We start from the raw sequence: 47,298 nt of genomic DNA, 5'->3' as shown, positions 1-47,298 counted from the left end.
CATCCGTGTCGAGGCCCAGGCGACCGACTTTTCTGCCCAGGAATGGCAGATTGTCGACCTTGCCCGCACCGACGGCTTGCGCTCGCTGCGCGGTCCCGGCCGCTTCGCTCGCCTGCGCAAGTGGATCTGGGGCGAGGAACATAGCCCAACCCTGGCCAGCGAACGGCTGGAAGCGCTCCGCCGCCTGGCCGTCGAGGCCTGGCACAAGGGCTATGCCGTGTCGCTGTCCGCCCTCGCCGCCTTCCGTGCGGCCGGCTTTTCCACCGCGCAGCTCGAATTGCTGCTCGCCACCATCAGCGCGGGCCGCACCGCCCGCGTCCCCCGGAGCTAATCCATGAACCAGTTCACCAAGATCACAGCCGACGGCACCGCGTCGGACGTTCACGCGCCACCGGGCAACCGCTGGTCGCGCAAGCATGGCGGCATCGCCGCCGTCGCGCTCATCGCCCTGTTCGGCATCGGCTGGAAGCTGGTCGACCGCCCGTCGGCCCAAGCCGCAGCCGCGCCGCTGGCGGCGGTCGGCGTATCCGCGCCGCTCGCCCGCAGCGTGACGCAGTGGGATGATTATGTCGGCCGCTTCGCCCCCAGCCAGACGGTCGAGATCCGCCCCCGCGTATCGGGCGCGGTGACCGCCATCCACTTCCGCGATGGCGATTTTGTCCGTCAGGGACAGTTGCTCTTCACCATCGACCAGCGCCCCTTCCAGGCCGCTCTGGCCGAAGCGCGCGCCAGCGTCGCCTCCGCCCGCAGCGCGCTGCTGCTGGCCCAGAATGACTATGGTCGCGTCCAGCGGCTGACCGGCGACGAAGCCGTTTCGGCCAGCGAGGTGGACTCGCTCCGCTCGCGTCTGCAGGCGGCGCAGGCCGCATTGGCCGGCGCGCAGGCCCGCGAACGCAGCCGGGCGCTGGACGTCGAATTCACCCAGGTCCGCGCGCCGATTTCCGGCCGCGTGTCGGATCGCCGCGTCGACATCGGCAATCTGGTATCGGGCGGAGAAGGCAGCACCGCATCGCTGCTGACCACGGTCAACAAACTCGACCCCATCTACTTCAACTTCGATGCGTCGGAAGCGCTCTACCTCAAGTCGCAGCGCGACAAGGAGAATGGCGGCGCGGTCGAGGTGCGGTTGCAGGATGAGGCGGACTATAACCACAAGGGCCGACTGGACTTCACCGACAATGGGCTCGATCCCCGGTCGGGCACGATCCGCATCCGCGCAGTCTTCGACAATCCGGGCAATTTCCTGACCCCCGGCCTGTTCGGCAATATGCGCCTGGCCAATGGCGGCAAGGCCAATGCCCTGCTGGTCCCCGACGAGGCGATCCAGTCCGACCAGGCGCGCAAGACCGTGCTGGTGGTGGACAAGGATGACAGCGTCGCGGTGAAGCCGGTCGAGCTTGGCCCAATCGTTGACGGGCTGCGCATCATCCGCAGCGGCCTCGATCCCAAGGACCGGGTGGTCGTGACCAATATCCAGGCAGCGATGCCCGGTGCCAAGGTTGCGGTGAAGCCGGCCCGGATCACCCCGACCCCGGCGCCCGTCACCCCGGTCGACAGCGCCGCCCCGGTCGCTGCCCAGGCCACCTTCGCCCGGTAAGCACTGACCCCACCCTTCACACGGGTGGGGCCAATCAAACGAAATCCCAAGCCCGTGATCCGGCCCGGCCGGATCGCGCGGTATCCCTTTCGCTCGTTCGCAAAGGATGATCCGATGCGTTTCTCCCGTTTCTTCATCGACCGGCCGATCTTCGCCGCCGTCATCGCGGTGGTCATCACCGTGGTCGGTGCGCTCGCCTTTATCGGCCTGCCGGTGTCCCAATATCCCGACATCGTGCCCCCCACGGTCACGGTTTCCGCCCAATATCCCGGCGCATCGGCCGAAACGGTCGCGTCGACCGTGGCTGCGCCGATCGAACAGGAAATCAACGGCGTCGACGACATGCTCTATCAGAGCAGCCAGTCGACCGGCGACGGCAAGGTCGTCATCACCGTCACCTTCAAGATCGGCACCGACCTGGATGCCGCGCAGGTGCTGGTGCAGAACCGCGTCGCGGTCGCCATCCCCCGCCTGCCCGAAGAGGTGCAGCGACTGGGCGTCGTGACCCGCAAGACCACGCCCGAATTCCTGATGGTCGTGAATTTGCAGTCGCCCGACGGCACCTACGACCGCGACTATATTTCCAACTATGCCCTGACCCAGGTGCGCGACAGACTGGCTCGTCTGGATGGCGTGGGCGACGTGCAGCTGTTCGGTTCGCGCGACTATGCGATGCGCATCTGGATCGATCCCGATCGCGCTGCCGCGCTGGACCTGACCGCAGGCGAGATCGTCTCGGCGCTCCGCGCACAGAATGTCCAGGTGTCGGCCGGCTCGATTGGCCAGCCCCCCTATGACCGGGGCGAGGCCTTCCAGCTTGGTGTCGAGATGCAGGGCCGCCTGACCACGCCCGATCAGTTTTCCGACATCGTCATCCGGTCCGACGCCGATGGCCATCAGGTGCGCGTGCGCGATGTCGCCCGCGTCGAGCTGGGCGCGCAGGATTATGGCACCAACACCTATCTCAGCAACAAGCCGACGGTCGTCATCGCGACGATGCAGCGCCCCGGCTCCAATGCGCTCGACGCGGCGGAGAAGGTCAAGGCGGAGATGGAGCAACTGTCCAAGCGCTTCCCCAAGGGCCTGGAATATAGCATCATCTACAACCCCACCGAATTCATCAGCCAGTCGATCGACGCCGTCTATCACACGCTGTTCGAAGCGGTGATCCTGGTCGTCATCGTCATCCTCATCTTCCTGCAGAACTGGCGCGCGGCGGTGATCCCGATCATCGCGATCCCGGTCTCGCTGATCGGCACGGCAACGATGCTGGCGGCGGTCGGATACTCACTCAACAACCTGTCGCTGTTCGGCCTGGTGCTGGCGATCGGCATCGTTGTCGACGACGCGATCGTCGTGGTCGAGAATGTCGAACGCAATATCGAGAATGGCATGAGCCCGCTGCAGGCAGCCCGCGTGTCGATGGACGAAGTGTCGACCGCGCTGATCGCGATCGTGCTGGTGCTGTGCGCCGTGTTCGTGCCGACTTTGTTCATCACCGGCATTTCCGGCGCCTTCTACCAGCAGTTCGCGGTCACCATCTCGACCGCAACGGTCATCTCGCTGATCCTTTCGCTCACCCTGTCGCCGGCTGCTGCCGCCCTGCTGCTGAAGCCCAAACATGGTGCCCATGACCTCGACAATGCGCCGCGCTGGCGCCAGGTTGCGGCCAGGGCGGCGGATCGCTTCAACCAGGGCTTCGACCGGATGAGCGCGGGCTATGCGCGCCTCACCCGCTTCCTCGTCGCCCGGCCCAAGAAGATGCTGCTGACCTATGCCGGCCTGATCGCTGCCACCATCGCCCTGTTCTGGGTGACACCCGGCGGCTTCATCCCGGCGCAGGACCAGGGTTATTTCCTGGCCGTCGTCCAGCTGCCTTCGGGCGCGTCGCTGGAGCGCACCGACAAGGTGACGCGCGAGGTCGCAGCGAAGATCCTGCCGATCAAGGGCCTGCGCGGCGCGGTGATGTTCGCCGGCTTCCACGGCCCGTCGCAGACGCAGGCGCCCAACAGCGCGGCGATCTACTTCCCGTTCAAGAGCTTTGCCGAACGCAAGGCCGAAGGCGCCACCTATGCCGGGATCATGGATCAGGCGAACAAGGCGGTTGCGGGCTATGACAAGGCGCGCATCCTGCTGGTGCCGCCGCCGCTGATCCAGGGCATCGGCTCGGCCGGTGGCTATCGCCTGATGCTGGAGGACCGGGAGGATCGCGGCTATGCGGAACTCAACAAGGTCGCCGGCGAACTGATCGGCAAGGCCAATCAGAGCCCCAGCCTGGCGCAGGTCTATACATTGTTCGACGTCGGCACCCCGCGCATCTTCGCGGATGTCGATCGCCGCAAGGCCGACCTGCTGGGCGTGCCGCCCGAGCGCGTGTTCGAAGCGATGCAGGTCTATCTCGGCTCTGCCTTCGTCAACGACTTCAACCTGCTCGGCCGCACCTATCGCGTGACCGCCCAGGCCGACGCCGAACATCGCGGCACGGTGGCCGACATCGCCAACTTGAAGACCCGGTCGAACAGCGGCCAGATGGTGCCGATCGGTTCGGTCTCCACCTTCCGCGACAAGACCGGTCCCTATCGCGTGGTCCGCTACAACCTGCTGCCCGCGGTGGAAATCGATGGCGACACGGCGCCGGGCTATTCGTCGGGCCAGTCGCTGAGCACGATGGAGAAGCTCGCCGACGCTGCGCCTGCCGGCTATGCCAGCGAATGGACCGGCGTTGCCTATCAGCAGAAGATTGCCGGCAATACCGCAGGCATCGTCTTCGGTATGGCGGTCTTCTTCGTCTTCCTGGTGCTGGCGGCGCAATATGAAAGCCTGACCTTGCCGCTGTCGATCATCCTGATCGTGCCGATGTGCCTGTTCGCGGCCATGCTGGGCGTGAACCTGCGCGGGATGGACAATAATATCCTGACGCAGATCGGTCTGGTCGTGCTGATCGCGCTCGCGGCGAAGAACGCCATCCTCGTGGTCGAATTCGCCAAGCAGGCGGAAGAGGAACAGGGGCTGAGCCCGGTCGAGGCCGCGGTTCAGGCGGCGCAAACCCGTCTGCGCCCGATCCTGATGACCAGCTTCGCCTTCATCCTGGGGGCTGTGCCGCTGGTGATCGCCAGCGGGGCCGGTGCGGAACTGCGCCAGGCGCTAGGCACGGCAGTCTTCTTCGGCATGACCGGCGTGACGGCCTTCGGCCTGCTCTTCACCCCCACCTTCTATGTCGTGTGCCGCGCGCTGGGCGATCGTTTCGCCCGTCGCCGGCGCCCGGAGGCTGACGATGCTGCGGCATTGCAGCCGGCCGAATGAGGACAAAAGCCATGACAAGGAACCTGATTGCCCTGTTGCTCGGCGCCAGTGCGCTAACGGCCTGCGCCGCCGGGCCGGATTACAAGGCACCCGCCACCCCGACGACAGCCGCCGCCCCCTTCATCGGGGCGGCGAACCCGGCGGTCGCCCAGAGCGCCGCCGACGATCATTGGTGGCGGCTCTATAACGACCCGCTGCTCGACGGGCTGGTCGGCGATGCGCTGAAGGCCAATACCGACATCCGCGTCGCCGTCGCCCGGCTGGAACGCGCCCGCGCCCAGTTGCGTGGCGCCCGCTCCGACCGGTTGCCCAGCACCAATATCAGCGGCTCCCCGACCTATGGCCGGGTGTCGCAGGCCCAGACCTTGCCCGGCATGGACCGGGAAAACTGGACCGTCGATATGGGGCTGGACGTCGCCTATGAGGTCGACCTGTTCGGCCGGGTGAAGCGCAGCATAGAGGCCGCGCGCGGCGATGTCGGTGCGGCCCAGGCCGACGCCGACGCGGTCCGCGTCGCGGTGGTCGCCGACACGGTGCGCGCCTATGTCGACGCCACCGCATCGGCACAGCGCCTCGCCGTCGCGAAGGAAACGGTCGACCTGCTCGACAAGTCGATCCGCATCACCGGCGCCCGCTTCGATGCTGGCCGGTCCGACCGGCTGGACGTGATCCGGGTGACGACCCTGCGCGAACAGCAGCAGGCGCTGATCCCCAATCTGGTCGCGGATCGCAATGCCGCCCTGTTCCGGCTGGCGACGCTGACCGGGCGCACGCCGCAGGAGCTGCCCGCGTCCGTCCAGAATGCGACCGTGACACCGAATGTGACACAGCCGATCCCGGTCGGCGACGGCCAGGCACTGCTCGCCCGGCGGCCGGACGTGCGCGCGGCCGAACGGCGGCTGGCGGCCGACACCGCCCGTGTCGGTGTCGCGACGGCGGATCTCTATCCGCGCATCACCCTGGGCGGATCGATCGGCACGACGGCGGTCGGCGGCGGCAATCTGTTCGGCGCCGGGCCGCTCAACTTCCTGCTGGGGCCGTTGATCAGCTGGGCCTTCCCCAATCAGGAAGCCAATCGGGCGAAGATCGCAGCGGCCAAGGCGGATGGCGACGCATCGCTCGCCGCCTTTGACGGCACGGTGCTGCAGGCGCTCTCGGAAACCGAGACGGCACTGTCCAGCTATGCCAATGCGCTGGAGCGGCGGGCGACGCTGCAATCGGCGCGGGACGAGGCGGCTCGGGCTGCGCGGATCAGCCTGGCACGCCAGCGCGAGGGGCAGATCGACTTCCTGACCGTGCTGGATGCGCTGCGCACCCAGGCCTCGGCGGACGCGGACCTGGCGACCGCCAACCGCGCCGTCGCCTTTGCCCAGGTGGACCTGTTCCGCGCTTTGGGCGGCGGCTGGACCACGACCTGATACAGAAAGGGCGGCGTTTCAAAACGCCGCCCTTTTTTTGTCAGACGATGAAATTGCCCTGATGGGCGAATGTCTCGATCTCATGCCGGCCGCTCGGCGCCTCGCGCGCCTGCAGCGCTTCGGGCAGGACCGCCTTGTCGCCCTGACGCCCGATCGCGATCGCCGCCTCGATCCGGAAACGATCCGGCACCGCCAGTTCGGCGCGCGCCTTGTCGAAATCGACGCCGGTCATGGCATGGGTATGATAGCCAAGTCGCGTCGCCTGCAGCGCCAGCGTCGCCCAGGCGGCGCCCGCATCGAAGCTGTGGCTGTGCGAAGGCTTGTAGTCTTCCGATCCCGGCGCGGCCATCAGCGTGTCGGAAATGACGAAGACCAGCGCCCCGGCATGCTGCACCCAGCCCTGGTTGAAGGGGAAGAGCAGGTCGAGGAAGCGCGCCCAGTCGGCGCTGTCGCGATGGGCATAGAGGAAGCGCCAGGGCTGGTAGTTGAAGGCCGAAGGCGCCCAGCGGGCGGCGTCGAACAGCGTATCGATATCGGCCTGGGGGATGGCGGAACCGTCAAAGGCGCGGGGCGACCAGCGCTCCAGGATCAGCGGATCGACGGGACGGGTAACTTCGCGCGGGCTGGTGGCCATCTGGATCTCCTTAAAGGCGATGGCGCGATCGGCGCGCCATGCTGTTGGAAATCTATCTAGCGGATGTTCCGCCGCTGCGAAGAGGCGTTTGGCTTTCGCCTTGGAAACACAGGGTTTCCTTCGATCAGGCGCAGGCATCCTGTGGCTGGCGTTCGCGATCGGCACGCGACACCGGCGCGCCACGGTCATCGGCATCGCGCTCGAACAGCACGACGGCAGGCTCCCTGAAAAGGGCCTGCGCCAGCCGATCGCGCAGGCGCGTCAACGGTCCGTCCTGATCCTGATAGGCCATAATGCGTCCTCTCTGCCGACTCGGGCGGCTTATCTACCGATGGTATAGAGAATCGTCCCCCAAGCAATGCTGGCCGTCGCGGTAGAAAAGCTATCCGTCTTGGAGTCTGTTTGGAAATGCGCCTCCGGCGCATCCGCACCGGCCCGCTGAAAAATCATACGCAAATACTATGCAGCCGCCTCGCCCCGCGTCTCGCATTCAAACGGAAGAGGGGCCTAATCGGGCGCTCGCTAACGACCCTGTCCGCCTCCCGCGGCGGGCGTGATGCGGGAGTTACCCCCAATGCAGGATCTCTTGTGGATCGGCATCATCCTGGCGCTCACGGCGGCTAGCCTTGGCTATGTCCGGCTGTGCGGCGACGCCTGAAGGAGGGATGCCATGACCATCGACCTCTGGCTCGCGGCGATCACCGCCGCCGGGCTTCTCGTCTATCTCGTCGCCGTGCTCGCACGGCCTGAACGCTTTTAAGGGGGGCCGCACATGACCTTCCAGGGATGGCTGCTGATCGCGGCCTTTGTCGGCATCTTGCTGGCGCTCACCAAGCCGATGGGCCTGTGGCTGTTCGCCCTTTATGAGGGCCGCCGCACCCCGCTTCATGCCGTGTTCGGTCCGATCGAACGGGGCTTCTACACATTGTCGGGGATCGATCCCGACGCCGAGCAGAGCTGGCGCCGCTACGCGGTTCACATGCTGCTCTTCAACGTCGCGCTACTGCTCTTCACCTATGCGGTGCTGCGTCTGCAGGGGCTGCTGCCGCTCAATCCTCAGGGCTTTGCCGGCACCAGCAGCGACCTCGCCTTCAACACGGCGGTCAGCTTCACCACCAACACCAACTGGCAAAGCTATTCGGGCGAGTCGACCATGTCGAACCTGGCCCAAATGCTGGGCCTCACCATCCACAATTTCCTGTCGGCCGCCACCGGCATTGCCCTCGCCTTCGCCCTGTTCCGCGGCTTTGCCCGGCGCAGCGCGGCGACGATCGGCAATTTCTGGGCCGACGTCACCCGCGTGACCCTCTATCTGCTGCTGCCGATCTGCATCGTCTATGCCCTGTTCCTGATCGCGAGCGGCGTGCCGCAGACGCTTAGCCAGTCGGTCGACGTGACCACGCTGGAAGGCGTGAAGCAGACCCTGGCGCTCGGCCCCGTCGCCAGCCAGGAAGCGATCAAGATGCTGGGCACCAATGGCGGCGGCTTCTTCAACGCCAACAGCGCCCATCCCTTCGAGAATCCGACCGCGCTCACCAATCTGGTGCAGATGCTGTCGATCTTCGTGATCGGCTTTGGCCTGACCTGGACCTTCGGCAAGGCCGTTGGCAATCCGCGCCAGGGTTGGGCCATCCTCGCCGCCATGCTGGTGATCTTCCTCGCCGGCGTCACCGTCACCTATTGGCAGGAAGCGGCCGGCAATCCGGTGCTCCACAATCTGGGCGTCGCCGGTGGTAATATGGAGGGCAAGGAAGTCCGCTTCGGCATGGCTGCCTCCTCCCTGTTCGCAGTCGTCACCACGGCGGCAAGCTGCGGCGCGGTCAACGCCATGCATGACAGCTTCACCGCACTGGGCGGCATGATCCCGCTGTTCAACATCCAGCTGGGCGAAGTCGTGATCGGCGGCGTCGGCGCAGGCATCTATGGCTTCCTGCTGTTCGCCATCCTGGCCGTGTTCGTCGCGGGCCTGATGGTCGGCCGCACGCCGGAATATGTCGGCAAGAAGATCGAGAGCCGCGAAGTGAAGCTGGCCGTGCTCGCCATCGCCGTGCTGCCGCTGATCATTTTGGGCTTCACCGCCATCGCCAGCGTCACCGACGCGGGCCTGGCCGGGCCGCTCAACAAGGGACCGCATGGCTTCAGCGAGATCCTCTACGCCTTCACCAGCGCCGTCGGCAACAATGGCTCGGCCTTTGCCGGCCTGACCGCCAACACCCCCTTCTATAACGGGATGCTGGGCGTCGCGATGTGGATCGGCCGCTTCTTCATCATCATTCCCATGCTGGCCATCGCGGGCAGCCTGGCCGCGAAGAAATATACGCCCGAAACCGCCGGCAGCTTCCCCACCACCGGGGCGCTGTGGACCGGTCTGCTGGTCGGCATCGTGCTGATCGTGGGCGGCCTAACCTTCCTGCCCAGCCTCGCCCTTGGCCCCATCGCCGATCATCTCGCGATGATCCGTGGCCAGCTCTTCTAAGGATCCCATGCCATGGCCCGGTCCTCTGACAAATCCGAACAAAAATCGCTCTTCACGGCGGACCTGATCGTTCCTGCGATCGGCGACGCCTTCCGCAAACTCAAGCCGCAGGAACTGATCCGCAACCCGGTGATGTTCACCACCGCGATCGTCGCGGTCCTGCTGACCGTCCTGCTGCTTGTCGGGCAGGACAGCCTGGCCACCAGCTTCAAGCTGCAGCTGGTGATCTGGCTCTGGCTCACGGTCCTCTTCGGCACCTTTGCCGAGGCACTGGCCGAAGGCCGCGGCAAGGCGCAGGCCGCCTCGCTGCGCGCCACCAAGGCGGACCTGACCGCCAAGCGGCTGAAGGGCCATGGCGAAAGCTATGAGAATGTCGCCGCCAGCGCGCTGAAGCTGGGTGATGTGGTGCTGGTCCAGACCGGCGACCTGATCCCGTCCGATGGCGAGGTCGTCTCCGGCGTCGCCTCCGTCAACGAAGCCGCCATCACCGGCGAATCCGCGCCGGTGATCCGCGAGGCAGGCGGCGACCGTTCGGCCGTGACCGCAGGCACCCGCGTCATTTCCGACGAGATCCGCGTCCGAGTCACCGTCAATCCCGGCCAGGGCTTTCTCGATCGCATGATCGCGCTGGTCGAGGGTGCCGAGCGGCAGAAGACGCCGAACGAGATCGCCCTCACCCTGTTGCTGGTGGGCCTGACCATCATCTTCCTGATCGCGGTCGGCACCATCCCCAGCTTCGCCAGCTATGCCGGCGGCGCCATTCCGGTGGCGATCCTTGCGGCCTTGCTGATCACCCTGATCCCGACCACCATCGCCGCCCTGCTGTCGGCGATCGGCATTGCCGGCATGGACCGTCTGGTGCGCTTCAATGTGCTCGCCAAGTCGGGCCGCGCGGTCGAGGCGGCGGGCGACATCGACGTGCTGCTGCTGGACAAGACCGGCACCATCACCGTGGGTGATCGCCAGGCGACCGAATTCCGTCCGGTCGGCGGTGCCACCCCGGCCCAACTCGCACAAGCCGCGCTGCTCGCCAGCCTGGCCGACGAGACGCCCGAGGGCCGTTCGATCGTGCTGCTGGCCCGCGAAGGCTTCAACCAGTCGGTAGACGCCCTGCCCGCCAATGCGGAGGTCATTCCCTTTACCGCACAGACCCGTATTTCCGGTGTCATCCTCGATGGATCGACGATCCAGAAGGGGGCGGTGGATTCGGTTCTGAAGGCCAATCCGGGCCTGGGTTCCACCCCGGTCGCCAACGAACTGCGCCGCATCACCGACGAGATCGCCCGTGCCGGCGGCACCCCGCTGGCGGTGGCCAAGGACGGCAAGCTGCTGGGTGCGATCTTCCTGAAGGACATCGTCAAGGCCGGCATTCGGGAGCGGTTCGGCGAACTGCGCCAGATGGGCATCCGCACGGTGATGATCACCGGCGACAACCCGCTGACCGCCGCCAGCATCGCGGCCGAGGCCGGGGTCGACGACTTCCTGGCGCAGGCAACGCCGGAGGACAAGCTGGCCCTGATCCGCAAGGAACAGCAGGGCGGCCGCCTGGTCGCGATGTGCGGCGACGGCACCAACGACGCCCCTGCCCTGGCGCAGGCCGATGTCGGCGTCGCCATGAACACCGGCACCCAGGCTGCCCGCGAAGCCGGCAACATGGTCGACCTGGACAGCGATCCGACCAAGCTGATCGAGGTGGTGGGCCTGGGCAAGCAGTTGCTGATGACGCGCGGCGCGCTCACGACCTTCTCGGTCGCCAATGACGTGGCCAAATATTTCGCGATCATCCCGGCCATGTTCGTCGCGCTCTATCCGGGCCTTGGCATCCTCAACGTCATGGGGCTGGCCACGCCGGAAAGCGCGATCCTGTCGGCGATCATATTCAACGCGCTGATCATTCCCTGTCTGGTGCCGCTGGCATTGCGGGGCGTGACCTATCGCCCGATCGGCGCCGGTCCGCTGCTGGCCCGTAACCTTGCCATCTATGGCCTGGGTGGCCTGATCGCGCCGTTCGTGGGCATCAAGCTGATCGACCTTGCCGTCAACGGCCTTGGCCTCGCCTGAGGAAGGACAAATCCATGTTTACCGATTTCAAATCCGCTTTGCGTCCGGCCCTGACCATGACGCTGCTCTTCGCCCTGCTGCTCGGGCTTGCCTATCCGCTGGCGCTGACCGGCATCGGCCAGGCGGTGTTCCCGTCCCAGGCCAATGGCAGCCTGGTCGAGGATCAGGGCAAGGTCGTCGGTTCGACCATCATTGGTCAGGCCTTCACCTCGGACATCTATTTCCACAGCCGTCCGTCGGCGGCGGGCAAGGGCTATGACGGCCTTGCCTCCTCCGGCTCCAATTTTGGTCCGACCAGCCAGGCGCTGGCCGACCGCGTCAAGACCGACGTCGAGACTCTTCAAGCTGCTACACCTGGTCGTTTTGTTCCGTCCGATCTGGTGACCACCTCTGCCTCGGGGCTTGACCCCCATATCAGCCCCGAGGCAGCTTTTTATCAGGTCGATCGCGTCGCCGCCGCGCGCAGGATCGATGCGGCGCGCGTCCGCAGCCTGGTAGAACAGAGCGTCGAGCAGCCCCTGCTGGGCTTCATCGGCGAACCCCGCGTCAATCTGTTCGATCTCAATCGACGGCTGGATGCGATTGGCGCTAAACGGACCCAGTGAACGAACCGCATCGCCCTGATCCCGAAGCCTTCCTGCGCGCCGCCGCGCAGGAAGGCCGTGGCCGCCTGAAGGTCTTTCTCGGCGCCGCGCCGGGGGTGGGCAAGACATGGGAGATGCTGACCGAAGGACGGCAGCGGCGCGAGGCAGGCGTCGATGTCGTCGTCGGCGTGGTGGAAACCCATGGCCGGCGCGAGACCGAAGCGCTGGTCCATGGCCATGAGATCATCCCCCGCCGCACCGTCGATCATCAGGGCCACAGCCTGGGCGAGATGGATATCGACGCGATCCTGGCGCGCCACCCCCAACTGGCGCTGGTCGACGAGCTGGCGCACAGCAATGCGCCGGGCAGTCGCCACCCCAAACGCTATCAGGATGTCGAGGAATTGCTGGCGGCCGGCATTGATGTCTATTCGACGATCAACATCCAGCATGTCGAAAGCCTCAACGACGTCGTCGCCTCCTTCACCCGCGTCCGCGTGCGTGAGACGGTGCCAGATTCGATCCTGGAACATGCCGAGATCGAAGTGGTGGACATTCCGCCCGACGAGCTGATCGAGCGGCTGAAGGACGGCAAGGTCTATATCCCGCAGGAAGCCAGCCGCGCCCTCAACCATTTCTTTTCCAAGTCGAACCTAACCGCACTGCGCGAACTGGCGCTGCGCCGCGCCGCCCAGGCGGTCGATGCGCAGATGCTCGACTATGTCCGCGCCCATGCGCTGGCGGGCAGCTTCGCGGCGGGCGAGCGGGTGATCGTGGCGGTCAGCGAACAGCCCAGCGCCGCCGGTCTGGTCCGCTCCGCCAAGCGACTGGCCGATGCGCTGCGCGCGCCCTGGACCGCCATCCATATCGAAACCCCGCGTGGACCGCAGCTGTCGGACGAGGACCGGCAGCGTCTGGCCGATACGCTCGCCCTCGCCTCACGCCTCGGCGCCGAAACCGCGTCCATTCCCGCCCCCAGCGTCGCCGACGGGCTGCGCGGTTTCGCCGCCGACGCGCGCGCCACCCAGATCGTGATCGGCAAATCGGCACGCAGCTGGTGGTTCGAGCTGCGCCATGGGTCGGTGGTCGACCGGCTGGTGCGCGACATCGGCCCGGTCGCCGTCCATGTCATGCCCGGCGAGGACAGCGTGCCGCGCCCGCGCACCGCCGGCGGCGGCGATTGGGGCGACCCGATCGGCTATGTCTGGTCGATGCTGGCGGTGATCGGCATGACCCTGCTCGGCCGGCTGATGCTGGAGGTGATCGACCTCGGCAATATCGCCCTTCTCTATCTGGTGCCGGTGATGTTCGCGGCGGCCAGCCATGGCCTGCGTACCGGCCTTGCCACCGGCCTCGCCTCCAGCCTTGCCTATAATTTCTTCTTCCTGCCGCCCACGGGCACGCTGACCGTCAGCAATCCCGAAAATGTCATCTCCATCCTCGTCTTCCTCGGCGTGGCGGTGGTGACCAGCCAGTTTGCCGCGCGGATGCACGCCCAGTCGGTGCTGGCCCAATCGAGCGCGCGGCAGAATGCGACGCTGGCCGGCTTCTCGCGCCAGCTCACCGCCTCCCCCAGCCTGGAGGAAATCCGCCACGCCATCTGCGCCGAAATCGCCCGGCTGTTCGACGTGCGCACCGTGCTGATGATCCCGTCGGGTGAAGGGCCGCAATTGCGCGCCGCCTATCCGCCGGAGGACCGGCTGGACGAGATCGAGCGCGCCGCCGCGCGCTGGGCGATGGAGCATGGCGAGCCGGCCGGGCGCGGCTCCTCCACCCTCACCGCGTCGGACTGGCTGTTCCTGCCGGTGACCGCCAAGGACGCAGTGCTGGCGGTGATCGGCCTGGCCCGCGAGGATGCCGGCGAACCGGTCCGATCCGATCAGTTCCCGCTGCTGATGAGCTTGATCGACCAGGCCGCGATCGCGCTCGACCGCATGGCGCTGGAGGAGGCGATGCTCGAAGCCGGGCAGATCCGCGAGCGCGACCGGTTGCGCTCCGCCCTCCTCTCCTCGGTCAGCCATGATCTGCGCACGCCGCTCACCACCATCATTTCTGCCACGCGCGAACTGCGCACCCATCCCTCGCCCGAGCTGATCGATACATTGGATGGCGAAGCGCAGCGCCTGTCCCGCTTCGTTGCCAATCTGCTCGACATGGCGCGGGTGGAGGCCGGCGCATTGCCGATGCGGGCGGAGGCGACCGACCTGTTCGATGCCGTCGCCAGCGCCGCCCATGACAGCCGCAGCGCGCTGGCCGATCGCCAACTCGACGTGCAGATCCCGCCCGACATCCCGCTGGTCCGGGTCGATCCGGTGCTGCTGCACCACATCCTCATCAACCTGCTCGACAATGCCGGCCGCTATGGCGATCCCGGCACGCCCGTGACCGTGCGCAGCCTGCGCGAACCCGATGCCATCTCCCTGTCGGTGATCGACCAGGGGCCGGGCATTCCGGCCGGCATGGAAGCGCGGGTGTTCGACACCTTCACCCGGCTGGAAGGATCGGATCGGTCGAAGACCGGCACCGGCCTGGGCCTCGCCATCGTCAAGGCCTTTGCGGAAGCAATGGGCCTTACCGTATCGGCCCGCACAGTGTCGGAACCTGCCGGCGCCTGTTTCACCCTGCACATTCCCCAATCCCTCATCCTCACCGACATCATGGAAAAGGACATCGCATGAAGCCACGCCACAGCCTGCTGATCGTCGACGACGAACCGCAGATCCGCCGGCTGATCCAGGCCGCCCTCGCCCGCGCCGACTATGCCACGATCGAGGCGCAGACCGCGCGCGAGGCACTGGACAAGCTGCGCAGCGAGCGGCCCGACATCACCCTGCTGGACCTGGGCCTGCCCGACCGCGATGGGCTGGAGCTGGTGCCGATCATCAAGAAGGAAAGCGACACGACGCTGATCATCGTGTCGGCGCGCGACGCCACCGACGAGAAGGTCGCCGCGCTGGACTTGGGCGCCGACGATTATCTGACCAAGCCGTTCGACACCGACGAACTGCTCGCCCGCGTCCGGGTGGCGCTGCGCAACCGGATGACGCGCGACGGTGGATCGACCAGGGTGACGGCCGGCGACCTGACGATCGACCTGGTCGCCCATATCGTCACGAAGGGCGGGGTCGAAGTGCATCTGACGCCCAAGGAATATGGCGTGCTGGAGCAGCTGGCGCGCTTTCCCGGCCGGGTCATCACCCACAAGCAGATCATGGACCATGTCTGGCCCAACGAACATGCCCATCATGTCGAATATCTGCGCGTGCTGGTGCGCGGCCTGCGCCAGAAGCTGGAGGCCGACCCGCAGCGCCCCCAGATCATCAGCAATGAACTGGGGATCGGCTACCGCCTGAAACAGGGCGCAGACTAGATTTCGATCTGCGACCCCAGTTCGACCACGCGGTTGGTCGGCAGGTTGAAGAAGGCCATCGGGCTTTCGGCATTGCGGATCATCCAGGCGAACAGCTTTTCGCGCCACATCGCCATGCCCGGCCGTTCCGACGGAATCAGCGTCTGGCGGCTGAGGAAATAGCTGGTGTCCTTGACGCTGATCGGGCCACCACAGTCGTGGACCGACTTCATCGCTGCCGGAATGTCGACATCCTCCATGAAGCCGTGGCGCAGGATCAGTCGGTAGAAGCCCGATCCATGATCCTCCACCGTCGTGCGCCCCTGCAGCGGCAGATGCGGCACACCCTGGGTGCGCACGGTCAGGATGATGACCCGTTCGTGCAGCACCTTGTTATGCTTCACATTGTGCAGCAGTGCCGGCGGCACGCCATCGGTGGTGGAGGAGAGGAAGATCGCCGTCCCCGGCACGCGCTTGAGCGAAGCCAGCGTCGATCGCACGAACAGGTCCAGCTCCATCGCCCCTTCGCGCAGATAATGGCGCATGATGCGCCGCCCGGTCGCCCAGGTGGTCAGCACGGTGAAGACCACCGCCGCGACCAGCAGCGGGAACCATCCGCCATCGGGGATCTTGGTCACGTTCGACGCGAAATAGGCGCCGTCGATGATCAGGAACAGGCCGGTGACGCCCGCCGCCGCCGGCAGCGGCCAGCGCCATACGCTGAAGGTCAGCACGCCCAGCATGCAGGCGGTGATAACCATCGTGCCGGTTACTGCGATGCCATAGGCGGCGGCCAGGTTGCTGCTGTTGCCAAAGCCCAGCACCAGCAGGATGACGAAGATCAGCAGCAGCCAGTTGATGAGTGGTACATAGATCTGTCCCGCCGCCGACGCGCTGGTGTGCAGGATGCGCAGGCGCGGCAGGAATCCCAGTTGCACCGCCTGCTGCGTGACGGAGAAAGCCCCGGAGATCACCGCCTGGCTGGCGATGATCGTCGCCATGGTGGCCAGGATCACCAGCGGCAGCCGTGCCCAGTCCGGCGCCATCAGGAAGAAGGGATTTTGTGCCGCCGCCGGATTGTCCAGCAGCAGCGCCCCCTGCCCCAGATAGTTGAGCATCAGGCAGGGAAAGGCGGCATAGAGCCAGGCGATGCTGATCGCCTTGCGCCCGAAATGGCCCATATCGGCATAGAGCGCCTCCGCCCCCGTCACCGCCAGCACGACCGAGCCAAGCGCCAGAAAGGCGAGCCTGGGGTCGATCGCGAAGAAGTGGATCGCCCAGAGCGGATTGACGATGCCGATGATTTCGGGGTGCTGGACGATGTTGGCGATGCCCAGCGCGGCGAGCGTGACGAAATAGATCGCCATGATCGGGCCGAAGGCCATGCCGACCATCGCCGTGCCGAAGCGCTGGATCAGGAACAGGCCGATCAGGATGACGATCGCGATCGGCAGCACCATATCCGCCAGGCTCGCCTGCACGATGGTCAGGCCCTCGACCGCAGACAGCACCGAAATGGCCGGCGTGATGATCGCGTCGCCATAGAAGAGCGCGGTCGCCAGCACCCCCAGCATCGCGATCGCCGGGGTCCAGCGCGTCTCGCCGAGCCGCCGGCCGATCAGCGCCAGCAGCGCCATGCTGCCGCCTTCGCCATCATTGTCGGCGCGCATGACGATGAACACATATTTGACGGTGACGATCAGCGTCATCGTCCAGAAGATCAGCGAGAGGACGCCATAGATATGCAGCGGATCGACCGCCAGCGGGTGATGGCCGACGAAGCTTTCCTTGAGCGCATAGAGCGGCGAGGTGCCGATGTCGCCGAACACCACGCCCAGCGCACCGAGCGCAAGCGCAGCCGGTCGGCCATGCGGCGTGCGATCCTGGCCTGCGGCCGGATCCCCCTGTTCAGTCATCTATGCGTGCCCTTCGTCTTTCTATCGGGCCGCCATGCCATGAAAGGCCATTTGAAAACCATAGGGGTCTGCCCTCCCCGGCATAGGATTCACATATGATTCCGGCCCGGACGGCCCGTATGCGCCTCAAATGCTATGAAATCCCTACGCAATCTGCCGGTTCCCTGTCTCGCATCCCTATGCCCGTCCGCTTAATTGCGATGCCGCCGCAACGGAGGCGGCACATGATGCACAATTGGCGTCCCCGCTGGACCTTGAAGATCGGCCTGCGCCTGCTCGGCCTCGCCTTTCTGGCCACGCTCTGGCCCGAGGGCCGTGCCCTTACTGCGCTCGCCCATGGCCATCCATCGGTCACCATCGGCCAATTGTCGCTCGCCGCGCTGGCCTTTCTATGTGCCAGCTTCGGGATGGCGCTGCTGTTGATGGGCCCCGACCTATGGAAGCCGGTACGCCTGGCCGATCGCTGGACCGCGCGATGAGGTTCATGACCAAGATTTCATGATGGGATCATCCGGCGGGAAGCCGGGCCGGCCTATTGCCGCGTCATCGTCGCAGAGGAGTAGCGACGCGCGGACCACAGGCCATGACCAGACCCATTTTCTTCGATCCCACCGGCCGGCGCGGCATCTGGGCGCGGCGCGCCCTCGCCGCCCTGCTGTGCGCCATCATCGCCGCCACCATCGCCTTTGCGACGACGCTGATCGCCGTCCCGTCGGAAGGCGATCTGGCGCTGCCTTTGCCCCAGCCCCGCGCCGCGCATCTGACCGGCATGTCGCGGCTGCGCCATGACCTGTCCAAATGGCTGCCGCGCTGGCCCGGCCATGTCGCACAGGCCCGTCCGCTCAATGTCGGCTTCTATGTCCCCGATGACGAAAGCAGCATCGCCTCGCTGCGCCGTCATGTCGGCCAGCTCGACTGGGTCGTGCCCGCCCTGGTGACCGTGCCGGGCAGCGATCCCGCGCCCCGATTCCATGCCGACCCGCGCCTAGATCAGATGATCGCCAGCATGGGCCGGCCGCCCAAGCTGCTGCCGATGGTCCAGAATCTCGACGCCCATGGCTGGAACGGCGCCGGCACCGCCCGCCTGCTCGCCAATCCGGCCGCCAGCCGCCAGTTGGCCCAGCGGCTCGCCGCCTCGGTCGCGGCGCATCATGATGCCGGGCTGGTGATGGACTTTGAATCGCTGCCGTCCGGCGCGCTGCCCGCCTATCTCCATTTCCTGCGCCAGTTGCGCAGCGACCTGCCCGCCCGCGCCAAGCTGGCCGTCACCGCCCCCGCCGGCGAGGAATGGCCGCTCACCCGCCTCGGCCAAATTGCCGACCATGTCATCTTCATGGCCTATGACCAGCATTGGCAGGGCGGCACCCCCGGCCCGATCGCGGCGCAGGACTGGTTCGCCCGCGCGGTCGAGGATGCCAGCCGCCGCGTCGGCCGCGATCGCATCATCGTTGCGCTCGGCAGCTATGCCTATGACTGGCATGATGGCGGCGCCGACGCCCTGTCGCTCGACGAGGCCTGGCTCGCCGCCCATGACAGCGACGCCCCGGTCAGCTTCGATCCCGCCAGCGGCGATGCCGGCTTCGCCTATGATGATGACGGCCATCGCCATCAGGTCTGGATGCTCGATGCCGCCGCCAGCTGGAACGAGCTGCAGGCGCTGCGCCGCCTCGGCATCCAGGGCGTGGCGCTGTGGCGGCTGGGCAGCGAGGATCCGGGCATCTGGTCCGACCTCACCGCCTTCCGCAACGGCAGCCGGCCCGACCTGCGCCAGGTCGCGAGCAAGCTCGACACCGATGTCGAGGGATCGGGCGAGATATTGCGCATCACCGCCACGCCGACCGACGGCAGCCGATCGATCGCCTTCGGCCCGCAGGGGACGATCCTGCGCGAAACCTATCATGTCCTGCCCACCCCCTATCAGGTGCGGCGGACCGGCGGCGCCCAGCCCAAGATGCTGGCGCTGACCTTCGATGATGGCCCGGACGCGACCTGGACGCCGAAAATCCTGTCGGTGCTGGAACAGCATCATGTGCCCGGCACCTTCTTCGTCATCGGCGAAAATGCGCTGGAGCATCCCGGCCTGTTGCAGCGGATCGTCGCCGACGGCGACGAGATCGGCAACCATAGCTACAGCCATCCCAACCTTGCCACCTGGTCGGACGAGAGCACCCGGCTGGAACTCAACGCCACCCAACGGCTGGTCCAGGCCTATACCGGGCGCAGCATGAAGCTGTTCCGCGCACCCTATTTCGGCGACGCCGAACCGACCACGGCGGACGAACTGGGGCCGGCGCTGGCGGCGCAGAAGGCCGGCTATACCGTCGTCGGCCTGCACGTCGATCCCAATGACTGGCAGCGGCCGGGCACCGATACGATCGTCCGCCAGGTGATCGACCAGGTCCATGCCGCCGATGCCGACCGCTCCGGGAATATCATCCTGCTGCATGATGGCGGTGGCGAACGGTCTCAGACGGTCGCGGCCCTGCCGCAGATCATCACCACCCTGCAGAAGGAAGGCTATCGCTTCGTACCGGTGTCGCGCCTTGCCGGCCTGTCGCGCGAAGCGGCGATGCCGCCGGTCCGTGCCGGCGACCTGACCGCCGTGCGCGTCGATGTCGGCATGTTCATCACGCTCGCCGTCATCTCCGCCCTGCTCGGCTGGATCTTCTATGTCGCCATCTCGCTCGGCATTGCCCGCGCGCTGCTAATGACCTTCCTCGCCTGGTTCCAGACCCGGCGCGACCGCCCGGCGCCGCCCGTCTATCAGCCGACCGTCTCGGTCATCATCCCCGCCTATAATGAAGCGCGGGTGATCGAGGCATCGGTGCGCCGCGTGCTGGCCAGCGACTATCCCGCGCTGCAATTGATCGTCGCCGATGACGGATCGAAAGACGAGACCAGCGCGATCGTCGCCCGCGCCTTTGCCGACGATCCGCGCGTCACCCTGCTGACCTTGCAGAATGGCGGCAAGGCGGCGGCGCTCAACCGTGCCCTCAAGGATGCCACCGGCGAGATATTGATCGCACTCGACGCCGACACCCAGTTCGAGCCGCTGACGATCGCGCGGCTGGCGCGCTGGTTCGCCGATCCGGCGATCGGCGCGGTGGCTGGCGACGCCCGTGTCGGCAACCGGGTCAATCTCGTCACCCGCTGGCAGGCGCTGGAATATATCACCGCGCAGAATCTGGAGCGGCGCGCGCTCGCCGGCTTCGACGCCATGACGGTGGTGCCCGGCGCCGTCGGCGCCTGGCGCCGGACGGCGCTGGACGCGGTCGGCGGTTATCCCGAAGATACGCTGGCCGAGGATCAGGATCTGACCATCGCGATCCAGCGCGCCGGCTGGCGCGTCACCTTCGATCCCGAGGCGATCGCCTGGACCGAGGCGCCCGAAAGCTTCAAGGCACTGTCGAAGCAGCGCTATCGCTGGGCCTTCGGCACGCTGCAATGCCTGTGGAAGCACGCCGCCATCCTGCGCAGCCGCAAGCCGACAGGCCTTGCCCTGGTGGGCATGCCGCAGGCCTGGCTGTTCCAGATCGCCTTTGCCGCCATCTCGCCGCTGATCGATCTGGCGCTGCTGCTGTCGATCGCCGGGACGATCCTGCGCGTGCAGCAACATGGCTGGGCCCAGACCAGCGGCGACGTCGCGACCATGGCGCTCTACTGGCTGGTCTTCACCGGCATCGACATCGCCTGTGGCTGGATGGCCTATCGGCTCGACGGCAACAAGGTGAGCTACCCCGCCCATCTGCTGGTCGCCCAGCGCTTCGTCTATCGCCAGATCATGTATTGGGTGGTGGTGCGCGCGATCGCATCGGCCATTGGCGGCTGGGTCGTGGGATGGGGCAAGCTGGAGCGGTCGGGCCGTGTCTCGGTCGCGCCGGCTGCGACGGCCCCCGGCATGAACAAAGTGTAACATGACACGCACCCCCGCCTCGCCCATTCTACCCGCAAAGACAGCTCAGGACATGGCCAGGAACATGGAGGCCCCGCGCATAGACAAGACCGCAACCAGCCGCCTGCTGATCGGCCTGGCGCTGTGTGCGGCGTTGATGAGCGGTGCCTTCTTCCTGCATGTCCGCCGCGATGCGGAGGATCATGGCAGCGTGTCGGGCGCCAGCGCCCAATTGCTACCCGGATTGACGCTGGAAAATGCCGAGCCGGCCGGCACCGGCCTGGTCGTCACCAGCATGGAATCGAGCGGCCCGGCGGCCCGCGCCGGCATCGCCGTGGGTGACGACCTCATCCGTATCGACGGCACGCCGATCGCCTCGCTGGACCAGGCCAATGCCTATCTCAGCCAGCATGGCAATGCCCATCTCATATTGGGCTTGCGGCATCAGGATGCCGTCCGCATGGTGGCGCTCGACCGTTCGCCAGATTAGGGGGCCGCGCGCATGAGCCACAAGATCCTGGTGGTGGAGGATGATGCCGCCACCGCCGCCTATATCGTCAAGGGCATGACCGAGGCGGGCTTCACCGTCGATCAGGCCGATAATGGCCGCGACGGCCTGTTCCTCGCCAGCGACGGCAGCTATGGCGCGATCATCCTCGACCGGATGATGCCGGCGATGGACGGCATGGCGATGCTGAAGGCTCTAAGGGCCGCGAGCATCGAAACGCCGGTCATCTTCCTCTCCGCGCTCGGCACGCCCGAGGATCGGGTCGAGGGGCTCACCAGCGGCTCCGACGATTATCTGACCAAGCCCTTCGCCTTTGCCGAACTGCTGGCGCGGGTGCAGTTGCTGCTGCGCAAGGCCGGCGGCAATGCCGCGGTCGTCACCAGCCTGCGCTATGACGATCTCGACATGGACCTGCTCGCCCGCCGGGTGAAGCGCGCCGGCAAGGCGATCGACCTGCAACCGCGCGAGTTTCGCCTGCTCGAATTCTTCCTGCGCCACCCCGACCAGGTCGTCACCCGCACCATGTTGCTGGAGGGCGTGTGGGACTATCATTTCGACCCCGGCACCAATGTGATCGACGTGCATATCAGCCGACTGCGCCGCAAGCTGGACGATGGATCGGACCGGCCGCTGCTGCATACGGTGCGTGGCATGGGCTATCGCCTGGGCCTCGATGGCTGAGGCTGGGGCGCGGGCCGGGGCTGCCGCCGGCTGGCGCGGCTTTGCCCGGTCGACCATCGGCCGCTTCGTCGGGCTCGCCTTCCTCTGCCAGTTCCTGGTCACCGGCGGCGTGCTGCTGTTCGTGCAGCAGGCGAGCCAGCGCACCGTCGTCGCCGCCGACCGCGATGCCGTCCATGACCTGCGCGACGAATTGCTGCGGGTCGCGCGGGAGCGTGGGGCGGCCGGGCTGCGGCAGGATATCGAGCGGCGCCTGCCCACGGTGCGCAGCGAGCGCATCGTCTTGTTGCTGACCGACGCGCAGGGGCGGATCGTCGCGGGCAATCTGGGCGCCTGGCCGACGACCATAACCGACAATACCCCCTGGCGCACGATCGAGCTGTACCGCATCGGCGGCGAACAGCCCGAGCCGATCGGCGTCAGCACATCCCGCCTGCCCGATGGCGGCCGCCTGCTTGCCGGCATCGTCACCTCCCACAGCCTGCAACTGACGCGCATCTATGAGGAGGCGCTCACCATCGCCTTCCTGATGAGCCTGCTGCTCACCCTCATCATCGCCATCCTGCTCGGCCGGGTGCTGACGCGCCAGATTTCGGCGATCGCCGACACCGCCAATGCGGTCGCGGTCGGCGCCTTCCATCGCCGGGTCGCCACCGACGGCAGCGGCGACGCCTTCGATCGGCTGGGCCTGTCGATCAACGCCATGCTGGAGCGGATCGACGCGCTGGTCAGCCAGTTGCGGATGATGACCGATGGCCTGGCCCATGATCTGAAAGCCCCCGTCACCCGCCTGCTCTCGGTGGTGGAGCAGGCGAGCACCCAGACCCGCGACGACCAGGCGCTGGATGCGCTGGAAAAGGTGCATCGCGAGGCGCAGACGCTGCAGGGGATGCTCTCGACCGCCCTGCTCATCAGCCGCACCGAGGCGGGCTTTGGCAGCGATCGGATGCGCGACACGGCGATCGCCGAACTGCTGGAGGATCTGGCCGAAGTCTATGGCCCGCTGATCGAGGATAGCGGCTTCACCCTCCATGTCGCGGCCCCCGCCGGCCTCGCCTTCCCGCTCCACCGCGAACTGGTGAGCCAGGCGATCGCCAATCTGATCGAGAATGCGCTGAAATATGCCGAGGGCGGCGATCGTATCGCGCTTGAAGCCGCGATGGATGGCGACGCGCTCACCATCAGCGTCAGCGACAATGGGCCGGGTATTCCCGCCGATCAGCATGAGGCGGCGATGAAGCGCTTCGGCCGACTCGACCCGTCGCGCACCAAGCCCGGATCGGGGCTGGGCCTGTCGCTGGTCGAAGCGGTGGCGCGGCTGCACCATGGCGCGCTGCTGCTGGGCGATGCCGCCCCTGGCCTGCGCGCGACATTGCGCCTGCGCCGCCCCGCCTGAGCGGCGCCCGATTTTCCAGCGATTTCAAGGGAAAAGGCACATCCCGGCCGACAGCATAGCGCGTGCAGTCGCCGGCCATCGACCGGGATGAAGCATTGCCACCCTTTTGGAGAGGGGAGTGACAACGTTGTCCTGCGCATTAGCGCGTAGCCGCAGGGGTTGCAACAGCGATTTGCCACGGCTCGTCGCAGGACATGAAAAAAGCCGCCAAGCCCTTGCAGGCCGGCGGCTTATTTTCTGTCGGTCAGCTTGTGTCAGCCGCCGTAAAGATTGGTCGGCAGGCCCTTCACGCCGCATTCCACCTCGAAAAAGGCGCCGTCATAGTCGGATTCGGGCAGGCCGATTGCGGCCGAGCTGACGAACATGCGGTCGAGATCGGGCCCGGCGAAGGTGATGTTGGTCACCTGCTTTGCCGGCAGTTCGATCGCCCGGTCCAGCTTGCCTTCGGGCGAGAAGCGGCTGATCCGCGAACCGCCCCAATGGGCCACCCACAAATAGCCTTCGGCATCCACCGTCATGCCATCAGGATGGCCATCGGCTTCGGTGAAGGTGATGAAGGGCTGGCGATCATGAAGCGTTCCGTCCGCGCCGCGGCGGAAGCGATACATGATCCGGCGGCCGGTATCGCTATGATAGAGATAGTCGCCACAGGCCGAGAAGGCCGGGCCGTTAGGCACGCGATAGCCATCGTCCATCACCGTGACCGAACCATCGGGATCGAGGCGATAGAGCGCGCCGACATCCTGCCCTTCGGCCATGTCCATTGTGCCGCACCAGATGCGGCCATCCTTGTCCGCCTTGCCATCGTTCATGCGATTGCCGGGCAGGTGCGGTTCGGGATCATGGATCGGGGTGATCGCCAGCGGGTCCAGCGTGAAGCTGGCAAAGCCGCTCTGGAAGCCGCCGATGAAGCCGCCCTGCGCCCGCTCGGCCACCCAGCCAAGCGGTTCGGGCATGGCCCAGCGCGACACCTGGCCATCGTCGAGCGACAGCCGGTTGAGCGCCGGGGCCAGGATATCGACCCAATAGACCGCATTTTCACGGGCGGACCAGAGCGTCCCCTCCCCCAGCGTGTCGCGGATGTCGCCGCGTTCGATCTTGCGCCAGGCGGTCATGTCAGCGCTTCACCGACAGGCGATAGACCATCTGGTGATGATAGGGCTTGCCCGGATCGACCCGCGCCGAAACGAAGCTCGGCTGGTTGGGCGAGTCGGGGAATTTCTGCGGCTCCAGCGCGATGCCGTCGCCCATGCGATACACATGCTGGTTCTTGCCGATGAAGGTGCCGTCCAGGAAATTGCCGGTGTAGAATTGGACGCCCGGCTCGGTGGTCAGCACTTCGAGCACGCGACCCGATGCCGGATCTTCCAGGCGCGCAGCCAGGCCCGGCGTCTTGGTCAGCCCCTTGTCGAGCGCGAAATTATGGTCGTAGCCACGGCCCGCGATGATCTGCGCATCATGGCCATCGCGGATGCCGTCGGCGACGCGGCGGCCATTGCGGAAATCGAACACGCCGCCTTCCACCGGCTTCAGTTCGCCGGTTGGGATCAGGTTGGCATCGACCGGGGTATAGGCCTTGGCCGGAATCGTCAGCACATGGCCCAGCGCGCCGTCGGTCGAGCCTTCGCCGCCCAGGTCGAAAATCGCATGGTTGGTCATGTTGACGATGGTCGGCTTGTCGGTCTTCGCGTCGAACGCGATGCCCAGATTGCCGCTCTCGTCCAGCGTATAGGTGACGGTGACGTCCAGCTTGCCGGGATAGCCCGAATCGCCATCGGGGCTGACCAGCGACAGTATCAGCGTCGCGACCGGGCCGCTCTTGACCGACACGACCTTCCACACCTGCTTGTCGAAGCCCTTGCCGCCGCCATGCAGCGAATTGACCTTGTCGTTGAGCGGCAGCTGATAGGCCTTGCCGTCGAGGCTGAACTTGCCGCCGGCGATGCGGTTTGCATAGCGGCCCACGGTCACGCCGAAGAAGTTGGGATGGTCGACATAGCCGGCCAGATCGTCATAGCCCAGCAGCACGTCGGCGCTCTTGCCGTCCTTGTCCGGGCCGGACAGCGACTGGAGCGTCGCGCCATAGCTCAGGATCTTGGCCGACACGCCATGGCTGTTGCTCAGCGTGATCGTCTCGATCGCGGTGCCGTCGGCCAGCTTGCCGGCCGGCGCGCGGCTGGCATCCGCCGCCATCGCCGTGCCGCTTGCGAGCGACAGGGCCAGTGCGTATGACAGCGCTGTTTTCAAATCGACGACCTTTCGCATGGACTTCCTCTCGTGAAACCTACGCCCATTGACGGGCGGTTACGGGGGATATACTCCGACAAAATAAGCGGACGCAACCCTAGATCGGTCTCGTCAGCTAGTGGAACTGCACTGGAGAAGGATGAATGGCAGGACCGATTTCCTCAGGCGCTGCGCCGGTCGCAACGCATAACCCCGGCACGCGTTATGGGCCCGCGCTCGCGCTGCTGGCCAGCCTCTTCTTCATGTGGGGCTTCATCACCGTCATCAACAACACGCTGCTGCCGCATCTGCGCAGCGTGTTCGAGCTGAGCTATACCCAGACGACCTTGATCGAATCGGTCTGGTTCATCGCCTATTTCGTCGCCTCGATTCCCTCGGCCAAGCTGATCGAGCGGGTCGGCTACCAGAAGTCGCTGGTGATCGGCCTGCTGATCATGGCCGCCGGCGCGCTGGGCATGACGGTCGCCGCATCCATCCCCTCCTATGGCGTGACCCTGGTCATGCTGTTCGTGATCGCCAGCGGCATCACCCTGCTGCAGGTCGCCGCCAACCCCTATGTCGCGGTCGTCGGCAAGCCGGAAACCGCCTCCTCGCGCCTCAATCTGGTGCAGGCGATGAACTCGGCCGGCACGATGCTGGCCCCGATGTTCGGCGCCTATCTGATCCTCGGCCGGTCGAAGGCCGGCACGGCGCAAGGCGAAGTCGTCCTGACCCAGGCCGAACGCTTGGCCGACGCCCAGTCGGTGATCCTGCCCTATGTGCTGGTCGCGATCGTGCTGGTGGTGCTGGCCTTCGTCATCGCCCGCTTCCCCCTGCCCGCCATGGGCAGCGCAACCTCGCGCCTGGCCAAGGAAGAGCGCAAGAAGCATTCGCTCTGGTCGCACCGCAACCTGGTGTTCGGCATCCCGGCGATCTTCATCTATCTGATCGCCGAAATCGGCGTCGCCAACCTGTTCGTCAATTTCGTCAGCCAGCCCACCATCGCCAACCTGACCCATGAGCAGGCCGGCAATTATCTGTCGCTGCTGTGGGGCGGCATGATGGTCGGCCGCTTTGCCGGCTCGGCGATCATGCAGAAGTTCGACGCGGGCCATGTCCTCGCCGCCTTCTCGGTCGGCGCCTTCATCGTGATGATGGTCACCGTCTTCACCACCGGCCCGGTCGCCATGTGGTCGCTGATCCTGGTCGGCCTGTTCCACTCGATCATGTTCCCGACCATCTTCACCCTGGGCATCAAGGGCCTCGGCCCGCTGACCGAAGAAGGCTCGGGCCTGCTGGTGATGGCGATCGCCGGTGGCGCACTTGTCGTGGTGCAGGGCTGGATGGCCGACCATTATGGCCTGCAGACCAGCTTCCTGCTGACCGCCGCCTGCGAACTCTATGTCCTCTTCTACGCCCTGTGGGGATCGAAGACGACGCAGGCGCTGCCGGAGCCGGAACTGCACTAAATATTCGGGCATCCGCCCAACAGAAAAGGCCGGGGTGGTGATCCACCCCGGCCTTTTTCTTTAGGTTGTTTGTTAGGCGCCTACGGCGCTTCCCGCTCAGCGCCCCATCGTGCTTGCCGTATCCTCAAGCGCCAGGTCGACCAGCACGCCCATCGCCTCGGCCGCGGCAACCGGATCGCCGGCCGCGATCGCGTCATAGACGCGCACATGGTCGGGAATCGGATTGCGCGGCAGGGCACGAGCGCGCTGCTTGAACTGGGTGGTCCAGTTGACCGCCGCGCCGATGCTGGCAGTCAGCGTCAGCAAGGCATCATTGCGCGTCGCGTTCAGGATCGCATTGTGGAAATCGCGGTCGGCCGCGCGCCCCGCTTCGGTCGCCAGCGTATGGCGGCGCATCGCGGTCAGCGCATCCTTCATGATGCGCAGATCCTCCTTGTCGCGCCGCATCGCCGCCAGCCGCGCCGCCGCCGGCTCGACAATGGCGCGCAGTTCGAACAGGTCACGCACGAACTGGATGTCGGGTTCGCCGGCAAAGGCCCAGGCCAGCACTTCGGGGTCCAGCAAATTCCAGCGATTGCGCGGCAGCACGCGGGTGCCCGCCTTGGGCCGGCTTTCCACCAGCCCCTTGGCGGTCAGCACCTGGATCGCCTCGCGATAGGCGCTGCGCGATACTTCCAGTTCCTCGGCAAAGGCGACTTCGCCCGACAGCGTGTCGCCGGGCTGATATTGGCCGGACAAGATCGCCATGCCCAGCTTGTGCGCGATCGCGCCATGCAGCCGGCGACCGGGGCCGCGCGTCGGCTTGGCCGCCCCTCCGCCATTGTCCGCCCCTGCCCCATTTCCGGGCGGCTTCCCCTGTTCCATTCACGCTCCTCTCGGCCTGCCCCTCATCAGGCATGGCTCTTCTTAAAAGACAATCATTGCCATTACCATCTTCCTGTAATATGTCGGAGTAATTAAGGGATGGAAAGGGAAAAGGCGGCCGCCATTCGGCTGATTGCCCGACCTTTCCAGGCAGCGCGCCAGCATGGCGCAAAGCGGGATTGTCTAGCCAATACCAGCGCCACGGATCGGCGCGCGGGAGGAGAGTTTTTCATGACATTGCGTCTGTTGCAGCACCGCGCCGAAAATGGCGTCCGGTCCGTGATCGCGGCCGAAGGTGACACCGCCCATTTCGTTCCCGGTTTCGACAGCATCCGCGCGCTCGCGCTGCATGCCATCGACCGCAAGATCAGCCTGGCCGAAGCGGCCGCCGCCGCAGGCAAGGGTGATGCTGTCAACATCGGTGTCGCTTTCGAGGCCGGCGAACTGCTCGCCCCGATCGACCATGAGGATGGCGCCCATATCCAGCTGACCGGCACCGGCCTCACCCATCTCGGCTCGGCCGAGGGTCGCGACAAGATGCACCGCGAGGCGGCCGCCGTCGAAAAGCAGACCGATTCGATGCGCATGTTCCTGGAAGGGCTGGAGGGCGGCAAGCCCGCCGCTGGCCAGACCGGCCAGCAGCCCGAATGGTTCTACAAGGGTGACGGCTCACAGCTCGTCGGCCCGACCGATCCGCTCACCATGCCCGCCTTTGCCAAGGATGGCGGCGAGGAACCGGAAATCGCCGGCATCTACATCATCGGCCCCGACGGCATGCCCTATCGCCTCGGCCTCGCGCTCGCCAACGAGTTCAGCGACCATGTGACCGAGCGTCACAATTATCTGTGGCTCGCCCATTCCAAGCTGCGCCAGGCCTCGCTCGGCCCGGAACTGCTGGTCGGCACCCCGCCCGAGCATATCGAGGGCACCAGCCGCATCCTGCGCGACGGCCAGACCATCTGGGAAAAGCCGTTCCTGTCGGGCGAAGGCAATATGTCGCACAGCTTCGCCAACCTGGAACATCATCATTTCAAATATGATCTGTTCCGCCGCCCCGGCGACGTCCATGTCCATTTCTTCGGCACCGCCACTCTGTCCTTCAGCGACGGCGTGCAGACGCAGGAAGGCGACGTGTTCGAAATCATCGCCGCGCCCTTCACCCTGCCGGTGCGCAATGCGCTCAAGCGCGCCGAACCTGTCGAAGTGACCGTACAGGCGCTCTGAAGCGATGGACCCGATCCGCATCGCGATCATCGGCATCGGCAAGATTGCACGCGACCAGCATGTTCCCGCCATCCGTGGGAACAGCGCGTTCAGTCTTGCCGCGACGGTCAGCCCGCATGATGCCGGGCTGGACGGCGTGCCGCACCATGCCAGCCTGGACGAATTGCTGGAACAGGGCCCGGCCGTCGATGCGGTCGCGCTCTGCACCCCGCCCCAGGTCCGTTACGACCTGGCGGCGCAGGCCCTGGCCAAGGGCATCCATGTCTTCCTGGAAAAGCCGCCCGGCGCGACCCTGGCTGAAGTGGCCGCGCTCAGCGCCCGTGCCGACAAGGTCGGGGCCAGCCTGTTCGCGGCCTGGCATTCGCGCTTTGCCGCCGGCGTCGCTCCGGCCCGCGCCTGGCTCGCCGAACGGCGGATCGACAAGGTGTCGATCATCTGGCGCGAGGATGTGCGTGTCTGGCATCCGGGCCAGGCCTGGATCTGGCAGCCCGGCGGCCTCGGCGTGTTCGATCCCGGCATCAACGCCCTGTCGATCGCGACCCATATCCTGCCGCGCCCCTTCTTCCTGAAGGACGCGACCCTGGTGCTGCCGGAAAACCGCGCAGCGCCGATCGCCGCCGACATGCTGTTCCGCGACACCGCGGGCGCCGAAATCCACATGGATCTCGACTGGCGCCAGACCGGCCCGCAAAGCTGGGACATCATCGTCGAAACCGATGCCGGCCCCTTGAAGCTCAGCCATGGCGGCGCCGTGCTGTCGCTGCCCAGCGGCACCGAACATGGCGAGGATATCGAATATGCCGGCCTCTACAGCCGCTTCGCCACATTGATCCGCGGTGGCCGCAGCGATGTCGACACCGACCCGCTGCGCCTGGTTGCCGACGCCTTCCTGCGCGGCAAGCGGGAAACCACCGACGCATTTCACGACTGACATTCGAGAGGAGAGAGGAATGTTGAAAGCCCTGCGCCGCACCACGGCCGCGCTGCTGCTGTGCGCCACCGCGCTCGCGCCGGCCGCGCACGCCCAGACCGGCGGCAAGCCGACCACGGCGACGATCCATGCCGACCAGTCCGGCGCCGTCTATGACAAGCGCGTCTTCACCCAGTTCGCCGAGCATCTGGGCAATGGCATCTATGGTGGCCTGTGGGTCGGCAACGACAAGTCCATCCCCAACACCAACGGCTTCCGCAACGACGTCGTGGCCGCACTGCGCAACCTGTCGGTGCCGGTGATCCGCTGGCCCGGCGGCTGCTTCGCCGACGAATATCACTGGCGTGAGGGCATCGGCCCGAAGAAGGACCGCCCGGTCAAGGTCAACACCCATTGGGGCGGCGTGACCGAACCGAACACCGTGGGCACGCACGAATTTTTCGAGCTGCTGCGCCAGGTCGGCGCCGAAGCCTATATCGCCGGCAATGTCGGCAATGGCACGCCGCAGGAAATGGCCGAATGGGTCGAATATATGACCGCGCCCGCCGGCAGCCTTGCCGAACTGCGCGCCAAGAACGGCCATAAGGAACCCTGGGCCGTTCCCTATTTCGGCATCGGCAACGAGCTGTGGGGCTGCGGTGGCAACATGCGCCCCGAATTCGCCGCCGACGAAACCCGTCGTTACGCCACCTTCGTCAAGGCGCCCGCCGGCACCAAGATCATGAAGGTCGCCGCCGGCGCCAATGTCGACGACTATAACTGGACCGAAACCATGATGCGCGTCGCGGGCGACAAGCTCGATGGCGTCTCGCTCCATTATTATGTTCATCCCGCCGGTGGCTGGCCGCCGCGTGCGCCCGCCGTCGACTTCGACGAAAATGGCTGGGCCGACGCGCTCAACGGCGCGATGCACATGGACGAGCTGATCACCAAGCACAGCGCGATCATGGACAAGTACGATCCCAAGAAGCGCGTCTTCCTGGCGGTCGACGAATGGGGCAGCTGGTATGCCCAGGATCCGGGCACGCATCCCGGCTTCCTGCGCCAGCAGAACACGCTGCGCGACGCGCTGATCGCCTCGATCCATCTCGACATCTTCGCCAAGCATGCCGACCGCGTCCGCATGACCGCGATCGCGCAGATGGTGAACGTGCTGCAGGCGATGATCCTGACCGACGGCAAGAAGATGGTGCTGACGCCCACCTATCATGTCTTCGAGATGTACAAGCCCTGGCAGGACGCCACCGTGCTGCCGATCGACATCCAGACGCCCTGGTATGCGAAGGATCAATACACGATGCCGGCGGTCAGCGGCTCGGCGGTCAAGGGCAAGGACGGCAAGGTTCATGTCGGCCTGTCGAACCTCGACCCGAACCAGACCAACACCGTCACCGTGAAGCTCGATGGCCTGAGCGCCAGCGGCGTCACCGGTCGTATCCTGACGGCGTCGGCGATCAATTCGCACAACACGTTCGACGCGCCCGAAACCGTCAAGCCCGTCGCCTTCACCGGCGCACAGGTCAGCGGCGGCACGCTGACCGTCGCGCTACCGCCCAAGTCGGTGGTCGTGCTCGAACTGCAATAAGGCTTTTCGCCAACTGGGTGGGCGGCTCTTCGGGGCTGCCCGCCCATTTTTCGTTTTCGATAATTTGGGGAGAGGCCGGCAGATGCGGCAGACCATCATCACCTTGGCAAGCCTTGCCCTGCTGGCCGGCAGCGCGATCGCGCAGGCACCGACTGCGCCGACCGCCACCACGCTCAACGACCGGCTGACCGGCGACCTCGTCCCCACCCATGATCCGGTCATCATCCGCGAAGGCGGCACCTATCATGTCTTCAGCACCGGCCATGGCGACCGGCTGATCGAGACGCGGACCTCGCCCGACCTTGTCCACTGGACCGCCGGCAAGCCCGTCTTCACCGCCCTGCCCGACTGGGCCAAGCAGGCGATACCCGGCAGCAACGGCATGTGGGCGCCCGACATCTCCTATGTGAACGGCCGCTATCGCCTCTATTATTCGGTTTCGACCTTCGGATCGAACCGTTCGGCGATTGGCCTGGCCACCAGCCCGACGCTGGACCCCAAGGCGAAGAATTTCGGCTGGCGCGACGAGGGGCTGGTCGTCATGTCGACCAGGGAGGATGATTATAATGCCATCGATCCCAATTTCATCATCGACCGCGATGGCCGCCACTGGCTGAGCCTGGGCAGCTTCTGGACCGGGATCAAGCTGTTCGAGCTGGATCCCAGGACCGGCAAGCCCAAGGAGCCCAAGGCCAAGCCCTATTCGATCGCGCGTCGCCCGGCCCCCGCCGGCGGCCCGGCGCCGGTGGAAGCGCCCTTCATCGTCGATCATGGCGGCTATTATTGGCTGATGGTCAGCTATGACTATTGCTGCAAGGGCGTGAACAGCACCTATTACACCGTGATCGGCCGTTCGAAGGCTATCACCGGCCCCTATCTGGGCAAGGATGGCAGCCCGCTGATGGAAGGCGGCGGCAGCATCTTCCTGCGCGCCGACCTCCAGGAGCAGCAGCGTTTCCGTGGCCCGGGCCATGCCGGCTGGCTGCATGACAAGGACGGCAAGGATTATGTCGTCTACCATGCCTATGACAAACAGGCGAACGGCGCCCCCACCTTGCGCATAGCCCCGGTGCGCTGGGGGGCTGACGGCTGGCCTGTTGCCGATTATTGATCCAATTGTCTGACTATCGCCGCGTCCCGCCGCGGCATCAGGAGAGAGAAGAATGAATTTCGCCCTGTCCCGCCGTGGCTTCCTTGCCAGCACCGCCGCCTTGTCGGCCGCGCCGATCGCGGCGCGCGCCGGCGCCGCTGCTCCGGCCGTTACTGCCCCGGTGCCGGTCAATCCGCTGGTCAAGCAGCGCGCCGACGCGCAGGTCTTCCAGCACGACGACGGCTATTATTACATGACCGGATCGGTGCCCGAATATGACCGGCTGGTGCTGCGCCGTTCCAAGACGCTGGCCGGCCTTGCCACGGCCGAGGAAGCCGTGCTGTGGCGCCATGAGGCGAGCGGCCCACGCTCCGGCTTCATCTGGGCGCCCGAACTCCACCAGATCGACGGCAAATGGTATATGTATTTCGCTGCCGGCCCGAGCGGCGGCGGCGACGACGTGTTCCGCATCCGCACCTATGCCGTGGTGTGCGACGGCGCCGATCCGATGACCGGCAAGTGGAGCGTGCTGGGTGAATTCCAGGCCCCCTGGGACAGTTTCAACCTCGATTCCACCAGCTTCGTCCATAAGGGCGTGCGCTATTTCGCCTGGGCCCAGAAGGAACCGGGCATCAACACCAACAGCAATCTCTACATCGCTAAGCTCGAATCGCCGCTCAAGCTGGCCGGCAAGGCGACCCGCCTGACCGTGCCCACGCTCGACTGGGAAGTGCGCGGCTACAAGGTGGCCGAAGCCCCCGCCGTCCTGCATCGCAATGGCCGCCTGTTCATGACCTATTCGGCCAGCGCCACCGACGCGCGCTATTGCCTGGGCATGCTGACCGCGGACGAGAATGCCGACCTGCTCGATCCCAAGAGCTGGACCAAGTCGCCCCAGCCGGTGTTCAAGACCTGCACCGAAACCAGCGTCTATGGCCCCGGCCACAACAGCTTCACCGTGGACGAGAAGGGCCGCGACATCCTCGTCTATCATGGCCGCGACTATGAGGCGATCCAGGGCGACCCGCTGTTCAACCCCGACCGCCACACCCGCGTCCAGCGCCTCTATTTCCAGGCCGACGGCACACCGGACTTCGGCGTGCCCGTGGGCAATGGCGCCATGCCGGAGCGCTTCGTCTCGGCTGCCGATCCCAAGGCGCTGCTGGCCCATCAGGGCACGGAGCTGATCGCAGGCAATCCCGCGCTCGCCCAGACCCAGTTCCGCCAGTCGCCCGGCCGCGCCGGCGCGAAGAGCGTGATGCTCTCCCCCATCCTGCTGCCCGACCATTATCTGGTCGCGGCGAAGGACGGCACGGTCAGCCTGATGAAGGATGATCGCAGTGCCGATTTCGCGCTGCGTAGCCAGTTCGTCCGGTTCGAGGATGCGGCCCAGGGAACGGTGCGCTTCGCGACCATCGCCGTCGCCGGCAAGCATCTTGCCGCGATCGACGGCCGCATCGGCCTCGCGCGCAGCAAGGACCCGCGCACGCAATGGTACGCCGACTGAGCGCGACTCGCCGAGTCTGACAAATAGGGCCATGGGCTCGCGCCGCCAAAAGCCGCGCAAGCCCATGGCCTTTCGGCTTTTTATAGCCTGAAACACCCGAAAAACCGGGCCAAAATCCCTGCGGCAAATTTGCAACATGGGTGCCACGTAGCGCAACCCCGACCCAATATTTCACTTGCGCTTCTCAGCATGTGGAAATAATTAGTCCGAGTAATTCGTGGGCATGGCAACGGGCCAGCCCCTTGGGGAGGACTTGAAAATGGCTATCCGGCCGATCGCACTCTGTTCTGCGTCGCTTGTCGCGCTGACCCTGTCGGGCGCCGCCTTCGCGCAGACCGACGCCGCTCCGCAGACCATCGCACAGGACGCACCGACCGAAGATATCGTCGTCACCGGCGTGCGCGCGTCGATCGTCGGCGCCCTGAACGTCCGCAAGGAATCGACCCAGATCGTCGATTCGATCGTGTCCGAAGACGTCGGCAAATTGCCTGACAATAATGTCGTCGAAGCGCTTCAGCGCGTAACCGGTATCCAGGTCACCGACCGCGCCGGCGGCGAAGCGGCGACCATCACCATTCGCGGCCTGACCGACCCGTTGACCACCCTCAACGGCCGCAACATCTTCACTGCAGCCGGCACGTCCTTCGCCCTGCAAGACATCTCGGCCAACCTCGTGAAGCAGGTCGATGTCTACAAGACGCGTTCGGCCGATCAGCTTGAAACCGGCCTTGCCGGCCAGATCGACGTCCAGACCCGTCGCCCGCTCGACTTCGATGGCTTCACCATTTCCGGCCTGGCGCGCGGCGTCTATTCGGAGCTGGCAGACAAGTTCAATCCGAACGTCGCGCTGCTGGTCAGCGATCGCTGGGAAACCGGCATCGGCGACATCGGCTTCCTGATCAACGGCAGCTACACCCGTACCCATTATCGCAACCAGAATCTCCAGGCCGGCGCCATGGTGCCCTTCGCCACCGAGAATCCGCCCGAAGGTTCGGGCCTGACCCCGCTGCAGCGTATCTTCCCTGGCGCGACCAACGAGAACTGGACGCCGGGCCTCGACGCCGGCCTGCCGACCGCACCAGGTTCGACACTCAACATCAACGGCGTCGAAACGCCCTATTATCTGTCGCGTGACGCCGTCATCGCGTCCGACCTCTACGGCAAGCGCGAGCGTCCGTCGGTCAACGCTGCGCTCCAGTGGGCGCCCAATGACAGTTCGGTCTACACCGCCGAGGTGTTCTACACCGGCTTCCGTGGGGAAACCTTCAACAGCCTGCATTTCAGCTTCGCCGACTGGTGGGGCAACCTGCCCGCCGACGTGGCCAACAGCTTCGAACTCTATGATGGCACCAACATCATCAAGTCGCGCCAGATGGGCGCAGTCGCTGGCTTCAACAGCGGCGACATGGCGACCAACAAGACAGACAGCTATGTGTATGCGCTGAACGCCAAGTGGGACGTGGGCGAGCGCGGCAAGATCGTCGCAGACATCGCCTATCAGGACAGCAAGAACGAAACCTCCTTCTTCGCTATCCGTACCGATCGCGGCCCGCTCGACATCGACGTCGATTTCAACGCGGGTGGCGGCCTGCCGGCCTACAGCTTCGCCAATCAGGGCGTGCTGACCGATGCAAGCCAGTGGACCGTCGGCAACCTGTTCGACAGCGGCACCAAGAACACCGGCAGCGCCCTGACCATGATGCTGGACGGCGAATATAAATGGGACGAAGGCTTCCTGCGTCGCATCAAGGCCGGCTTCCGCTTCGATGATCGCAACGCCGATTCCTACGTCCGTGATCAGGGCGCCGGCGGCCTGCCGGGCATGACGCTGGCGGCCTTCAGCCAGGGCACCCCCTTCACCAACAGCGGCTTCTTCGACGGACGCGCCGACATCCCGACCAGTTGGGTGCTGGCTGACCCGCGCAGCATGGACAAGGATGCTGTCCGCAGCCTCTATCGCTCCGTAGCCCCCGGTCTGTTGCTGTCGGACGAAATGACTTTCGGCCATGTGTTCGGCATCAACGAAACCAATCTGGCCGCCTATGTCATGGCCGATGGCGAAGTCGAAATCTTCGGTCGCCCGCTGCAGCTTCAGGCTGGCGTGCGCTTCGTTGCGATCGACACGCTGTATGACTATTTCGACCGCGGCAATAATTTCGCGCGTACCACCGTATCGACCGGTTCGGAAAAGTTCCTGCCGTCCTTCACCGCGCGCTATAATCTGACCGACAATCTGCGTATCCGCTTCAACTATGGCGAAACGCTGCGCCGTCCGGCCTTTGGCGACCTCAACCCCAATCTGGCGCTGACGGGCGATCTCTCCCGCATCGGCTTTGGCTCGGGTTCATCGGGCAATGCCAATCTGCGTGCGACCCATTCGAAGAATATGGACCTTGCGATCGAATGGTATTTCGAACGCAACAGCGCCATCTATGCGACCGCTTTCCGTCGCAAGATCGACGGCCTGGTCGTGCCGCTGACCGTGCGTGAGTTCATCCCGAACAACTATCTGCCGCGCAACGAAACCTATACCGAATATTTCAACATCACCCGGCCAGAAAACGCCTCGAACGGCACGCTCAAGGGTGTGGAACTGGGCCTGACCTACTTCCCGTCCTATCTGCCGTCGATCCTCGACGGCCTGGGCTTCACCGGCAGCGCAACGATCCTGGATTCCGAACAGACGATCCCGGTCGTCAACAATGAAGGTGAGATCACCGGCACCACCAAGTCGGCCTTCTTCGGCGTGTCGAAGCTGTCCTATAACGCGACGCTGGCCTATGACAGCGGCCCGGTCGGTGCCCGCCTGTCCTACATCTGGCGCAAGGGCTTCCTGAACAACAATGAAGGCCGCTCCTTCGCCAACCCGATCGGCATGTGGCGCGCGCCTGAAAAGAGCCTGGACTTCCAGCTGACCTGGAACGTCAATGACGATATCGGCGTCACTTTCGACGCGGTGAACATCACCAAGGCGAAGCAGCAGAACTATTACAAGTTCGGCGATGTCGGCAATCCGACGGAGTTCAACTCCAGCACGCTGCTGATTGATCGGACCTTCGCTCTGGGTGTCCGCTTCAAGTTTGACTGAGTGCCCGATGGGGCGCGGCGTCTCCTCGCTGCGCCCCATTTTCATGGCGGTCGTTCCGGGAACCCTCTCCAACTCCCCGGAACGGCCGCCATATTTGTTTCAGGATATAGGGAGACGGACGATGCGCGCGATGAGGATGCTTCTGCTGGCAGGGGCTGCCATGATCGACATGGGCGCCGCCTCGCCCCCTCCCCGCTCCGCCGGCCTCGATACCCATGCCATCGCGGTGCAGCGCTTCGGCAATGACGCGCCCTGGTATCAGGATCGCATCCCCTTCTTCGAATCCGCCGACCCGAAGATCGACGCCGTCTATTATTATCGCTGGCAGCTCTATCGCGGGCATCAGCGCGATCTGGGCGAAGAAGGGTACATCACCACCGAATTTTTCGACGATGTCGACTGGCAGCGCCATCCTTATGCCAGCCTCAACGACGCGACAGGCTTTCACCTAGCCGAAGGACGCTGGCTGAACGATCGGCGCTTTGCCGACGATTATATCCGATTCATGTATCGCGGCGGCAATGACCGCCACTTCACCGACTATATGGCGGACTCGGTCTGGGGCCGTTACCTGATCGATGGCGACAAGGCGGGCGTGCTCGAACATCTGCCGGTGATGCGCCACATCTATCGCCTGTGGGACGAGAAGTTCGACTTCGACAAGGGCCTCTATTTCGTCGAACCGCTGCTCGACGCGACCGAATATACCGTATCCTCGATCGACGCCTCGGGCGGCAAGGACGGCTTCCGGGGCGGCGACGCCTTCCGCCCCTCGGTCAACAGCTACATGTATGCCAATGCCCGCGCGCTGGCGAAGATGGCGACCATGGCCGGCGACACCGCCATGGCGCAGGAATATGAAGCCCGCGCGCAGGCACTGAAGGATCATGTCCTTGCCGACCTGTGGAGCGAGAAGCTCGGCCATTTCATCGACCGGCACCAGAGCCGCAAGAATCCGCACGTCAAATATTGGGATCCGATCCGCAACCGCGAACTGGTCGGCTACCTCCCCTGGATGTTCGACCTGGTCCCGGACGAAGCCAAATATGCCGGCGCCTGGGCGCATCTGCTCGACCCCGCCTCGCTCGCCGGCAAAGCGGGCATGCGCACGGTCGAAGCGAATTACGAATATTATATGCGGCAATATCGCTATCTGGGCGACGCGCCCGAATGCCAGTGGAACGGCCCGATCTGGCCCTATCAGACGACACAGGTGCTGATCGCCATGGCCAATCTGCTCGATCATCACAGCCGCCGCGGCCCGGTCACCCGCAGCGACTATATGCGCCTGCTGCGCCAATATACCGCGCTCCACTATCAGGGCGACCGGCTCGATCTGGAGGAGGATTATCATCCCGAAACCGGCAAGCCGATCGTCGGCCTGGACCGCAGCCATCATTATTTCCATTCGGGCTATAATGACCTGATCCTGGGCGGTCTGGTCGGCATCCGCCCACGCGCCGACGACGTGCTGGAGGTGAACCCGCTGATCCCCGATGCCGGCGATCCGCAGGCGCTGGCCTGGTTCCGGGCGCAGGACGTACCCTATCATGGCCATCGCATCGCCGTGACCTGGGACGCGGACGGCAGCCATTATGGCCGTGGCAAGGGCCTGTCGGTCGAGGTCGACGGCAAGGAAGTCGCCCGGCGCGAAACGCTGGGCCGGATCGAGCTGCCGGTGGCGCGCGTCGCCAATGCGCCCGTCGCCCGGCCGATCAACCGCGCCGTGCAACTGGTGCGCAGCCAGTTCCCCATCGGCAGCGCATCCAGCAACACCGCCCCCGAAAATGTCCATGACGCGATCGACGGCCGCACCTGGTTCTTCCCCGAGCTGCCCAATGGCTGGTCCTCCGCGCCCGGAGAGGCCAACCAATGGTATGCCGTTGACCTGGGCAAACCAGTGTTCATCGGCCGCGCCGAACTCGCCTTCTTCGCCGACGGCAAGCAGTTTGCCGTGCCGCAATCCTATCGCCTGCAGGCCATGGTCGATGGCCAGTGGCGCGATGTCGCGACGCCCAAGGGTGCGCCGCTCGCCAATGGCGTGACCGACCTGCGCTTTGCCGGCCGCGCCGCGCGCCAGTGGCGGGTGCTGATGCGCCAGCCCCAGGGCAAGGCGATCCGGCTGGCGGAGATCAAGCTGTTCGACCGCTGAATTGGCTATGGCCCAGGATCGTGACGCAGCCTAAACGGACCGTCGCCCTGTTCAGCAAGCTGTGTTAGGGCGGATCGATCGGCGGCCCGGCACTGCAGGCCGCCAGCAATAAAGGGCATGATGGTGACAGCGGCTGGCGAGCTTCGGTTTCGCTTTCGATTGCTCGGCGATTTCCGCCTGATCGACGAGGCGGACGGACGCGACCATAGCCCGCGCAGCCGCAAGGCCTGTGCCCTGCTCGCCCATCTTGCGCTGGAGCCCGACCGCCGCGCCAGCCGCGACCGGCTGGTCGGCCTGTTGTGGAGCGACCGGGGCGAGGTGCAGGCGCGCGCCAGCCTGCGCCAGGCACTGACCGACCTGCGCGCGCATCCGGCCGCCCCGCTCATCCATATCGAACGGCGCGACCTGCATCTGGCGGAGGGTGGCTTTTCCAGCGACCTGGGCGAGATACTGGCCTGCGCCGCCGCCAACGACCTGGCCGGACTGGCCCGTATCCTGGATGGCGCGGGCAGCGCGATACTGGACGGGCTGGAGGGGCTGGACCGCAGCTTCGACGACTGGCTGATGATCGAACGGCAACGCTGGCGCGAGCGCATCGTTCAGGATGTGCTGCACGCCGTCGAGCGCAATGGCCAGGACGATCTGCTCGACCTGCGCCGGGCGATCCTGACTCAGTTGCAGCGGCTCGACACCGGCGATGAACGGATCGCCCGGCTCGGCATGGCGCTCGACCAGAAGGCCGGTGACCATGTCGCGCTCCACCGCCGCTACCGCCAGTTGGAGACCGGGCTGCAACGCGATCTGGATGCCCGCGTGTCGCCCGACACCGAAAGGCTGCTGCGCGAACTGACGACGGTCGGATCGGTGATCGCCCCCGCCCCGCGCGCGGCCGCCGTGCCCGCCATCGCCACAATCCCGCAGGCCAATGTCGAGCCGCCGATCCTGGTGATCGCGCCGTTCAGCCTGATCGGCGATGGCGGCCCGGACGGCGCCCTGCTCACCAGTATCTGCCATGACGATCTGCAGACCGCCCTGGGCGGCATGCGCGACCTGCGCATCCTGTCGGTCGACGCGCCATCGGCCGAGCGGATGAAGGCGGCCGCCCCCGCCTCGATCGCCAGCTATGCGCTGGACGGGTCGGTCCGCGCCGACGGCGATGGCTGGCGCATCAACCTGCGCATGACGCGGATCGACAGCGGCTTCCTGGTCTGGACGCGCCAGTTGACCGTGCGCCAGGGCGAATTGCTCGCCGCGATCGACGATCTGGTCGCCCGGATCGCCGGCGCCATCCTGCCGGTGGTCGAACGCGATGTCGGCAAGCTGATGGAAGGACGCGTGCCCAGCGGGTCGGACGCCTATCCGCTCTATTTCACCGCCCGCGCCAAGATATTGGCCGCCGCCAGCCTGGCCGAGGTGCAGGAAGGTGCCGACCTGCTGGAGCGCGCGATCCTGCTGGAGCCGCGCCTGACCAACGCCTATCTGCAACTGGCGCGCCTCTACAACACCGATTTCATGCAGTTGATGGCGGGCCATGATGCTGCGCCGCTGCGCGCCCGCGCCTTCGACCTCTGCACCCGTGCGGTCGCGCTGGAACCCACCCATGGCGGCGTGCAGTCGCGCCTGGCCTGGTGCTATTTGCGGCGCGGCGACATGAAGCAGGCGATGCAGGGCTTCATGACCGCGCTCGACCTGACCCCCTTTCACGCCGATGGCATCAACGAGATCGGCTTCGGCCTCGTCCATCTGGGCGAGATGAAGGAAGCGCAGCGCCTGATCGCCCGCGCGTTCGAGCTGAATCCCTTCCCGTCGGACGAATATTTCTCTGATCTCGCAGTGCTCTATGCCCTGTCGGGCGAGCATGAGGCGGCGGAAACCCAGTTCGAGATCGGCCGCAATCGATCGATCCATTATCTGGCGGTGCGGGGCGCCAATCTGGGCATGCTGGGCGGCGCAAAGCGGGCCGCGCCGGTGATCGACGAGCTGCGCCAGCGTTTCGCCAGCCTGTGGCGGGGCGATGCCCCTGCCCGCGACGCCGATCTGGTCGACACCATGATCCAGTTCCTGCCGCTGCAGGGGCCGGCCGAACGCAGCCTGTTCCTGACCGGGCTGGAACAGGCCGGATTGCGCATCACGCCGCGCTGATCTCCGCGCGCAGGCTGCGCAGGAAGAAGCTTTGCGGCGGCGGCGCGACACGCGGCGCGGCCACCGGCCCCGCTATCGTCCGCAGCAACAGCTCCGCATCCTTGCGCTTGAGGCTAAGCCCCTGATCGATCGGTGGCAGGTCGCGCCCGGTCGCCTGCCGGAAGGCGTCGCCAATCAGCGCCCAGCTGCGATCGCGGAAATTCATCCGCCGCGCCAGCCGCAGCAGCAGCGCACGGTCGCCGGCCGCCATCTCCACCTGCGCGATCGCATGTTCGGCATCGACCAGCGCCAGCGTCATCGCGCGATGGCCCAATTCTGCCGGCGCATGGCTGACCATCACCGCGTCGTCCCGCTCGATCTGCCCCGTCCCGTAAGCCTGCGCGATCGCGCCGATGCCAACCATGCCGAACGGCGCCAGTTCCGCCGCGCGCAATGCGCCCAGGCTGGCCGCGCCATAGACGGCGATCCCATCGGCCATCACCTGGATGATTTCCTTGTGCCAGACCGATGGCGTGGTTTCGAACAGTCCGTCGATCAGGCCAATCGCGGCCGGTCGTTCGATCGCGGCGCGCAGCATGTCGCCGCGCCGCGCCGGCCCGCGCAACGCGACGCCATCGGGCAAGGCCATCGCGGAACCGCCCAGGCTCGGCCCGGCAAAGACGATCGCATGCCTGCTCATGCCGGCTCCATCGCCACCTGCATCGCGCCCGTGCGCGATGCCCGGTCATGATCGCCAAAGGCCGGCACGAGCAGCTTCACCACATCGATGCCGAGGTCGGGCCGGGTCAGGTCATGACAGGCGACCGGCCCTGCCCCCACCATCGCACAGCGATCGAGCAGCCAGGCCAGATCATCCTCCGCCCCGTCATGCGCCAAGGAGGGCACCGCCGACCAGGGCCGGGTGGCCGGCGCGAAATCGAGCATCGCCAGCAGGAAGCCCTGCCGCTGTTGCCCGGCATCGCGATAGCGCGCCGGATCGATATCGTCGCGCGCGCCGGCGATCAGCGCGGCACGGGTCTGCGCCGCCTCGCAAATGGCGCGGGCGAGTGCGACGCCGGCATCGGGATGGCATCCCGCACCCATTGCCGGCGGCAATTGCACGCTGCGGGCGGCGCCGCGTTCCGTGATCGCGCAGCCGATCACCGCCGCGCCGATCGGACCGGTCATGTCCCACAAGGATAGCGACAGGCCCGCGCGCCGCACCCGCGCGATCAGGCTGCGGCCCAGCCGATCGGTCACGCTATCCGGGTCGATCGCGCTTGCCCGGCGCGCGCGCAACCCCTGTTCCAGCCAGCGGGCATGATCCTCACGCTCGATCAGTTCGCACAGCGCCGAACAGCGCGCCTCGGCCGGCGTGTTGCCGGATGCCAGCCCATTGCTGTTGGGCCACAGATCGGGTTCGGCCGGCACGGTGAAATCCATCGTCATCAGCCCATGGGGTATCCGCATGGGTCGGCCGCTCAGAAGGTCGATCGCCTCGACCCAGCCGCGCGGTCGGGCCGGATCGAAGGATGCGCCCTGCTTGTCGGCCCGCGCCATCTGGCTCCAGAGCCGGGCTTCGTCGGCCTCCGCGATACCATGGCTGCTGGCGGAACAGGTTTCGGCATGATGCAGTTCGATCGCTTCCATCAGCGCGGAGACGCGCGCGGCATCAGGCGTGGCGCCCTTGCCCTGCGACACGGACAGCGAAAGTGACAGGGGACGCACCGCCTGGAATACGGGGATGCCGATGCGATCCAGACCGGTCACGTCGGCCAGCCGCGTGACACCCAGCGCACGGGCCACAGGCGCGATCCGTGCGAGGGTGTCGGCAGGACGGCGGGAGCGATGCGCCCCGCACCGGAACATCTTCATGGGCGCGATCGGCCTCAGGCGAAGTCGGCCTTGCCCGACCCGATCTCGGCAAAATAGGCGCGAGTGGCGCGCTGCTGTCCCGGCAGGGCGACCGCATCCAGAACCGGCCCATCGGTGAACAGGCCGGCCACGCCGGCGATCGCCGCCTTGGCATCATCGCTGTCATCGTCGGCGGCCAGATAATGGACCTGCTCGACAAAGGCATAGCCAACGACCTTGGCCGGGTCGGCCGGGTCGGTCAGCTTGATGACATAATTGGCGTCGGTGTCGTAGGATTCAGCCATATATACCCCCATAGTTCGTGACGGATCAAAAGTAGGTTGCGGGACCGTAATGACAAGCAGGGCGAGGACAATAAGGGAAACCCCTATCAACGCCGCACGGAGCATATCAGACATAAGCGAAGGGCTCGACTGAGCGCTTCACATACATGGCCTTGCCGTTCGGGCTGACCGACACGCCCCAATAGCATGCCTCACCCATCCCCGGTTCGATCGAGATGCGCACATCCTTGCTCGGCAATTCCACCTGCACCGGATCATTGCCGGCCGGCAGGCTGAGCTCCAGCGTGTGGGCGACGCCGATCTTGGCGCGGGTCTTCACATGGTCGAGCCAATGCACCAGCCGATCGCCGATCGAGATACGGACGCTGTCATCCTTGAATCCCTGTTCGAGTGCGATGGTGATTTTGCGAAATTCCGACATTGTTGGTCCCCTTTCGGAATGATGGGGCGCACCGCCATGACAGGCGATACGCCTGCATGGATCAGATACTGAGGCCGTTCGCCTTGAGGGCCAGCATGCGCTGCATGTCCTGGCCGAGGTTGAAGCCACCGATGACATCACCTGCGCGCACCGCGTCGAAGCCCAGCCCCGCCTGGCGCAGCGCCGGGGCAACCCCACAGTCCAGTGCGCGGGCGAGCTTGCCCGCCTCGCGCAGGAAGCGGGTATGGCCGACGGCATTGACGGCGGCATCGGCGCTACCCTCGGTCGCGATCGCCAGCAGGTGGCGCGCTTCCTTGAGATCGGCGTCATAGACCTCGATGCGGCGGGCGGCCGCAGCAGGGGTCTCACCGGGCCGTGCCCGCTCATCCACCTGCAGCAGCTTATATTCGTCGGCCAGCGGGCCGGCGAGCGCGATCGCCGCCTGGCGCGCGAGCGGATGCTGGCGCATCCGCGTGGCCGCCCGCAGCGCATCGACCGCCGACCCAACCCCGCGCGTACCGTTGACGGCCAGCACCTGGCCGACTTCCGGGGTGAAGATATCCTGCGCCAGCCGCTCTTCCTCGCGGCTTTCGGGCGGCTCCACCTTCACCTCCAGCGGGTTGGAGATGACGGCCCGGCCGTCGACGACCAGCATCGCCTGGATGGTGTAGCGGCCCGGTTCGGCCATGTCCCAGCCATTGCGGCCGGCGCCGACCAGCACGCTGTCATAGAGCGCCTCACCCTGACCCAGAATGATTTCCAGGCTCTCGCCGCAATGGCGCGAATAGGGCGACCATTGGCGCGCGGGCCGACCATCCTTGCTGATGATCAGGGTCAGGCCCGCCCGTTCCGACAGGCGCGCCGCCGATGCCAGCTTGGGCCGGCCGCTACGGTTGACCAGTGCCATCTCGACCACCGGCGGCAACAGATAGGGCAGGCGATTGTCGCGGGCATTGACCGACAGGGTCAGGCCGAACTCCTCATTGGGGTCCAACGCCACCTGCGAGAAGCCATGCTGGTCGAACCAGTCGGCATTGCCCATCTGCACGAAGCGTTCGGGGCCATGGCGCATGAACAGCAGTTCGGGATCGGAAAAGCGGAAGTCGAAATCGGCAAAGAAGGCCGCCTGGCCGCCCGCCACCGCATAGGGATAGTTCATGAAGCTGCGCGCTTCGGGATCGTCGGCCAGCGGAATCCAGGGCGTGCCCAGTGACTTCTGCCAGCTATGCGCCAGGTTGAAGGCGTGGCCGACCTCATGTGCGGCGGTCCAGAAGCGCATCCGCCGCACCCAGGCGTCGGGATCGGCATCGCCTGCCGGCGGATTGGCGATGAAGGCGTCGGTAAAGATCGCCGTCCCCTGGCGATGGTTCGACCCGATATCGTCGAACATGATGCCACCCAGGCTGCTGCCCTGCACATGGAGCGAGGCGAACAGCACCCACAGCGACCATTGCGGCTTGTCGGCAAAGCGCGACCAGTAGATCTGCATCGCGTCATGCATTTCCTGGTCGGTCCAGCGCTGGTCGGCGCCGGCCGCACCGAGCGGGATGGCACCATTGCCGGGCGCATCACTGACGTTGAATCCCGCCCGCCGATAGACGGTGTCGAGGCTCAGCGTCTCGCTGGCCATGGTCGCGGGATGATTGGGATGATCGTGCGTACCGATCTCCGTCACGCGGGTCGCGCCGGCCACCGTGTCATATTCGAACTCGGCCGGGCGGAAGTTTGCAGAGCTGAACTGATAGGTGCGCACGAAGCTCGCTGCGCCGCCGCCGCTGAAGGTCGCCTCCACCTTGCGCTGGGCGGCCAGCAGGCTCTTCGTCACCTTGAGGCTGATCTGGGTATGGGGGATGGCGCCGACCTGGCCATCCTTGAACCAGATCTGGCCGCTATAATGATTGGCCCCGGTCCGGGTCAGCGCCGCAACCCAGCAGACGACTGGCCCCAGCGGGCCGGCGCGCGTGCCGCTGACCGTCATCTGCGGATAGCGGCCATCGACGTCCAGCCGCAATTCCTCGCGCGTGTAGAGCGTCAGCGCATTGATATCGTCATCGAAGCGATCGACCGCACCGGGCAGCGCGCGCGGCATCGGAAAGCGCGGCGAGCGCACGAAATTGTAGCGGCCGCTGGCCTGCACCAGCAGCGGCAGGTGCCGCACCGGCCGCAGCTTGGGGTCGATGTCGAAACCGGCCATGTCGGTATCGAGCGCGCTGTCGCCGTCAAAATCGGCGGGATCGAAATCGGCAGTCATCATTCCCTCCTGTCGGCGCGCGTCGGATGCCCGCGCTCGCAGCATGGGGAATGGCATGGCCAGTGTGAGGCCAGGCGTCGGTCGAACGTGAAAAAAGCGTCAATCCGACCGGAAAATCGCTTTCCGTAGCGTCAATATCAGGAAAATCGCACCACATCCCGCCGCAATCCCGGCATGCAGCAGCCAGAAGGCGGTGGCCGGCATGCCGGCGTAGAAGCCCCCCACCCAGCCGACCAGCACATTGCCCAGGAAGAAGACGAGATAATAAAGGCCGATCGCCAGCCCGGCCTGGCGCGGCGGCGCGGCGCGGGTGAACAGCGCCAGGCTGACCGGCAATATATGGGCAAAACCGATGCCATTCAGCAGATGGAAGGCGATCGCCCAGCCCAGCCCCGTCC

At 65.9% G+C, this 47,298-nt stretch carries 35 protein-coding genes and 1 pseudogene; 24 read left to right on the top strand and 12 right to left on the bottom strand.

The genetic code is table 11. The annotated features are described in order from the left end of the window. Nucleotide 1 precedes the first annotated feature (1 nt). From CG471_RS14720 to CG471_RS14705, 4 genes are all read left to right on the top strand, one after another. Complete coding sequence (locus tag CG471_RS14720; protein WP_257211558.1) at nt 2–331, top strand: hypothetical protein; 330 nt, start codon at nt 2–4, stop codon at nt 329–331. Nucleotides 332–334: 3 nt separating this feature from the next. Then, the gene (locus CG471_RS14715; RefSeq protein ID WP_099232328.1) at nt 335–1,597 is read left to right on the top strand and encodes an efflux RND transporter periplasmic adaptor subunit; all 1,263 of its coding nucleotides are present in this window, start codon (nt 335–337) and stop codon (nt 1,595–1,597) included. A gap of 114 nt (nt 1,598–1,711) precedes the next feature. Next, entirely contained in the window at nt 1,712–4,900 is a 3,189-nt protein-coding gene (locus tag CG471_RS14710; protein ID WP_099232331.1) for an efflux RND transporter permease subunit, read from the top strand. 11 nt (nt 4,901–4,911) lie between these two features. Continuing rightward, nucleotides 4,912–6,318 carry an efflux transporter outer membrane subunit gene (locus tag CG471_RS14705; protein ID WP_099232327.1) on the top strand — a complete coding sequence of 469 codons (1,407 nt, stop codon included), beginning with the start codon at nt 4,912–4,914 and terminating at the stop codon, nt 6,316–6,318. Nucleotides 6,319–6,358: 40 nt separating this feature from the next. Here the strand turns inward: CG471_RS14705 and CG471_RS14700 are convergent, their stop codons facing one another. Both CG471_RS14700 and CG471_RS30690 read right to left on the bottom strand, forming a co-directional pair. Beyond that, nucleotides 6,359–6,952 (bottom strand): nitroreductase family protein, encoded by a 594-nt coding sequence (locus CG471_RS14700; RefSeq protein WP_099232326.1) that lies wholly within the window; start codon nt 6,950–6,952, stop codon nt 6,359–6,361. Between the two features lie 124 nt (nt 6,953–7,076). Continuing rightward, on the bottom strand, nt 7,077–7,244 hold the full coding sequence (locus tag CG471_RS30690; RefSeq protein ID WP_004208479.1) for a hypothetical protein: 168 nt from the start codon (nt 7,242–7,244) through the stop codon (nt 7,077–7,079). Between the two features lie 378 nt (nt 7,245–7,622). Here CG471_RS30690 and kdpF point away from each other — a divergent pair, with 378 nt between their 5' ends. From kdpF to CG471_RS14670, 6 genes are read left to right on the top strand one after another with little or no spacing between them, the layout of a single operon-like run. Beyond that, a complete protein-coding gene (kdpF, locus tag CG471_RS14695) occupies nt 7,623–7,712 on the top strand; it encodes a K(+)-transporting ATPase subunit F (protein ID WP_004208480.1) in 90 nt (29 codons plus the stop codon). Between the two features lie 12 nt (nt 7,713–7,724). After that, nucleotides 7,725–9,428, top strand: coding sequence for a potassium-transporting ATPase subunit KdpA (gene kdpA / locus CG471_RS14690; RefSeq protein ID WP_099232325.1), 1,704 nt, complete (start codon nt 7,725–7,727; stop codon nt 9,426–9,428). Nucleotides 9,429–9,440: 12 nt separating this feature from the next. Further along, nucleotides 9,441–11,489, top strand: coding sequence for a potassium-transporting ATPase subunit KdpB (gene kdpB, locus CG471_RS14685; protein WP_099232324.1), 2,049 nt, complete (start codon nt 9,441–9,443; stop codon nt 11,487–11,489). A 14-nt stretch (nt 11,490–11,503) separates the two neighbouring features. Beyond that, nucleotides 11,504–12,094: a potassium-transporting ATPase subunit KdpC gene (gene kdpC, locus CG471_RS14680; protein WP_099232323.1), complete on the top strand. Its 591-nt coding sequence runs from the start codon at nt 11,504–11,506 to the stop codon at nt 12,092–12,094. Beyond that, nucleotides 12,091–14,751 carry a sensor histidine kinase KdpD gene (locus CG471_RS14675; protein WP_099232322.1) on the top strand — a complete coding sequence of 887 codons (2,661 nt, stop codon included), beginning with the start codon at nt 12,091–12,093 and terminating at the stop codon, nt 14,749–14,751. Before kdpC ends, CG471_RS14675 begins: the two co-directional genes overlap by 4 nt. After that, entirely contained in the window at nt 14,748–15,443 is a 696-nt protein-coding gene (locus CG471_RS14670; RefSeq protein ID WP_069337949.1) for a response regulator, read from the top strand. Before CG471_RS14675 ends, CG471_RS14670 begins: the two co-directional genes overlap by 4 nt. On the opposite strand, the gene CG471_RS14665 is transcribed toward CG471_RS14670, so the two are convergent. Next, nucleotides 15,440–17,338: a potassium transporter Kup gene (locus CG471_RS14665; protein ID WP_099232321.1), complete on the bottom strand. Its 1,899-nt coding sequence runs from the start codon at nt 17,336–17,338 to the stop codon at nt 15,440–15,442. The genes CG471_RS14670 and CG471_RS14665 overlap by 4 nt on opposite strands. Nucleotides 17,339–17,562: 224 nt before the next feature. Here CG471_RS14665 and CG471_RS14660 point away from each other — a divergent pair, with 224 nt between their 5' ends. The 5 genes from CG471_RS14660 (at nt 17,563) to CG471_RS14640 (ending at nt 23,812) form a co-directional block, all read left to right on the top strand. Then, nucleotides 17,563–17,817, top strand: coding sequence for a hypothetical protein (locus CG471_RS14660; RefSeq protein WP_257211557.1), 255 nt, complete (start codon nt 17,563–17,565; stop codon nt 17,815–17,817). A 104-nt stretch (nt 17,818–17,921) separates the two neighbouring features. Then, the gene (locus tag CG471_RS14655; protein WP_099232320.1) at nt 17,922–21,251 is read left to right on the top strand and encodes a glycosyltransferase; all 3,330 of its coding nucleotides are present in this window, start codon (nt 17,922–17,924) and stop codon (nt 21,249–21,251) included. Nucleotides 21,252–21,303: 52 nt separating this feature from the next. Further along, complete coding sequence (locus tag CG471_RS14650; RefSeq protein WP_230588519.1) at nt 21,304–21,720, top strand: PDZ domain-containing protein; 417 nt, start codon at nt 21,304–21,306, stop codon at nt 21,718–21,720. A 12-nt stretch (nt 21,721–21,732) separates the two neighbouring features. Further along, on the top strand, nt 21,733–22,419 hold the full coding sequence (locus tag CG471_RS14645; RefSeq protein ID WP_037508266.1) for a response regulator transcription factor: 687 nt from the start codon (nt 21,733–21,735) through the stop codon (nt 22,417–22,419). Further along, entirely contained in the window at nt 22,412–23,812 is a 1,401-nt protein-coding gene (locus CG471_RS14640) for a HAMP domain-containing sensor histidine kinase (RefSeq protein WP_099232319.1), read from the top strand. The genes CG471_RS14645 and CG471_RS14640 overlap by 8 nt, the downstream gene beginning before the upstream one ends. 254 nt (nt 23,813–24,066) lie before the next feature. Here the strand turns inward: CG471_RS14640 and CG471_RS14635 are convergent, their stop codons facing one another. Both CG471_RS14635 and CG471_RS14630 read right to left on the bottom strand, forming a co-directional pair. Then, nucleotides 24,067–24,927: an SMP-30/gluconolactonase/LRE family protein gene (locus tag CG471_RS14635; RefSeq protein ID WP_099232318.1), complete on the bottom strand. Its 861-nt coding sequence runs from the start codon at nt 24,925–24,927 to the stop codon at nt 24,067–24,069. Nucleotide 24,928: 1 nt separating this feature from the next. Further along, a complete protein-coding gene (locus CG471_RS14630) occupies nt 24,929–26,077 on the bottom strand; it encodes an aldose epimerase family protein (RefSeq protein ID WP_099232317.1) in 1,149 nt (382 codons plus the stop codon). A 125-nt stretch (nt 26,078–26,202) separates the two neighbouring features. On the opposite strand from CG471_RS14630, the gene CG471_RS14625 reads away from it, so the two are divergent. Continuing rightward, on the top strand, nt 26,203–27,507 hold the full coding sequence (locus CG471_RS14625) for a sugar MFS transporter (protein WP_004208494.1): 1,305 nt from the start codon (nt 26,203–26,205) through the stop codon (nt 27,505–27,507). A 96-nt stretch (nt 27,508–27,603) separates the two neighbouring features. On the opposite strand, the gene CG471_RS14620 is transcribed toward CG471_RS14625, so the two are convergent. Next, on the bottom strand, nt 27,604–28,371 hold the full coding sequence (locus CG471_RS14620; RefSeq protein ID WP_010338088.1) for a FadR/GntR family transcriptional regulator: 768 nt from the start codon (nt 28,369–28,371) through the stop codon (nt 27,604–27,606). 231 nt (nt 28,372–28,602) lie between these two features. Here CG471_RS14620 and araD1 point away from each other — a divergent pair, with 231 nt between their 5' ends. The 8 genes from araD1 to CG471_RS14580 all read left to right on the top strand — a co-directional run bounded on the left by araD1 (nt 28,603) and on the right by CG471_RS14580 (nt 42,090). After that, a complete protein-coding gene (araD1, locus tag CG471_RS14615) occupies nt 28,603–29,595 on the top strand; it encodes an AraD1 family protein (RefSeq protein WP_099232316.1) in 993 nt (330 codons plus the stop codon). Between the two features lie 4 nt (nt 29,596–29,599). After that, complete coding sequence (locus CG471_RS14610; protein ID WP_004208497.1) at nt 29,600–30,526, top strand: Gfo/Idh/MocA family protein; 927 nt, start codon at nt 29,600–29,602, stop codon at nt 30,524–30,526. A 19-nt stretch (nt 30,527–30,545) separates the two neighbouring features. Continuing rightward, nucleotides 30,546–32,111 (top strand): alpha-N-arabinofuranosidase, encoded by a 1,566-nt coding sequence (locus CG471_RS14605; RefSeq protein ID WP_099232315.1) that lies wholly within the window; start codon nt 30,546–30,548, stop codon nt 32,109–32,111. Nucleotides 32,112–32,193: 82 nt separating this feature from the next. Beyond that, the gene (locus tag CG471_RS14600) at nt 32,194–33,222 is read left to right on the top strand and encodes an arabinan endo-1,5-alpha-L-arabinosidase (protein WP_099232314.1); all 1,029 of its coding nucleotides are present in this window, start codon (nt 32,194–32,196) and stop codon (nt 33,220–33,222) included. Nucleotides 33,223–33,274: 52 nt separating this feature from the next. Continuing rightward, nucleotides 33,275–34,708 carry a glycoside hydrolase family 43 protein gene (locus CG471_RS14595; RefSeq protein ID WP_099232313.1) on the top strand — a complete coding sequence of 478 codons (1,434 nt, stop codon included), beginning with the start codon at nt 33,275–33,277 and terminating at the stop codon, nt 34,706–34,708. Nucleotides 34,709–34,967: 259 nt separating this feature from the next. Continuing rightward, entirely contained in the window at nt 34,968–37,796 is a 2,829-nt protein-coding gene (locus CG471_RS14590; protein ID WP_099232312.1) for a TonB-dependent receptor, read from the top strand. Between the two features lie 130 nt (nt 37,797–37,926). Continuing rightward, nucleotides 37,927–39,948: a discoidin domain-containing protein gene (locus CG471_RS14585; RefSeq protein WP_257211556.1), complete on the top strand. Its 2,022-nt coding sequence runs from the start codon at nt 37,927–37,929 to the stop codon at nt 39,946–39,948. Between the two features lie 117 nt (nt 39,949–40,065). Beyond that, the gene (locus tag CG471_RS14580) at nt 40,066–42,090 is read left to right on the top strand and encodes a trifolitoxin synthesis, TfuA (RefSeq protein ID WP_099232310.1); all 2,025 of its coding nucleotides are present in this window, start codon (nt 40,066–40,068) and stop codon (nt 42,088–42,090) included. Here the strand turns inward: CG471_RS14580 and CG471_RS14575 are convergent. The 6 genes and pseudogenes from CG471_RS14575 to CG471_RS14550 all read right to left on the bottom strand — a co-directional run. Beyond that, a complete protein-coding gene (locus tag CG471_RS14575) occupies nt 42,077–42,769 on the bottom strand; it encodes a TfuA-like protein (RefSeq protein WP_099232309.1) in 693 nt (230 codons plus the stop codon). The genes CG471_RS14580 and CG471_RS14575 overlap by 14 nt on opposite strands. After that, a complete protein-coding gene (locus tag CG471_RS14570; protein ID WP_099232308.1) occupies nt 42,766–43,944 on the bottom strand; it encodes a YcaO-like family protein in 1,179 nt (392 codons plus the stop codon). The genes CG471_RS14575 and CG471_RS14570 overlap by 4 nt, the downstream gene beginning before the upstream one ends. A 14-nt stretch (nt 43,945–43,958) precedes the next feature. Beyond that, nucleotides 43,959–44,228 (bottom strand): hypothetical protein, encoded by a 270-nt coding sequence (locus CG471_RS14565; protein WP_004208506.1) that lies wholly within the window; start codon nt 44,226–44,228, stop codon nt 43,959–43,961. Between the two features lie 106 nt (nt 44,229–44,334). Next, nucleotides 44,335–44,649, bottom strand: a complete 315-nt coding sequence (locus CG471_RS14560) for a hypothetical protein (protein ID WP_004208507.1) — start codon at nt 44,647–44,649, stop codon at nt 44,335–44,337. A 61-nt stretch (nt 44,650–44,710) separates the two neighbouring features. Beyond that, nucleotides 44,711–46,903, bottom strand: coding sequence for a hypothetical protein (locus CG471_RS14555; RefSeq protein ID WP_257211555.1), 2,193 nt, complete (start codon nt 46,901–46,903; stop codon nt 44,711–44,713). A 96-nt stretch (nt 46,904–46,999) separates the two neighbouring features. Beyond that, nucleotides 47,000–47,298, bottom strand: a pseudogene (locus CG471_RS14550) (MFS transporter); the annotation flags it as partial.

Source organism: Sphingobium sp. IP1, from assembly GCF_002708645.1.
GTDB classification, from domain to species: Bacteria; Pseudomonadota; Alphaproteobacteria; order Sphingomonadales; family Sphingomonadaceae; genus Sphingobium; species Sphingobium yanoikuyae.
This window is presented reverse-complemented; position numbering and strand designations above follow the sequence as displayed.

What these genes read in the sequence shown, in the direction of transcription:
- CG471_RS14670 (WP_069337949.1), top strand. Translation starts at nt 14,748, where the DNA reads ATGAAGCCACGCCACAGCCTGCTGATCGTCGACGACGAACCGCAGATC.
- CG471_RS14715 (WP_099232328.1), top strand. Translation starts at nt 335, where the DNA reads ATGAACCAGTTCACCAAGATCACAGCCGACGGCACCGCGTCGGACGTT.
- kdpC (WP_099232323.1), top strand. Translation starts at nt 11,504, where the DNA reads ATGTTTACCGATTTCAAATCCGCTTTGCGTCCGGCCCTGACCATGACG.
- CG471_RS14645 (WP_037508266.1), top strand. Translation starts at nt 21,733, where the DNA reads ATGAGCCACAAGATCCTGGTGGTGGAGGATGATGCCGCCACCGCCGCC.
- kdpB (WP_099232324.1), top strand. Translation starts at nt 9,441, where the DNA reads ATGGCCCGGTCCTCTGACAAATCCGAACAAAAATCGCTCTTCACGGCG.
- CG471_RS14555 (WP_257211555.1), bottom strand. Translation starts at nt 46,903, where the DNA reads ATGATGACTGCCGATTTCGATCCCGCCGATTTTGACGGCGACAGCGCG.
- CG471_RS14635 (WP_099232318.1), bottom strand. Translation starts at nt 24,927, where the DNA reads ATGACCGCCTGGCGCAAGATCGAACGCGGCGACATCCGCGACACGCTG.
- CG471_RS14665 (WP_099232321.1), bottom strand. Translation starts at nt 17,338, where the DNA reads ATGACTGAACAGGGGGATCCGGCCGCAGGCCAGGATCGCACGCCGCAT.
- CG471_RS14655 (WP_099232320.1), top strand. Translation starts at nt 17,922, where the DNA reads ATGACCAGACCCATTTTCTTCGATCCCACCGGCCGGCGCGGCATCTGG.
- kdpA (WP_099232325.1), top strand. Translation starts at nt 7,725, where the DNA reads ATGACCTTCCAGGGATGGCTGCTGATCGCGGCCTTTGTCGGCATCTTG.
- CG471_RS14605 (WP_099232315.1), top strand. Translation starts at nt 30,546, where the DNA reads ATGTTGAAAGCCCTGCGCCGCACCACGGCCGCGCTGCTGCTGTGCGCC.
- kdpF (WP_004208480.1), top strand. Translation starts at nt 7,623, where the DNA reads ATGACCATCGACCTCTGGCTCGCGGCGATCACCGCCGCCGGGCTTCTC.
- CG471_RS14595 (WP_099232313.1), top strand. Translation starts at nt 33,275, where the DNA reads ATGAATTTCGCCCTGTCCCGCCGTGGCTTCCTTGCCAGCACCGCCGCC.
- CG471_RS14705 (WP_099232327.1), top strand. Translation starts at nt 4,912, where the DNA reads ATGACAAGGAACCTGATTGCCCTGTTGCTCGGCGCCAGTGCGCTAACG.
- CG471_RS14565 (WP_004208506.1), bottom strand. Translation starts at nt 44,228, where the DNA reads ATGGCTGAATCCTACGACACCGACGCCAATTATGTCATCAAGCTGACC.
- CG471_RS14610 (WP_004208497.1), top strand. Translation starts at nt 29,600, where the DNA reads ATGGACCCGATCCGCATCGCGATCATCGGCATCGGCAAGATTGCACGC.
- CG471_RS14630 (WP_099232317.1), bottom strand. Translation starts at nt 26,077, where the DNA reads ATGCGAAAGGTCGTCGATTTGAAAACAGCGCTGTCATACGCACTGGCC.
- CG471_RS14575 (WP_099232309.1), bottom strand. Translation starts at nt 42,769, where the DNA reads ATGAGCAGGCATGCGATCGTCTTTGCCGGGCCGAGCCTGGGCGGTTCC.
- CG471_RS14620 (WP_010338088.1), bottom strand. Translation starts at nt 28,371, where the DNA reads ATGGAACAGGGGAAGCCGCCCGGAAATGGGGCAGGGGCGGACAATGGC.
- araD1 (WP_099232316.1), top strand. Translation starts at nt 28,603, where the DNA reads ATGACATTGCGTCTGTTGCAGCACCGCGCCGAAAATGGCGTCCGGTCC.
- CG471_RS14585 (WP_257211556.1), top strand. Translation starts at nt 37,927, where the DNA reads ATGAGGATGCTTCTGCTGGCAGGGGCTGCCATGATCGACATGGGCGCC.
- CG471_RS14660 (WP_257211557.1), top strand. Translation starts at nt 17,563, where the DNA reads ATGATGCACAATTGGCGTCCCCGCTGGACCTTGAAGATCGGCCTGCGC.
- CG471_RS14580 (WP_099232310.1), top strand. Translation starts at nt 40,066, where the DNA reads ATGATGGTGACAGCGGCTGGCGAGCTTCGGTTTCGCTTTCGATTGCTC.
- CG471_RS14640 (WP_099232319.1), top strand. Translation starts at nt 22,412, where the DNA reads ATGGCTGAGGCTGGGGCGCGGGCCGGGGCTGCCGCCGGCTGGCGCGGC.
- CG471_RS30690 (WP_004208479.1), bottom strand. Translation starts at nt 7,244, where the DNA reads ATGGCCTATCAGGATCAGGACGGACCGTTGACGCGCCTGCGCGATCGG.
- CG471_RS14650 (WP_230588519.1), top strand. Translation starts at nt 21,304, where the DNA reads ATGGCCAGGAACATGGAGGCCCCGCGCATAGACAAGACCGCAACCAGC.
- CG471_RS14590 (WP_099232312.1), top strand. Translation starts at nt 34,968, where the DNA reads ATGGCTATCCGGCCGATCGCACTCTGTTCTGCGTCGCTTGTCGCGCTG.
- CG471_RS14560 (WP_004208507.1), bottom strand. Translation starts at nt 44,649, where the DNA reads ATGTCGGAATTTCGCAAAATCACCATCGCACTCGAACAGGGATTCAAG.
- CG471_RS14600 (WP_099232314.1), top strand. Translation starts at nt 32,194, where the DNA reads ATGCGGCAGACCATCATCACCTTGGCAAGCCTTGCCCTGCTGGCCGGC.
- CG471_RS14625 (WP_004208494.1), top strand. Translation starts at nt 26,203, where the DNA reads ATGGCAGGACCGATTTCCTCAGGCGCTGCGCCGGTCGCAACGCATAAC.
- CG471_RS14710 (WP_099232331.1), top strand. Translation starts at nt 1,712, where the DNA reads ATGCGTTTCTCCCGTTTCTTCATCGACCGGCCGATCTTCGCCGCCGTC.
- CG471_RS14570 (WP_099232308.1), bottom strand. Translation starts at nt 43,944, where the DNA reads ATGAAGATGTTCCGGTGCGGGGCGCATCGCTCCCGCCGTCCTGCCGAC.
- CG471_RS14700 (WP_099232326.1), bottom strand. Translation starts at nt 6,952, where the DNA reads ATGGCCACCAGCCCGCGCGAAGTTACCCGTCCCGTCGATCCGCTGATC.